Genomic DNA, 46,793 nt, shown 5'->3' with positions numbered 1-46,793 from the left:
GATATAATCGCTCCTTCTGGAAAATTCTGGATAGCAATTCCAAGTGATAAAGCAAGTGCACTTGTTGCTGTAATCTGTGCATTTTCAGCAAGAAATCCTGCATACATTACACCAACTGCCATACCTTCAGGGATATTATGTAATGTAACTGCCAACACCATCATCGTAGTACGGCCAAGTTTGCTTTTCGGTCCCTCTGCCTGATCACTTCCAATATGAAAATGTGGAATCAAATGATCAAGTGCGAGTAAAAACAATATACCAATCCAGAACCCAACAACTGCCGGAACAAACGATAAAGTTCCCATATTCTCAGATTGCTTAATGGCCGGAATCAGAAGACTCCAGATTGAAGCAGCAACCATTATACCTGCTGCAAACCCTGCAAGTGCTCGTTGCAGTAACTTGCTAAGTGTTTTTCTCATAAAAAACACGCATGCTGCACCTAGCGTTGTTCCAACAAATGGAATCAGTATACCTTCAAAAACATTTATTTGCATTATATTTTCCTTCCATATATGCTCGAAAAATAATCTTTCATGCTTTCATTGTGTTAGTATTAACTAACTGTCTAGTATAAAGAAAACTGTAATTTCACACGGTTTTCTTATGCTTAAGTATATTACTTACGCAATCATATAACAATATATTTCTTTCAACAATTTGCAAAGCTGGGTGGTGGAATTTACTCTATTACATTTAGGAATTTTGAGGTCCGTAAACTTCATAATGCGTTGGTTGATTCGGTGCAGGTATGTTATTCTTTCCGCACCCATTTAATCAGCTGGATAATCGGCAGGCTCGAAAACGCATACAAATATACTGTGCCCAGCTGCGCCGGGTTCAACATCTCCACCTTGAACACCGTTTCCGAACCCGGCACCGTAAGTACCGCTGTTATCAGAGCGGCCCCAAGAAGAAAGGCACCCAACAGCCACTTATTGTTGAAGAACCTTTTCGTAAAAATCACCGGCCGATCCGATTTGCAGTTGAAGCCGTGGAACAAGCGGGCCAGACAAAGGGTTCCGAACGCATAGGTACTTCCCAGCAGTGCGCCGTTCTGATGGTAACCGGTCAAGAACGCAATCATGGTCATGGTTCCGATGACCAATCCGTCCACCGCGATTTTACTCAGAAACTTCCCGGTCAGAATCGATTCCTTTGCCGCCCTTGGCTTGTCCTTCATCACTTCACTGTCGGAAGGCTCCACTCCCAGCGCGATGGCCGGAAGACTGTCGGTGAGAAGGTTGATGAACAGCAGATGTACCGGTACAAAGGGAACCGGCAGTCCGGTCACCGATGCGGAGAGAACCGCAAGAATTGCCCCGAAGTTTCCCGACAACAGGAACTGAATGGCATTTTTGATATTATTGTACAGATTCCGTCCATTTGCTACCGCTTTCACGATTGTTGCAAAGTTGTCGTCGGTGAGAACCATGGCAGCGGCATCTTTTGCCACCTCCGTTCCGGTCACGCCCATGGCAACCCCGATATCCGCCTGTTTCAGTGCGGGTGCATCGTTCACGCCATCTCCCGTCATCGCCACAATCATGCCTCGTTCCTGCCATGCCCGCACAATCCGAATTTTGTGCTCCGGAGATACTCTGGCATATACGGAAATTCCGGTAACAAAATCTCTCAGCTCTTCATCACTCATATCCTCGATGTCCGCGCCTTCACAGGCTTCGGAAAGATCCTGCAGAATGCCGATTCTCTTGGCGATGGCCGCGGCGGTAATCTTGTGATCTCCGGTAATCATCACCGGCCGAATTCCTGCTTTTATACATTCCGCCACGGCATCCTTGGACTCTTCCCTCGGCGGATCCATCATGGCAATCAGCCCCAGGAACACCAGATGATTTTCATCTTCCGGAGTCATCGTATGCCCCTCCGGGACCTGACGGTAAGTGAACGCCAGCACCCGCAATCCTTCCATGGAAAAAACTCGGTTCTGCTGCCGAATCATTCTTTTATCCTCATCGGTAATCTCCCGAAGTCCTTCGGTTGTCTGAATATGTTCCGACAACTCCAGCAGTCGGTCCACGGCGCCCTTTACGATCATGCGATTCTCACCATCGATGGAATGAAGGGTCGACATCATTTTGCGGTCGCTGTCAAAAGGAAGTTCATCCGTTCTCGGGTAATCCGACCGTACCGCCGCCGCTTCAATGCCGTATCGGCTGCCCAGATTGATCAGCGCCGTCTCCGTCGGGTCCCCGATTTCCACCCCATTCTCGTTGGTGGAATCATTACACAGAATGCTGTAATCCATCAGACATCGCTGTGCCGGATCGTCCACATCTATTTCGGCTGCCGGAATTCTCTTCCCCTCCACGTAGTAATCTTCCACTGTCATTTTGTTCTGCGTCAAGGTTCCGGTTTTGTCCGAACATATTACAGATACGCTGCCCAGTCCTTCCACCGCCTGGAGCTTGCGGATTATCGCATGCTCCTTCGCCATTTTCTGTGTCCCAAAAGAAAGTACGATTGTCACAATCGAGCTGAGGGCTTCCGGGATTGCCGCAACTGCAAGCGCCACGGCAAACATGAACGCGCTGCCGATGTTCTCTCCGCGAAAAACATTGATGGCGAACAGAATCCCGCAGAATACCAAAATCAGCACGGACAGTTTCTTGCCGAAGTCCTCCAGGTTTGCCTGAAGCGGGGTCTGTTTCTCCGAAGTCGACTTCAGAAGTCCGGCAATTCTACCCACCTCTGTTTCCATTCCAATATCCGTTACCACCGCTTTCCCGCGCCCATAGGTGACGAAGCTTCCGGAGAACAGCATGTTGGTTCGGTCGCCCAGAGGCACATCTTCTGAAATCGCCGAAATGCTTTTTTCCACCGCAAGGCTTTCTCCGGTAAGCGCACTCTCATTAATCTTGAGACTTGCATTTTCAATCAGCCTTCCGTCTGCCGGAACCATATCCCCCGCTTCCAGCAGGATGACATCTCCCACCACAAGCTCTCTCGCAGGGATTATAATAGCGGCACCATCCCGCAGCACCTTTGCTTCCGGTCCGGAAAGGTTTTTCAAGCTCTGCAGCGACTGTTCCGCCTTTACCGTCTGCACCGTTCCCAGAATGGCATTAATGGTAATGACAATGATGATGACCACCGCACTTTCCGCATCTCCCAGAATACCGGATATGATTGCCGATGCAATGAGAATCAGCACCAGAAAATCCTTATACTGTTCCAGAAAAATTTGCGGAATTCTCTTTTTCTTTCCTTCTACAAGTTCATTCCAACCACACCGTTCTCTGGATTTTTCCACTTCTTCTCCGGTGAGACCGGTTCCCCTGCTGTTTACGCGTTCAAGAACCGTCTTCGCCGTCTCCTGATAGTATTTTTTCATAATTTTGCCTCCTCTTTTCCAAGAATTCACGGACTGAATTTCCCGCGCAGCGGAGCGAATCTTCTGTAAAATGATATAAAAAAAGAAACCTCTACTGCACAACAAAGAATGCAATAAAAGTCTCACCAATTCCTTGAGGCACCGGATGCTTCCATCGTACTGACGACGCCACAAACGCAAACATATACGTAGGTTACTCCCCTTTATTATTAGCGCAATTATATATTCTCTTTACCGAATCTGTCAAGTACCCTTTGCAAAAAACGGATTGCAACGGCAACCCGGTCATAGGTTCAACATTCCACGGCGACTTTAATCACACCATCCCGTTTATTCTCGAACAACTCATAGGCCTCATCAATCCGGCGAAAAGGAAACGGGGACTCTGCCGAAGCAGAATCCCCATCTCAATTTAAGAACGCTTTCTTATATGAAGGTACTTATTTAAAATATCAGTCTTCGTTCCGACCGATTAGCCCAGCAGCAGCAAACTGAATACCAGTGTGAAGAGGGCTACGGTCTCGATAACACCGATAACGATGAAGTAGTTCGCAGTACCCTTTCCGGTTGCACCCAGTGCATCTGCAGCTGCAGCGGCGCATCTGCCCTGGAACAGAGCGGACATACCGATTGCCAGTCCACCAAATACGCCAACCCAGAGAGCCAGGGAAGGATCGCAGTTAGCACTCTTAATGAAGTTCATCAGAAGGAACCCGTAGATAGTCTGTGTCAGAGGCGCACCGGCGAATGCGATCATAATGAACGGAGCCTGCTTGCCACTTGCGTAGCACTTCTTCCATGCTCCTACGGAAGACATACCTGCAAAACCTGTACCGAATGCGGATCCAGCTGCGGAAAGACCAAGGGCTGCTGCCATACCAAGAAATGCGATGTTCATAATAATTCTCCTTTTCTAAATTACATCAGAATCATTTATAATTTACATTTAGAATCTTTATTTGATGACCTTTTTGTTTTTCTTAAAAGGTTCATATGGAATACCTGTCCACTCCAGGCCAACCTGGCCGGAGAACTCCAATACGTTCAGACGAACGCCGTGAACGACAACGGACAGGAAACACATTACGATGTTCAACGCGTGTCCGATAAAGAATACCAGCGCGCCGACAATCACCAGCGGTCCGCCGAAGCCGGCCGCAATACCGTCAAAGCTCTGAGAAATAGCCAGTCCGGCCATTCCTACTGCGAAGAGTCGGATATAACTCATGATGTTTCCGAAACAACTGATGGTGTCCAGGAATACGGTGAAGATGTCCGAAAGTCCGGACTTCAGTCCCTGTCCAAAGGTCTTGTCCGGGGACATTCCGCCGAACAGAACAACCATTGCAAAGGCCACGCCAACACCGACTGCTACCGGTGTCATGGTAATCTTCTCTCCGATAACCAGGTTCAGACAGAGCATGTACAGCGATACAATCGCAATCAGCCATCCAAGGTCTGCCAGCCAGCTCAGGTTCTTCTCAGAAATCTTCTTCTTCACGGAAATCAAGCTTCCCAGGCACATCTGAATCGCACCCACCGAGAACGAGAATTTCATTATCATGTTCTGCTGGGTGGAAGCGCTTACGTTGAAGTACTCCGGATAACTTGCCATGCTTGGAATTACCAAGGATTTCAAGAACGGAACCTTCATCGCACTTTCCAGACCGAACCAGGTGCCGGTGATTGCACCCCAGACGATAGTTGCAAAAGAAAGTACGAACAGCAGATAGGTTGTCGTATTCTTTTTCTTCGTCTTCGCAACGTATCCGATGGTACCAATGAGAATCAGCACACCGTACGCGCCGTCGCCCAGAATCATTGCAAAGAACAATGTGAAGAACAACAGGAACCACATCGAGATATCGCTTTCTCGGTATCCCGGCAGAATTCCCAGGATGTTGTACAGCGGTTCAATCAGACCGGAAACCTTGCCGAATTTCAGCTTGGTCGGAATCTTCTCATCATCGGCATCCACGCTCTCAATCGCATATGCCCAACCGTTCTCTGCAGCGGAAGCTTTGAACTCATCCACATCTGCTTCCGGCACATATCCGGACAGCCACACGAAACGATCGTCGCTTCCGGCTGTCTGGCTGGCAGAAGAGTAATTCGCCTCGTTCTGTGCTACCAGCATTGCGGCATTAAAGCTGTCCATGTGCAGCGCCGCTTCCTTCAGTGTCTCCACGCTCTTGTCAATGCCGGCCTGACAATCCGCTTCCGCAGCAGCGAGCTCTTTCGCTCCCTTTTCCGGAAGATTGAACTCACTTGCAGCGAACTCCGGTGGAAGCGTTCCGATGGAAGCAATCAGCACTTCCTTCTTGATGTCCTTCAGGTGAATCACCTGACGTTCTTCATCTGCCGCCAGGGCCGCATAGGTGCTCGCCGGTACGCGGTAAAAATAAAGATCGTATTTGCGGTCCTTCAGCAGTTCAAGATCTTCCGAGGTAATATCCCCCCAAGGAGAAACCCTCTCGATTTCTGCGTGCAGAACCGACAGTTCTTGCTCAAGAGCTGCCTTCCTTTCAACGGCTCCCTTTACCTCACCGTAGAACTTCTCGAACTCCTCACCCTGAAGCAGCGGCTTCGCCGGTCGGTTCTTCTGTTCTTTTTTGTCCGGGAGATATTCCGCAAGGGATGCGGTCAATCTGGACAGTTCGGTGAACTTCTCTGTCACGGCATGAACCGCGCCCTTCTTCTCAGCGATATGCAGAACGCCGAGCTTTTCAAGCCCATCGAGCATCTCTTTCTTCCGTGAAAGCGATGACACGACGTAGACCATTTTCATTTTCTCTATCATTGTGCCGCCTCCACCAATTTTTTCTTTGAAATCTTTCCGCGAACAACCGCCGCTGTCTGCTGGTCGCCCAGGTATACCCCGATTACTCGGATGTTTTCCTTGGCTTCCGGAATCTTAACCTTCTCGAACAGGTTTACTCTCTGTGATGTGGACCGAAGTTCTTTTTCCAGAAGTGCTTCCTGCTTTCGAAGGGTGGAAACCAGTGCATCCAATCGCGCGATTTCGCGTAGTTTTACCAGTGCAGTATCAACCCACAGAGGATAGTCATCTACATCGTACTCAACATCCTTGAATTTCAGCTCCTCGAATTTCGGAACCGTAACTCCGGCAATGTTTTCGTCTCTGCAGATCACCGTCTCTGGCTGAACAAGTGTGTCAATACTCTTGTCCTCGTCGAAGATCGCATTTTCTGCAAATACAGCTACCCAATCGTCGAGATTACCAATCATCTGAACACGTTCAGCTTCCTTCTGTGCCAATTCAGCTCTCGTTGTCATGATTACCTGCTGAAGCTGTTGTTTCTTAAGCTGCAGGGTTGGCAAATAGCGCTGATACTGTTTCAGAAGGTCCTTCTGCACTTTCTGTTCATTTTTAGTAAGTTTGATAGCCACTGTCTGCTCCTTTTAGTCCAGTGCTTCTTTCTTTGGCCATCTTTCCTTAACCAGACTTGTCTTGAGACCGGTTTCATTCGGCTCAAAGCATTCTGCAAGAATTTCCCAGCCAAGATCGAGCGCATCTTCAAGAGGAATATTTACACTAAGATCCATCAGCTTCTCTTCGAAAAGTTTTCCGAATTTCAGAAGCTTATCGTCCCATTCAGTCATAAGGAATCCCATGGATTTCTTTTCCAAGCTCTCCTTGTACTGTGCATACAGCTTAATCATTCCGTCCATTACAGCACGATGGTCATCTCTTGTCTTTCCGTTTACGTTCTGCTTCAGTCTTGAAAGCGAACCGAATGGCTCAATGTGTCCATTCTTCAGATAGTACTGACCCTCTGTAATATATCCGGTATTATCCGGAACCGGGTGAGTGACATCATCGCCCGGCATTGTGGTTACGCCGAGGATGGTAATGGATCCGGCACCTTCAATGTCCACAGCCTTTTCATAACGAGAAGCAAGACTGGAGTAAAGATCTCCCGGATATCCACGGTTGGATGGTACCTGCTCCATCGTAATCGCCATTTCCTTCTGGGCATCGGCGAAGTTGGTCATATCGGTAAGCAGTACCAGAACTCTCTTTCCTTCCAGCGCGAACTGCTCTGCAACCGCCAGAGCCAGGTCCGGTACCAGAGTACATTCTACGATTGGGTCGGATGCGGTGTGGATGAACATTACGGTATGTCCCATTACGCCGCCCTTCTCCAGGGTATCTCTGAAAGTCAGGTAGTCATCGTACTTCAGTCCCATTCCTCCCAGGATGATGACATCAACCTCTGCCTGAAGAGCGATTCTTGCCAGCAGCTGGTTGTATGGTTCACCGGAAATGGAGAAGATTGGGAGCTTCTGGCTCTCAACCAGAGTATTGAACAGGTCAATCATCGGAATACCGGTACGAATCATTTTGTTCGGGAGAATACGCTTCGACGGGTTAAAAGAAGGTCCGCCGATTGGAATCATGTTCTCCGTCAGAGCCGGGCCATTGTCTCTTGGCACGCCGGCACCGTCAAAGATTCTTCCCAGAAGATTATCCGAGAAGGATACCATCATTGGCTTTCCGAGGAAACGAACCTCATCGCTGGTTCCGACACCCTGAGCACCCGCAAATACCTGCAGGGACACCAAGTCCTTATCCAGCTTAATTACTGTCGCATAACTGTCACCAACAAGAGCCAGGTCTCCGTATTTAACACCTTCCGCTCTTACTGTAACTACGTTACCGACAATAGATTCAATTTTCGTATATACTTTCTGCATCTTATTGCCTCCTAGTTAACCGCTTTAGCGAGGTAGAAATCTGAAACCTTCTGCTTCTGTGCCTCGAATTCCGGTGTACCGAAGACGGTTCCATGCCAGTCAAGGAATTCCTGTCTAAGCTGATTGAAGAAAGATCTGATTTCCTTCTTATCCTGCAAATCATAGGTTTTATTAATTACGTCGTACATCATGTCGAACTCGATACGCTGTCTCTCCGGAGAGCATGCTGCGTCGATTTCATCGAAGGAGTTCTGCTGGAGGTATACTGCATCCAACAGCTCGCCTTTCTGATAGAATGTGTAATCCTCTGAGGATGTACCTTCTTCGCCGACAACCTTCATCATCTGGTTAACTTCTACGCTCTTTCTGAGAATGGAGCGTGCCTTCTCTACTCGATCCATATCGACAACACCGGTATACTTGGACCAAGAATCGATTGGGTGAATTGCCGGGTATTTACGTGCATCGGAACGCTCTCTTGTCAGACCGTGGAATGCACCGACTACCTTCAGCGTCGCCTGCGTTACCGGTTCTTCGAAGTTACCGCCGGCCGGGGATACCGAACCGCCGATTGTAACGGAAGCAATTCGTCCGTCGTTCAGTCTTACTTTTCCGGCTCTCTCATAGAATGCCGCAATGGTGGACTCCAGATATGCCGGGAATGCTTCTTCGCCCGGGATTTCTTCCAGACGTCCGGACATTTCTCTCATTGCCTGTGCCCAACGGCTGGTGGAGTCGGCCAGGAGCAGTACGTCCAGGCCCATCTGTCTGTAATACTCTGCGAGGGTTACTGCGGTATAGCAAGAAGCCTCTCTGGCTGCTACCGGCATGGAGGACGTGTTACAAATGATAATCGTTCTCTCCATCATGGAACGACCGGTCTTCGGGTCTTCCAGTTCCGGGAATTCCTTCAGAATTTCTACAACCTCGCCGGCACGCTCTCCGCAGGCTGCCACGATAACGATATCTGCTTCACCGTTCTTCGCCTCACTGTGCTGAAGTACGGTCTTTCCTGCACCGAACGGTCCCGGAATACAGAATGTTCCGCCCTTTGCAACCGGCAAGAATGTATCAATTGCACGGAGCTGAGTTACCAGTGGTTCATCCGGACGAAGTCTTTCCTTGTAGCACTTGTTTGCCTGCTTAATCGGCTGTGTAATAACCATGCTCAGGTTCATCTCTTCACCCTTGCTGTTTTCGATCACACAGATTGTTGAACGAACGTGGTGCATGCCCGGTTCAACGATGGATTTCACCTTCCAATCAGTTCCCTTCAGCGTGAACGGTACCATAATCTGGTTGGTGAACTGGAATTCCGGTACGCTGCCGATAATGCTTCCGGCTTCTACCGAATCACCTACCTTTACGCAAGGAGTAAAGTCCCATTCTCTGTCCGGAATCGGATCGAGGTACACCCCTCTTTCCAGGAAAAAGCCACACTTTTCCGCCAGTTCCGGAAGCGGATTCTGAAGACCATCGAATACCTGTGTCAAGAGTCCCGGTCCCAGCTCAACGCTCATCAGCTCCCCTGTAAACTCTACAGGATCGCCAACCTTGATACCATTGGACATCTCGTAAATCTGCATGCTGGCAATTCCGTTATTAACACGAATAACCTCACCCTTCAGACGCTTTCCGTCAACGAGGATGTACGCTACTTCGTTTTTACGTACGGCACTTTCAAACTTTACGTTTGCAAGGTTGCCGTTAATGCCAGTCACATAACCTGTTACTGTTTCCATTTGCATATCTCCTGTTATAAGTTATAAACGCTATGTTGTACATTATCGAAGAGACGTTTGAATTCCGCCTCTCCCTTTTCCTTAACAAAGCAACTCTGGCGTTCCAACAATTTTAATTTGATCGCATATCCGAACAAGCACACGTCATCAAAAAAGTGACCGCCGGTGTAGTAATCCAACGCTTCGAACTGGCGCACCAGAAGAAGCTTCTCTGCTTCCAGCGGATTTTTGGCGGTGATTGCAGCCTGTGCAATTTGTGTACTCTCCGGATTCTTCTCATATTCAGCCTGATAGGACTTTCCAAGAGCGGCACTTCGCTGCGCGTTCAGCTCCCTGAACAGACCCGTATAGAATCCGGACCATTTTTTAAGGAGCGGACCCTCTGTAGAATCGAGAGTCAGATTTTTCAAACGCTCCAAGGTCTTGTCACTTACGTTGTCCTCACACATTGCGATGAATTCATCGTAGGTGATTGGCATCTCTTCATTCGCAGAAAGTTCCGGCAGGCTTGAAATTAAGTAGTAATACGAAGCCATACTCTACCTCCCGGTTCTTAGAAATCCATCTCTCTGAAGTAAGGCATCAAAAGCTGCATAATCTCCTCATCGGTGCAATCGAAGTAACCGGAACCGTCCTTTGCGGCAAGCTTGAATCCGGAAGCAATTCCCTTTCCAACCTTGACCTCAAGGCCATTCTGGATTTCCTCCGCAAGCGCAGCCTTCAATTCATCGGTGACTTCTGCCACTTCTGCTGCATATTGAGACATATCCTCACCATTGACAACGGCCTTAATCAGCTTACCCAGAGCTTCTCCCTTCAGGTCCTCACGAACCTTTGCCTCCAGGATTCTGCCAACTTCACCCAATACTTCCTTCTTAAAGGAAATCAGGGCATCTCTCTTTGCCTGCTCGGCATTCTCGATGGCACCCTCTCTGAGTGTTTCAATTTCTCTTGTAGCAGCTTCCTTTGTTGTCTTGGCCTCTGCATTTGCATTGGAAATAATCTCCTCCGCCTTTTGCTTGGCTTCAGCGATAATCTTCTCTGCCTGCTCATTGGCTGCATCGACACCCTCTTTACGGATGGATGAAACCAAATCGTGAATCTGCAATTCCATAGACTGTTAACCTCCTATTCTATGCGCATTCCACGTTTTCCGATATCTGTAGAACCAAATGCCTGAAAACAATACTTATGCATAACATTTTTAATGATTATAGCACCAATTAATACCCTCGTCAAAAGGATGAACCCCTCGAAAAACAGATAGTTTGTTAAATAATTATTACACTTATATTAATTAAAATCCGCTTTATTATTAATAATTTTTATACCTGGTTTTATATTCGTTTAAAAATCGGTCGCCGTGCTTTTTTCATTTTTCATATTCTTCACACGTTGTTCACACCGGCAGAAATCTTTTTATACTTACACATATATAGTTAATTTATTATCCATTTTGCACCGAAAAATTACTACATGTTTAAAAAAGGATACAAAGAATTTAAAAACATGACACTTTTATAATTAACTTGACAAATACGAATAATAAAGTACTTTTACTTCACATTTTCAAATTTATAAAACCATAAAAAATCTCACCACCGGACGTTTCCGATGATGAGAATTTTTTTATTACGCCATGCAAAGATATGTGAAGTATCCCGCATAGCACAACATCATCGCAATGCCGCAGGGTCTTCTCAATTCTCTGTGCTTTACGGTGCCGGCCCACAGAACCACACCGGCCAGAATCGCAATCAAGGTATCGATTCCGAACTTGCTTTCAAACGGAACCGGACAGATCAGCGCGGTTGTGCCGATGACGAACAGAATGTTGAAGATATTGCTGCCCACGATATTTCCGATGGCAATTCCCGCATTTCCTCTTCTCGCTGCGGTCACGGAAGTAACCAGTTCCGGAAGGGACGTTCCCAGCGCTACGATGGTCAATCCAATGAAACGCTCACTCATTCCGAAATACCGGGCAATCTCGGACGCCCCGCTGACGGCAAAATCACTTCCTTTTACAACCAGAATTCCGCCGACTACCATCAGCAGAAGACATTTCCATACCGGGTGAATGGGAGTATCGCCATCCTCTTCATCGGTGCCTTTTTTTGCCATGACGAACAGGTACCCTAGATATGCGATAAACAGTGCCCACAGCACGACGCCCTCTGCGAAGGTGACGGTTCCGCCGGTCATTCCGCAGATTAGCATAACTACGGTGATGGCCATCATGAACGGCATCTCATATTTCAGGGTGGATTTCTGCACCGTCACATTGGTAATCAGCGCCGTAACTCCCAGAATAATAAATACGTTCATAATGTTGCTTCCTACCACGTTCCCGATGGTGATGCCGGCATTCTGCTTCAGTGCCGCAGTAATGCTCACCGCCGCTTCCGGCATGCTGGTGCCCATGGCCACAATGGTCAGACCGATGATCAGCTGAGGAATTCCCAGCCTCTTCGCAATGCTGGCCGATCCTTCCACGAACCAATCGGCGCCTTTTACCAGAAAAACAAATCCGACGATCAAAACACCCGCCTGTAATAACATTTTTTCTACCTCGCTTTCCTTATTCCCTTGCAGTAGGCAATAAGCATAAAAAAAAAGAGACTCCTACTGCATCTAACAGTAAAAGTCTCGCTATTTAATCACTTTCCGAGTTATTATCAAATAACTGTACTGACGAAAAAGTGAACACTTTCGGCTAGCTACTCCCTTTTAGCTTTGATATTCTACCAAATTTTCGTTTTGCTTTCAATATGCTTTACGAATTTTTTACAATCCGCTGGGGATGCGTTAGATTAAATTCTCCTGCTCCAGGAACGATCTGGCCACGTCCTTCGGCTCCTTTCCCTGCACATCTACCTGATAATTCAGCTTCATCATCACCTCGTCGGTGAGCTTCGGCGCCAGCTCGTCCACCACCCGCTGCAGTTCCGGATATTTTTTCAGGGTATCGGAATTGAAACACGGAACCGCATAGTACGGCGGGAACACGTGGTCTTCATCCTTCAGCACCTTCAGATGGTATTTCATCAGCATTCCATCCGTTGAAAAGGCGTCGATTACATCCACTTCCTTATTGTCCAGTGCCACAAAACGCGGCGAACCGTCCATCGCCGATATCTTCTTGAACTTCAGGCTCGGATACGCCTTTTTCAGTGCATCGATGCAGTCGTGACGGTTCTGGAATTCCAGGGTGCACCCCAGATGGAGCTGGGAGGATTTCCGCACCAAGTCTCGGATGGTCTCCAGATTGTACTTCTTGGCAATTTGTTTGCTCACCGCCAAGGTATATGTATTGTTGAACGCGCACTGCTGGGTCAGGGAGATATTCTTCTTTTTCATCTCCTTGACGCAGGTGTTGTACACGCCTTCCATATCATCGGTACCGTCATGCTTCAGCACGCTTCCGTACAGGGTGCCGGTATAATCCACGTACATATCGATATCGCCCTTCTTCAGCGCCTGGTAGCACACCTGGCTTCCTCCCAGGTTTTCCTTCCGCACGCAGTGGATATCGGTATGCGCCTCGATATAGTCGGAGTAGAGGTTTACCAGAATGAGCTGCTCGGTAAAATCCTTGCCGCCCACGGTAATTTCTTTTTCCCGTCCCGCGAGCCGGCTGTTCACCGCTCCGCCCACGATGATGGCACAGATGAGGACCACCGCGGTCCCCAGAGTCAGCTTTTCCCGTCTGCGCTTCCGCTTCATTTGCTTCCGAGAGAGACCGCCGCTCTTCTGCAGGCTGATCGGTGTCACCAGCTTCTCTACCAGGCCCATCAGGAAATCCACCAGCAACGCCAGAATGCACGCCGGAATCGCTCCCGCCAGAATCTGGTAGTTATTGGTGGTTCGGATTCCCGCAAAAACAAGATACCCCAAGCCGCCGGCTCCGATAAATGCCGCCATGGTCATGAGGCCCACTGCGGTCACCGCCGAAATCCGCACGCCGGCCATAATCACCGGCAGTGCCATCGGGATTTTCACTTTGGTAAGGACCTGCCTCGGCGTCAGCCCAATTCCGTTGGCCGCCTCCACCATCAGGGGATCGATTCCGGAAATTCCGGTATAGGTGTTCTTCACGATTGGCAACAGCGAGTAGATAATCACCATAACGATGGCCGGCAGCACGCCGATGCCCAGCAGTGGAATTGCCAGGCCCAACAGGGCCATGCTCGGAATCGCCTGCACTACGTTGGCCAGACCCAGCACCGGCTTGTCCAGCTTTCGAACATAGCTGATTAGGATTCCAAGCGGCACGCCAATCAGGACGGCGATGCATACCGCAATTGCAGTCATTTCAATGTGCTCTAACGTTAACTTCCAGATTTGAGACGAATGGGTCCCGAAGTATTCGAACATCTTAATCATTGCCACGCACCTCCTCCGTCATATCCTCCAGATACTGGCGGCTCAGCGTCGAAACCAGATTACTGTTGGTCAGGAGTCCCACAACCCTGCCCAGGGCGTCCACCACCGGCACGTTGCTGGCATCCGTCCGGTCGATCATCTTCAGTACATCCAGAATGCTGTCTTCCGGATGAGCTGTGCATTTCGGCGGCAGCATAATCTCCCCCGCCGGCTTGTCCGGCCGGTGGTTGGCGTACAGGGATTTCCGGTTCACGATGCCCAGCAGCTGTCCTTCTTTTCCGGTCACCAGCAGCGTATCCACGTGCCGCATCGTCAGCTTGGTGATACATCGCTCCGCGGAAAGGAAGGCATCGCAGGTCACCGGATGCCGAATCATAAAATCTTCCACCCGAATGAACTTCGGCGACCCCCAGATTCGGTTCGCGCCCACGAAGTTCGCCACAAAATCATTCGCCGGACGTCGCAGAATTTCTTCCGGCGTATCGTACTGCAGAATGCGGCCGTCCTTCATGATGCAGATTCGATCTGCAATCTTTATCGCCTCGTCCATATCGTGGGTGACGAAAATCATGGTCTTTCCCATCTTTCGATGGAGGTCGGACAGCTCATCTTGCAAAGAGCTTCTTGTAAGCGGATCCAGAGCGGAAAAAGGCTCATCCAGAAGCACGTAATCCGGGTCGTTGGCCAGGGCACGGATTACGCCGATTCGCTGCTGCTGCCCGCCGGACAGCTCGCTGGGATATCGGTCCAGGAATTTTCCCGCATCCATATCCACCATCTCCATCAGCCGCTCCGTGTTCTTCAGAATCTGATACTCATCCTTCCCTTCCAGCTTCTCGATGATTTCGATATTCTGCCGTATGGTCATATGGGGAAACAGTCCGCCCTGCTGGATTACGTATCCCATATTTCGGCGCAGCTTCACCTTGTCGATGGATTCGATATCCTCTCCATCGATGAGAATCCGGCCGCCGGTGGCGGGAATCAGCCGGTTAATCATTTTCAGCGTGGTCGTCTTTCCGCATCCGCTGGGACCGATCAGCACCGTCAGCTCCCCGTCCCGAAAATCCATGGAAATTCCGTCCAGAACCACGTTGTTCTTAAACGCTTTCGTTACATCTATCAGTTGAATCATAATCTCATCTCCTTGTCGGGTGCATCGCACCGGCAAAAGTAATGACGTAATTGGATCCCCAAACTTATATAGCAATGCAACTATATACATTTATTTGTAAATTATATCATTCCCTTTTGTGCGTTGAGTGAACGTATGTCGGTTCTCTGTGTATGGTTATGCAAAGAATCCATCACGTAAACGGCACGTAATAAGAAAAAAGGCACCTCCGAAGAGATGCCTTTCCTGCTCCATGAATCTCAGAACTTACACTTATTCCAGTTTGATAAGCGCGTCAACAATGCGATTCTCCAGTTTTTTCTGATCCGAAGCCGAAAGCGCATCGGATGTTCTAATCACAAGTGTTCCTACCACTCTGTGGGAACCCGGCGAAAGCATGCCCGCTCCATCAAATCCGGAAAGATACGCATCCCTTGCTTCTGCATCCTTAACAGTATGGAAGGCCTCGATTACCGCGCCGCCTTCCGTGCCGGCTTCTACCGGAGACTCTCCCTCATCATAGCTGTCGTCAATCAGGGATGATTTCATCGCCACATATGCGTAATAGCCGCCTTTCTTATTCATGATTGTATTCGCATCTGTTTTTTCCGTGGCCGCTTCCACCGCTGTAATACTTTTGACGGTCTTCGCTCTCTCAACCAGGAATTTTTCTTTCGGCTCGGTTACCTGCTTTTGCTGCTTCACGCTGTCTTGATAGGCTTTGATTGCGTTATCGATATCCTTCTTTACTTTCTTATACGCATCGTCATCCTCTGCCTCTTCGCTGGTTTTCACCGCCTTTTCAAGCGCTGTTTCCGTTTCCGCATCAAATGGTTCTGCATCTTTCTCCAGCAATTCGTTTGCCGTATCCACACTCTCATCCATCGCCTTTTTGGCCTCAGAGGCGCATCCCGTAAAGGATATCACCACCATCAAACACAGCAGTAAAACCAAGTTTCTCAATGCAAACTTTTTCATCTTCTATCACCCCTTCGTTCATCAAATCGATCCAGAATCCCGAGCATATCTTTCGGCAACCGTTTCCGGCACTCACCTCTCATATTATCCGGGAGGCCGTAGAATGCTTCCGCAATGCTCGCGGCAATACAGGTTAAGGTATCGCAGTCACCACCCAGAGACACCGCCGTCCGGACTACATCCTCGAAATCCGTCCCTTCCATGAAAGCCGTCAATGCTTCCGGCACCGTTTCCTGACATGATTCGATGTGATGATATCCCGGTCTGATTTCGTCGCAGGTTCTGGAAAGATCATAATCAAATTCCTGAATGATATATTTCTTTATCTCCTCCTTGGAAGCTCCGTTTCGCGCCATAAAAATAGCCGACGCCACCGCTTCCGCACCCTTTATGCCTTCCGGATGATTATGAGTAACTTCTGCGGTCAGCCTTGCATATCTTCGGGTCTCTTCCAGACTGTTATACAACCAGCCCACCGATGAGACCCGCATTGCCGATCCATTCCCCCAACTGCCGTATGGCTGTGGGTTTTTCTTGCCCAGCCAAAAGAAAAATCTCTGTCCGTAACCGGCCCGAGGATACTTCTTTCCCCATTTCTGCATAGACTGAATGACTGCCGTTTTCACATCATCATCGTCGGCATCATTTGAAATATGCATCAGCGCATCTGCCACCGCAATCGTCATTACGGAATCATCCGTGAAACACACCCGGTCATTGAACATCTCGAAATCTTTTGTTTTATTTCCCCGGTCAAACTCGTAGGGTGCGCCAATCATGTCCCCTAAAATTGCTCCATACATATATTGAATCCTCCTTCGAACTCTTGATGCTGCAAGTATATCAGAATACGAAAAAGGAGTGGTCGTTTGTCATGCGACAAATTCCACTCCCCGGAATCACGCCCCCAGAATCGGCTGCCCATATTTGAATAGTGCAGCGTTTATCTCATAGATATCGTACACCTTGTTCGTGACGAAATAGGTGATGATCAAGTCAAACTTGCTGCTGGGAGAGAATGCAATCTCTGCCCTGGACAGCAGATCCAGCATCGCCGGCATATCCAGCTGAAGCGCGATTGCAAAAGCCACCGCGGTTTTTTTCGTCGGCTTATAATCTTTCTTACATCGGATTCTCGAAAACACCTTCCGATCGATGTTCGCTTTCTTATAAACGGTAACATCGTCCATACCGCTCTCTTCAATCAGCTTGAACAGTTTTTGCTGAAATGTGTCCTCAGAACGCTCCAGAATTTCGTCCAGGCTCATTCCGGAAACGTCCGGAAATAACGGTGCACCCAGCATCGCGGAGGTTTTGTTTTGCTCCGGCCGCTCCCACCGTTCGCTTCCGTACCAAATTCCGTACTCCGCTTCATGAAGCTCGGCTATGCCGTGCTCATCGATGTATTCTTCAATATCCCCCACCAGCTTCTCGGACAGCTCGAACGCCTTCCGGCCCAGCACGACCAGAATAACCTCCATCTCATGGGACAGAAGGAATCTATCGATCTCCGCCAAAGCAATCTGCAGCGCCTCATCTTTCGGGAATCCGTAGCTTCCTGTGGCAATCAGAGGAAATGCGATGCTCCTGCAGGAAAGCTCTGCCGCCAGGTTCAACGATTTCTCATAACACGAATGAAGAATCTCCCGCTCATCGTGATTGCCATCAATCCAAGCCGGTCCGACAGTGTGGATTATATATTTTGCGTCCAGGTTAAAAGCAGGTGTATGGGCTGCCTGACCCGGATGCATAATACCGATTTTCTTACGCGCCGCCAGCAACCGATCTCTGCCGGCGGCATGATAAATTGCACAATCCGTGCCTCTGTCAACGGCAACATCCGGATTCGCCGTGTTCACGATGGCATCTGCTTTTACTTTTGTAATATCGTTCCGGATAATCTGAAACGGCATCCGAAGTCACCTCCATCAGTTAAAAATCATTTCTTCACATTCTCTTCCAGTTCCAGCATGTACCGGTCAAAGTCGGACATGAACAGTCTGTCCTGAATCACACGGTATTTTTCAAATTCGGTTTCGGCATGGAGCTTTGCAATTTCAGCCGTTACTTTCCCTGCATCCTGTAATATGCCGTAATCAAACATTTCAATGAAGCTGTTAAGTCTTTTTTCCCAATCCTGCATCGTAAGAGGGATGTGTCGCAATGTCATGCTTTCAGCGAAATCCAAATATGCCGTTACGTGATCCGCTCTTTCTACAATCAGCTCTGCTGCCGTATGTCCATGAACTGCATAGTGCATTTTATTCTGAACGGTTGCGTAGAATCTTCTAGTGGTTGCAGAATTCTTATCGTAATCGATGGCGGTAGCATAGAGGTCGGTTATCTTCTGATAGAACTTTCTTTCGCTGGCACGAATCTCGCGGATGCGTTCTAACTGTTCATCGAAGTACTTTTCGGTCAGATACGTCCCTCGTTTCAGTCGTTCATCGTCCATAACCCAGCCTTTGATGGTGTAATCCTTAGCAATCTGATTTACCCATTTACGAAACTGCACCGCACGCTCAGAATTGACCTTAAAACCAACTGCAATGATCATCTCTAAGGAATAGTGATTTGTGCTGTAGCTTTTTCCGTCAGTGGCAGTTATCCGAAATTTTCGGATAACTGAATCCTCTTGTAATTCGCTATCACTAAAGATTTTTTTTACATGATAATTTATGGTGCGAACATCCACATCGTACAACGTGGCCATCATCTTCTGCGTCAGCCATATATTCTCATCCTCATAGCGCATTTCAATGCTGTCCTGTTGGTCGCCCACAGAGGCAACATAGGTCAAATATTCCGCCGCGCTGGAACGGATGGTGATCTCTTCTTTTTTCTTTTTCACTGGAATCCCCCCTGAACGCTTGTCACCGTCCCGAAACCGGCCGCTGTCTATGAATTACCCATTTTTGCTTTTGTATTTTGGAATTTGTCCAAAAGCCTTTTAACGATAGATCGGAGCTATCGTTAAAAAGTGTACTATCTTACAAACTGGAAGTTGTAATCCGCTTTACAGGTGATCATTTGGATCATTCTTTCTATATACTAACCAACTTATCAGCCAGCTATCTGTCAGCAGATATGCGATAAAACTCTTCTTTATTGCACTCTTTTCTCTTTCTGTTTTGTATCTCATTGTGTATCTCATTGCTTTTGAAACAAAATACACTGTTGCAGCCAAAATGATTATCAAAATGGCAATTGATATAAAAGATTGTTTCACTTGGTGTTCACCTCCATCCCAGATAACTTCCGATTTTTCATAACACGTATCACTTCGCCAAGTTGCACAATACGATTATCATTTACAGCATACCCCTGCAATATGTATTTTTTTAGAACTGAATTTGCCCATCTTCTGAATTCAACACCTCGTTTAGATTTAACGCGATATCCGACGGAAATGATAACATCTAAATTATAGTATTCAGTCATATGTGTCTGTGTTTTTCCTTCTATTGCACCATGCTCGCTATCTTGTTCCTCCGATATGCAACTCCATATCCGTACAATTCCAAGTGCCTATCGGCATTTTGTACTCGCTCTTGGCATACGCCGTAAAGCCTGCCGCTTCATAGCAGCGTATGATGAGATGTCCTATGACATCGCCATTCGCATCTATTACTGTTAACGGATAAAAACGCCCATTTTCAATCCGCGGCATATAGTTTTCGATTATGTCATCCCCCATAAGTGGATACTTACTAAAAGTGTTTGCAAGAGTTGTTTGCCTCTTTTATTTTATCCGATCACACAGGTTAAGGCCAGATTCATCACCAGATCTGCATCATTGTACTCGTCTTTGGTTAGCCAAGCTGCAGCTAACGAGGTGATCTTTGATTGATAATTCTTCTTCTCGTCAAATTGATTTGGATCAGAAACTATACAATATCCGAAGCCTTTCAAAGTGCGTTCTTTAAGTTGGAAGCAGCAATTATCCAGATCCCACTCATAGGGGTCATACGCACAGAGTCCCATAATCTGTTTCTCATTTTCACAAGAATACAATAATGAACGCTCATCGCCGTCATTGTATTCAAGAAGATCTTTATCAAATCCACAGAATATCTCATCCCCGACCTTCAACTGCGAAAGGTCAATATCAATGATATGCATCGTTACCGTAGGAGCTAAAGCTTCCTCCGGATCGTCATATGTTTTTATGCAGTACCTAAAAGGAACATTCTTTCCATTTATCCTAACTTTTATACTGCCAAACGGTGTCTCCAACTCATCAATTACCTTGTGCGGCCTATTGAAAAAAATATCCGATCTAATTATCTCCGGGTCAAAAATCTCACCGCAATTATCGCAATACACATCAAACTTCCATGATTGGATCTTTCCATTCGCAATATCATGCGTGCATCGGCATATAACCGATCCTATATGACATTTCGGACATTTACAAATAAGAGCGGTCTCTCCGTCCCCCCTATTTGTATGGAACCTTTCCAAGATTGACAGCAGGAATTCTTTTTCTTTTTCTACAGAATTTGTATACATAGTTTCTCGCCTTTCGAATTATGACGGCATATAGCCGATTTTATCGACTCCAATCACGCCTCTGCGCAGCACCGTAATATCAATCTTTCATATTCTGATGTTTCAACGCCTATCCAACCTATCCGTGTCCGAGGAATACGGTTTGGACTATAAAAAGACTTGCGTTTTGTCGGATGTTTCCGGTTCTGCCTTGGCAATCTCAGCAGTGATTTTGCCTGCATTCTGAAGAATCTCTATCGTCAGCCATCAAAAATAGATCTAACCGCTTTGACCAATCCTCCATCGTCATTGGAATATGACGTTCTGCACGATCCTCTGCCAAGTCCAGATAAGCAGATACAGTTAATCCCATATGTGGCTTGTCTGCATCGGCTCGCTCGTAAATCAACTCCGCTGCTGTATGTCCATGAACCGCATAATGCATCTTGTTTTGTCCATGGCCCAGCCTTTGATGGTGTAGTCCTTGACAATACCATTGGCCCACTTACGAAATTGTACAGCTCGCTCATTATTCACCTCGAATCCATCCGCAATAATCATTTGAAGATTATAATGCTTCGTATCACGAGTCACCTGACGGGAACCTTCGGTTTGAACTATCCGGAAATTCCGGATAGTTGCATCTTCCTCAAGCTCTGAGTCGGAATAAATTTTCTTAATATGCTCATTGATTGTACGAACATCCACACCATACAATGTGGCCATCATCTTCTGGGTCAGCCATATATTCTCAATCCTCCAATTCCTCAAAGCGGTAGCGCGGTTTCCCGACACTCCTCTTCCCGTACTCAATCGCTTTCGCCGGGCAATAGCTGATGCACGCCATGCAATGCGTACACTGCTTCCCCCACACCGGCTTCCCACTCCGAAGCTCAATATTGTTCAGGGGACATTTTGACGCGCATTGCCCGCAGCCGACACACGCATCGCTCACACGAAACGGGTCCGCTTTGACAATCAGCCGGTAAAAAAACGGATTGATGATGCCGCTCATGATGCGGTACCCCATGTTATTGCGGGGTGCCGGAAATTTCCGTCCCGCCTGAACGCTTGCAATCGCCGCTTCCACATCCGGCTGCGCCTTCTGGACGATTTTCCCGGCTTCCTCTGCCTCCGGTGTGGCGAACAGGGCGATGTAATTCTCCGGCATAACAATTTGTACGGTTCCCATGTACTGCAGATTTTTTTGCTCCGCAAGGCGCCGGTTGTATTTTGCGGCGTTGCCAATCTCGCTTCCACAATCCATGACAAACCAGATGCGTTCGGCGGACGCGAATTCTGTTTTTATGAGCCAATCGGATACCACCCGGGGAATGCGCCACGCATAGGTGGGAACAATGAGGATTACGTCACGGCCCGTTTGGATGGGCGAAGTGTCGCGGGTTCGGATTTTTGCGTTCAGGTCTGTGAGGGGCTCCTGAAGCGCTTCCGCAAAGCGCCTTGCAATATATCGGCTGTTGCCGGTTCCAGAAAAACAAAAAATCATATACAATGCAACTCCATTTCCGTACAATTCCAAGTGCCTATCGGCATTTTGTACTCGCTCTCGGCATACGCCGTAAATCCTGCCGCTTCATAGCAGCGTCTTGCGCTCTCGTTATTTTCAAACACAGCCAGCTCAATTAACGGAACTTTCATCCTTTTCTCGCGGATAGCGTATGATGAGATGCCCTATGACATTGCCATTCACAGCTATTGCTGTTAGCGGATACAAACGCCCATTTTCAATCCGAGGCATATAGTTTTCGATTATGTCATCCCCCGTAAGTGGATACTTACCAAAACTGTCGGCAGACCATTTGTATAATTCTTCCTCCGATCGAATCCAGCCGGCTATAATCGGAGCATCTTCCTTTTTGAAATTTCTTAGTTTCATTTGTTTTAAGTCCTCACGATTCTGCTTTTTTTCATAAAAATAAAATCATATGCATACACTTCCGATGGGGTTATTCCGCCCTCACCCGCAAATACTTTTCCGCTATATCGTCCAGTTGGCTTTTTATGGATTGGAAATCGCCACTCAAATCAAGCGTTCTTACACATACGCGATTTCCCATGATCTGATATTCGTTATTAAATGCCCCCTCTTCATCTGTTTGCGCGTAGAGAAGCATTCCGGATACCTTTTCATGGGGAACACCGACAAGCTCATTTTCCTTTGTCTTTACATAGGTGAATATCTGGTACAGGTTATCTGTCGGGATGGACACCTTTCCATATTGCTCCCGCAGATTGCGTTCGTAGTATTTTGCATCGATAATCAGCGTCCGTTCTCCGCGCGTCAGAGTAATATCCGTCTTCATCTTCGGAAGTAAATCTCGGAAGCCATCATCCACCTGCCAATCCATCATGGAAGCAGAAGCCTTTACTTTCAAATCCTTGTACTCGGTGTTGTAATATTCCAAAATGAACTTCTCATACAGGTGATGCATCTTTTGATCGTCCAGAAAATCCATCATCTTTGTCGAACCGTCCGATTGCGTCTGAAGCAAGCCTTTAATCACCAGCTCACAGACCGCCACCAGCATCCGATAGCTCTGATTATTTCGGTTGAATCGGATGGACCAATTGATGGTGCGTATATCAAGTGTTTCTACTTCTCCGAAGAATACCAGCAGCTTCTTGATTTCCTTCTTTCTGCTTGACGATATCTTTGCTTTCAGCAAAAGCAATAGAGTGCTCTTGATAATCCGATTCATATAGGAGTTGACGGAGAACTCGTCATAGGTACAAACCAGCTCCCCGCGGATCATACTGAGATTCTTTATGGATGCAGTCACATCGATTTTCCCGCGTGGAGACGACAATGCTTCCGTCTCCGAAATATATTCCTGTCCCAGGCCGCGTTTCAGCTGCTGCTTCACGCCCTTTGTCAGAATGGATGCGCACAGCTCCGCTACATTATGAAATTCTTCCGTTTCGATGCTCTTATATCCTTGCTCGTTTAACACTCTGAAGGCGTAGGAAAGCATATAATATACGTTCTGTACCGGAATCACTTAATCGCACTCCTTAAATCCTCAATCCAATCCTTTGCTTTGGAAGGTTCATCAAACCAGTATTCTTTTAGCAATGGCGCCAGCTCGAATTCAATGATGCCGGAAAGAGTCCGATCAGATGTTTCCTTCAGTTCACAGAAGAAACTGTGTCCGATACAGAATCCTTCTCCCAGAGATTCATCCTCCGCAATGGCCCCATTCAGCGCTTCTACCCTATCAATCAATCTATTAAACTTCTCGCTCTGCAGGCTGTCCCGGTATGCACGGAATCCTTTGGTATTAAACCCGGGTTCCAGATCAAAGAAGGCAAATCTTCTGCGGAGCGCATAATCCATCATTGCCAGACTTCTGTCTGCGGTATTCATCATTCCGATGATATAGACATTTTTCGGGACAGAAAATTTTTCATCCGCATACAAGAGCTTCAGTTCGATGCCGCGCTTGTCCGATTCGATCAGCATGAACAATTCGCCGAATATCTTGCTGAGGTTTCCTCGATTGATTTCATCGATGATAAAGAAATACGGCGTGTCTTCATCATCCTCTTCAGCGGATTTGCAGAAGTCATAGAAGGCACCGCGTTTCAATTCAAAGCCGCCTTCTTGTGTCGGACGGAATCCCATGATGAAATCCTCGTAGGAATAGCTCTGGTGGAATTGAACCATCATTACACGGGACGGATCTTTCACACCCATGATGGAATATGCCAGTCGCTTTGCCGCAAAGGTCTTGCCAACACCCGGAGCTCCCTGAAGAATGACATTCTTTTTCTTCGCCACCAAAGCAACCAGCGTGTCGTATTTTGGTTTTTCCATGTAGACTTCTTCCAGAAACATATCCTCATCATACGGCTTAAGATCAATCTCCACCGGTTCTACAGGATCATCGTGGAACAGTGCATTCAGCTTCGTCACGTAGTCTGTGTACGCTGTAATATCCGTCAGGGTCTTCATCACAGCCTGTCCGGGGTGCTGCCACTCGCCCTTATCGGTCCAGTTAACATTCCGGATGTTCCTATACTGGGAGCGGGAAGAATCGAATTCATAATCGGACTCCACGACACCGCGACCGATAATTTGATGCATCCCTTTCCTGGCAAATACGATGTCGCCCGGCTTCATTTCGTTGACAAACTGCCAGGTGGCGTGCGCATCGTTCTTGTAGGATTTCGCCGGATTGATTTTATCTTTCATCGCCTGCTTCATCTTGCTTTTGCTGTTAAATGCAGACAAATCACCGATTTCATCCCAGCCGATGCCCATTATCCCGGCATCATAGAACTCATCCCAGCAGGATGCCCCATCTCCCGGCGAGTACAGCCAGTAGTGGGTGGTATCAACGTCATCATCGTTCGAGCACTTCCACGCTTCGAAGCTCAACTCCTTGAAGTCTTTTAATTTGGTCTCACCACTTTGAAGGTACGCACGAAGCTTTTCCACTATGTCGAAGTATTTGGCGGATGGAATCTTCGTTTCATTCTTCGGAAGGGACTGTACGAGTTCTTTCGGAAGCTTTCCGGATTTATAGATGTACCAGGTATTGCACTTATCCAGATTCAGAAAAGAATTCGGTGCAATCCAGTACAGACCCATTGTAATCTTACCGTTTCCGTTTCCCTTCTTTTTGATACATAAGTCGAAATATTTGGACACCTGAGCAATTGTCTCCGGTGTCGGGTTCTTTGCGTATGAAAGGGCAGTATCAAACAGCTCCCAAAGATCCGGAATGTCGTCGTCTTCGCGATCCGGGAGGAAACCATAGAAGGTTGCATTCAGAAGATTCAGCACCGGAATACTGTCGAACGAGGTGGGAAGCGGAGTCTTCACATCGAACAACTCCGCCACTGCTTTCAGGATAGCCAGACGGTTCGCATCCGTGAGATTCTTGTTAAAGAGCCCGTAGAATGTGAATGGATCGATATCTACAATCTGGTTGTCCTTTTCCAGTTTAGGAAGGTTGATGCCGGTAATCTCGTAAATCTTTTTAACCTTCTCTATCAGTTCCCGGCGGTTGCTCTTGTACCGGAGCAATATGCCAGATAGTTCTTTGTAAAAGTCTACCCAGTCAAATTGGTTTGATTCGCTCATGTAAACCTCCTTGTTTTTTGGTATTAGATGCTTACGGTAAAACCTTAAAACTGTCTCCATCATACGTCGGTAGCATCAATTATCACCGGTGGTTCATCGTTTTCATCCATCAACAGCATATTGATTCGAACTTCCTTTTCAAGCAGAAATCTCTTGTTATAAAACACATCCGCATATTCCAAGACTCTGTTCATCTGAGCAACATCGAAGAAAGCACCGACAAAAGCTCCCACAAAATATACTGATTTTCCAACCGCTTGCTTTGTCAGCTTTTTTCCAATCTGCTCAAAAACTCCTTTGAATAGGTTTTCTTCCAGCCCTTTCTTTCCGGCTTTTTCAAGAGCGTTTTTTGCAGCTTTGTTTGCCAATACCCGCATCTGACAAAGAAGCAGGGTTACACCCCCACGACTGGCCATCTCTCCCCATGTCTTTTTGCTCATGTGCTTAACGGCTGTGATTTCCGTCATAACCATTATTTACCGCAAATTGCAATAACAAATTTAACGCTACCTAACATAACGAATCTTACAACTGAATATACTTGATTGAGGACGGCATTGAAGAGTTCAACCGGTGTTAGATAGTCAAGAATCTTTCTTTTGTCAGATATTGCTAGGATAATTAACGAAATTATGCAGGGTCAAACTCGGAAAATGCTTCCTGTGCTCGTTCCATACTTTTTTCCATCATCATTATCGCAGCACGGATATATCCGCCGGTTGCACAATAACTCTTCATACATGCCAGATTACCATTGAGAAAAAAAGATGCCCCTCTAAATTGAGAGTTACGATCATTTAGTCTTTCAAGGATATACACTCTGTTCTTTACTTTCACGCTCTTTATTATATAGAAATCAACGAGATTATCGTTATCATAGAAAATAAAAACGATCTTATAAATTAACCCGTTATCCTTGTTTGCTGTTTTGCCGAATACAACTAAATCATATCCATCCTCTCGCTGATGTCCTAGGTCTCTCGTTTCTATTTCATTTTCTTTTGTAAAATCAATAAATCGTTCGTATAAGTTCATTTATCTCACCAGCAGGAATTTGTCTGTTTACATCGGTGTTCCAACTTCAATTAAGTTGCCGTCTAAATCGTAGAATCGGATTATTCGCTGTCCCCAACTATGTGTCATAAGATGATTTGCATATTCAATAGATGGATACAGTCTTTCCAATTTTTCAACAAATGCCTCAATATCCTGTTCTTCAAAATACAGTTCGCAAGCGTTATTTTGGGGAAGAATATCCCTACCTAAAAATGATTTCCATATTTTCTCGTCTTGAAGGACAAGACCTTCTGTTAAAATCATATTGCCCCCGTTGTCAAGCACCAAATCTATGCCAAACAAGTCATGATAGAATTTTTTCGATTTTTCTATGTCTTTTACCACAATCAGAACATTCTTCAATCGCATAACACTTCTCCTTCAACTTCCGACTTATATGTACAATTTGTTTTCCTTTCTACCGGAACAGACCTTCTTCATTTTTCGTCCGGCGATAAAGCTGACCAACTTGCTACACTTTCTTGCATTCTTCGGACAGATTGCAACGCAGTGCATACAAGAAATGCATTTAGCCTTATCGGTCATTTTCGGATTGTCCAAAGAAATGGCCCCCGTCGGGCATTCTTTTACGCACAGACCGCAGGAAGTGCATTTTCCGTTAGCAACAGGCTTGAACGGAACACCACCGTATTCTCGGTATGGTTTTTTTCCGGGGAATTGCGGTGTCATTTGTGTTTCGCTGTTTTGCATGATTTTAGCGGCAAATTCCAACAATTCCTTTTCGTCCTGCCGATCCGGGCGCCCGGTTCCGAATTGGTGCATCAAGGAATGCTCTGCAACAGCCTCCATTCCGGCGATACATACAAAGCCCGATGCTTCCAGAACATCCTGCAGTTCTAACAAGGTGTCGTCAATCGCACGGTTTCCAAACACCGCCGCAAGAATTGCCTTCGTACCGTCTGCTTTTACATTTCGGAACATATCCACTACGACCGACGGAACGCGTCCGCCGTAAGACGGTACAGAAACCAAACACAGATCCTCTTTTTCAAATTTCACCTTCATCAGTTTATCCGGTTCTTTGATTAGGTCGATTTCTTCAAATTCCGGATTTGTCCCTTTTGCAACAATATCTGCTACTTTCTTTGTACCCCCGGTTGGGCTGAAAAATATGTTATAGAATTTCATAATGATCCTCTATTTTCTTTTGCTAGCTGTATTATTCTATCTGCAACATTCATCCAAATCACCGTCTTTAAACAGTAGTTTGACTTTTATGCCCTTAATTGCAGTGCTTTAGGGCGTAAAAGTCAATTCAACCCATCTAAACATAGTGTTTTTCCCATCATCCGCAGTGTAGGCAAATTTTGCCCAAACTGAGTCCCGCTGTAATTCACCTTCAGACATATTATTCCGCTGTAACCGATTTATAGTAATTTCCAAAGTCCGCCAGTGCATCAATAATCGGCAGCAGTTTTTTTCCTAATTCCGTCAGGCTGTAATCAACTCTTGGCGGCATTTCCTGATAATCATGCCGATGTACAAGACCGTCATCCATCATCTGTCTTAGACCGTCAGTCAATACCTTCTGTGAAATTCCTTCCAGATCTCGCTGCAATTCATGAATCTCCACGGGCGCACTCTCAAGTTTCGTATAATCAAAAGTTTCCATTTGCCACCTACAAGTGCCACTGCTGTTGCCACCGGGCAAGCCGGAAGTTCGTCTTTTGTTTTCATGCAATTGTGCCTCCCCAAAACTGTGATTGCTCGAAAAAATTATAGCACATTCATTTTTGAATGTGTAGTTACAAAAAGGTGCGTACTTACCTTTGAATGCACAGCAAGTTATTATATAACTGCAAGAACAAATACACAGTAAAAACGGAGGTATACACCATGGCAAATTACGCAAAAACAAACATTGGAAATGAAGGCAGAGTTGAACTTCATGATACACTTTCTCTCACCGGAGCAGAAATCAGTATCAACGATCTTCCGGCAGGAGCTAACATTCCTTTCGTACACTCTCATAAGAACAATGAAGAAGTTTATGGCATCCTTTCCGGTAAAGGAAAAGTTATTATTGACGGAGAAGAAATTGCTCTCGCGGCAGGTGATTGGGTAAGAATCGCACCTGCTGCAAAACGTCAGTTCTTCGCGGCAGAAGATGAAGGAATTTCTTTTGTCTGTATTCAGACCAAAGAGAATTCTCTGGAAGGCTTTACAGCTGATGACGCTGTAGTATATTAATATTCCATCAAAACACAACAAGCTTCTCACCACAGGGTATTTACCCAATGGTGGGAAGCTTGGTTTTTAAATCCAAAGACGAATTGGCAGTATGACAAAGCACCGATCAACTTTTGACCGATGCTTACGTAATTAAACATCCAGTTTTTTAAGAATTTCATCCACATTTCGTTTACTATATACAATACGTAGAATGTAAATCATTTTTTCTCCCGTATCCGGAAGATAGTACATTATATAATTTCCAACCAATTTTTTCCGCACGTTTTCTGCTTGTAAAAAATCATTATATATAAGAGAGCCGCTTTCAGGAAAGTTTCTTGCTTCTTCAATATTTTCCTGCAGTTTATTTACAAAATCAGACGCAGCCGGTGGATTTGAAAGTTCGACTGCAATATATGAGACAATTCCATCTAAATCAGATTCTGCTTTTTGAGTCAGTCTATATCCAAATTCAGATGCCATATTTGCTCCTTATATTAGAAACTGCGCTTTTTCCATCTACCGTATTGCCAGCTTTTACATCTTCCAAACCGTCCAGGATTATTTTTGCTTCATACACCTTTCTCATAGTTTTTTCATAATAATCGATGTCCATAACAACCAATCTTCCGTATCCATTCTTGGTTACGAATACAGGGCCGTTTTCTTCTGCACAACGACGTTCTACTTCAACCGTATTCTTTAAATCACGCATTGGAATAATCTGCATAGAATCAACTCCTTTCTTGTGGCTATATTATAACCTATATTTAGCCACAGTACAAATGAGTCTTCACATTTCCCTCGGGGATTGCCTTTTGTATAAGGCAAATATTCTCTTCTTGATGATGGACATAAGCGTGTTGACGTCAACCTCCCCGCAAAGCCTTTGTCTTCCGTCGAGGCACGTCAACATGATTCGGATTTATCCGTTCTGCCGGCGCCCATGAATGAAAAAAATGAAGCCCCCCATATATTGATATGTACCCTCTTTACTGGACACATTGATTTATGAACTCGACTCAACACATGGATGCTTCCCTGTACTTTACAGGAGGCATCCATTTTGTTTTTGATTGAATCCGGTCCAGGAGTTTCGGTCCCGCCGCTCTGTGGATCGCTCCGTCTACACCGCCACCTCCGAGAAGGCTCGTATTGCCTGCACGCCATGGTTCTTTGTAATATCTCCGCGTACTGCTTCAAACTTTGTCTGTCTTTTCAGGATCAAGTCTTTCATCCTTCCACTGCATACAGATGTATTTTCTTATCCAGTCCGGGTCCTCATAATGACCGAATTCACTCATCTGACATCCATGGCAAAGATCGTCTGCCATCTCAATAATGACATCTATCAGTTCCAGGTTCGTCTTCCACTTTTCCTCTATGGCATCATATCCCAAAAGCGCACCGAGAATATTACCGGTAACCGCTCCAGTGGAATCACTGTCGCCCTTATGATTAACCGCCGAAATCACACCTGCCGAGAAGTCATCCTGATGACGAAGCGCACAGTAGAGAGCAATGCCGAGAGTTTCTTCTGCAACCCAGCCCTCGCCTAACCTGTGGATATTATCAAGATCATCCGCCTCGTTTCCGGACAATTCGATTGCCAGATCAATAATATCGGTAAGCTCCTTCAGATGCCTGTCTTCCCGGAATATCTCTGCCACCTTGTCTCTGGCTTCAATTACGATATTCTTAAGAGTTTTCTTTTCTTCGCCGAAAACGATACAGTTGATAATGTGCGTCACAATAGCCGCTGGCATATAACCAAGGGAATGCCCATGGGTGATAGCTGCGATCTGGGCGCCTTCCATGTCCAGTGTGCCCATCTCCATATGCTTATAATTCAGCGCGACCGGAGCCACTCTCATGATACCGCCGCAGCCCTTGCTTTGATTCTGTGGCTCTTTCACATAATCGTTCACAAAGTCTTTACCGTTCTTCTGAGCGGAAAGTGCAGACAGACAGGTATTTCCCGGTGCTCTGCTGCTATAAAGCTCCGGCACATCCGCAAGCCATGACCTGCAGGAATAATTCCCTCTGCGATCCTGTATTTTCTGCTTATCGAAGGGACACTCCTGCGTATAAAGCCAGTCCTGATATGCCTGTGCAACATAGTGTCTTGGCCAGCCCTGGATCCCTCTCATTGCTCCTCGTGTATCTCCCACAAGGAGCCCATTCGCCGTAAACAGAGTCATCTGAGTATCATCGGAAATCAGAGCCTTCCCAGTGAAACTGTCCAGCTCATACTCTGTGATTCCTCTCTCACCGTATTTACCGAAGATCTGCTCTTCTCCCCAGAACTCGACCGCATAGCCAAGAGCATCCCCTACAGCGCCGCCTGCTAATGAGCCACGGATTTTGTTCAGATTGATCTCCTTCTCCCTGATCCTCTTCATGGCTTCATCCATTTCCTGCTGATCCTCATCCCGGTAAAAATTATCGAAGGCAAAATTTCTATTAAACTCTTTAAAATTATACTGATCCTGCGTCCGGTCAAGCACCGCAAAATCAATCCTGCGGAACAGGTCCTTCTCTCTTAATTTATTGTAATTCATTTCCTTCAGTGCTTTATAGAAAAGATCTGAGATTACATGCGCATCATTACCGAAAGCACCACAGCCCCAGGCTCCAAGAACAAGATGCCTGTACCCGAGATATGCGACGCATTTCAGCATTCCCATGATACGGTTATATACCATATCCTCATACTCAGACTCGCTCATTCCCTCCTTGCCATGTGATATCATCGGTGCGGCGCAGGTAAGGACAGAAACGACTACTGTATCGTCCAGCAGGTCACCATTCGCATCTTTTATAATTTCTACATAAGGCGCGATCATCCCTGGTAAAAAGATACGTATCGCCAAGGCGTTTTCTGGCAAGTGCTAAAGAATCTATATTTTCACAGCCATGTCCGCAACGTCCAATCACAAACGGCCTGCTGAACTCAGGATCAGTACAATTTTTCTTCACCGCTTCCGGAAGGTACACCTGTATCTCCTGCATTTCTTTTGCGGAAAGTTTCAGCTGTATCCTTTTGCCATTTTTTTCATACCAGCCCTGTTTTAAGATCTTAAGCGTATCCTCCAGCATAGCGATTTCTTTTGATCTGTCTCTCATGAGTCCTCTCCTTCCCCAGATTTATCACAAGTCGCTGAAAAAGTCTTATATTTCAAGCCCTTTTCACACTGTCAATTATGTACTTTAGTCAGCAGAACAACCGTCTCCACGTGGCAAGAGTTGACATCGTGAATGTCAAAATTGCCCTATCCGCGTTTGCCCGAACTTATCGCACCTTTTCCTCGTTTGCCCAAACATGTCTACAAACTGGAATTTGTTGAGTATTTCGTTCCTCTGCCGTTACCTGTCTTTATCACATATCCTTTTTTCTCAAGTATCCCCAATAGCTTTAACGTCTTATTTTTGCCAAATCCTGCTGCCTTAGCGATTTGAGAACTTGTTTTTCCAAGCCTGCCCATGCTGTCGTAAATGATTTTCTCATCGCCAGTAAGATCGCCACCGGATGTGATCACAGGCAAAGTTACTTTGATCATATTCTCGGAAAACTCATGTATCGGTTTTGCCTTACTGCCTGCATATGCTGCATTTATCCTCTGAACGCCCGTTCCAAAACTTTCTATAATATTCAACCGGAAGAAAACACCACCGATAATCGGATTACGCAGCACTGATATCTGTCCATTGAGATATTCCTCCTTTGTGATGCCTTTTGGCAGTCCTCCCGGCGAAAAGACCTCAATGCGATCTTCATACATTGCTACTCTGATATGAGATCTCACATCCCAGGCTCTGTGCACCAGTGCATTTGCAATGGTTTCTCTGAACGCCTTTTCCGGAATGATCTCAACCTTCTCTCTGATCGCACCTTTGATTTCATCATACTGATAATATTTTCGATAGAGATCGATCACCTCATCATATTGTTCCAGTATCGATCTGTGTTCGAAAATCTCACGATCCAATATTATATCTATCGTTTCCCCAAAACGTGCACAGTCGATACCATATGCTCCATTTTTATCAGCAAGTAAAACCCCTGCGTTATTGTATTTCCCGTCTGCACCAAGTACTCCGATAGTCCTGAGTATATCTGTACTGATAGCACTGATACCGAGCTGCTCTTTCATCTTGCCCTCAAGGATCGTAAACTCGAGATCTTTCACATCGGATACTAATTCATCGTACGAACGATCTTCACCTTCCAGAATAAGACGATTCAACTCCAGACGATCCACTTCGATCGTTGCCGTATCATTTCTTTTGTAAGCTTTTGATTTATAATAATACGGTTTATAGATTCCTTCTTTTACTTCCAATGTAATGACATTTGTATCATCATCCACAGATATCCGATAATCGGGCACCGGAGAAATACTATCGTTTATTCTGTTTTCTATATCCAGACATGCATTACCAGCATCTTCTATCCCAACAAACTTGCCATCATCAGTAATGCCAAACCGGATGATCCCGTCACCAAAATTGGCATATGCACTGACTGTCTTTAAAAATGTATTTGTTACTCGCTCTTTCACTTCAAACGAACGGTTCTCTTTCATCTGCCAAACCTCCATTACTGTTTTCGTACCTTTATTATATCAAAACAAACGAAAAAATAAACGTATTTATTTGCGTTTGATTTTTCGTTTGCTTTATAAGCTGGAAATTGTGATGCAGAAAGTCTTTAACAAGCCTGTTGAGCTGCTGTTCTATCAATCGAAAGTGAAATGCTATTTGTTGGCATACAAATGGCAACCTTTTACATGGTCATTGACAATCCCTATTGCCTGCATATAGGCATATATAATTGTACTACCAACAAACTTAAAGCCAAGCTCTTTTAAGTCTTTACTAATTTGATCTGAGAGTTCAGTCCTTGCGGGTATATCAGTTTCAGTTTGGAACTGATTGAGAATTGGCTTACCACCAACATAAGACCATATAAACGAATCAAAACTGCCATACGATTCTTGGATTTTTATAAACTGTTGAGCATTTGTTATTGCTGATTTGATTTTTAACCGATTGCGAACAATGCTGCTATTTTGCATTAGCTCTTCTATTTTTGCATCATCATACAGCGCTACTTTTTTGCAGTCAAAGTTATCAAAAGCAATTCTAAATGCCTCTCTTTTGTTTAGTATTGTCAGCCACGATAGTCCTGCCTGCATACCTTCAAGTATTAACATCTCAAATAGTTTATTCTCATCATGAACGGGCTTCCCCCATTCATTATCATGATACTCTTTATATAAGTCGGTAGTTGCCCATGAACATCTTTGTATCAATTCTTCCATAAGTTTCTCCGTCCTGCAAATCCCGATTTAATTCTGTACTTTAGACAGCATGTCGCAGTAGGCCGCGGCCAATCACCCTTCGCCTCCGGCTCGGGTTCTTGGGCGTCCCTTGCGGACTGCGTCTCATCTACTCAAGCTTCGACTGCGTCTCGCTTTCGTAGGAGACAGCATGTCTCCACATGCATCGTCCAGGCGAACATCTCTACCGGGGTGGCTTCTTCAAATACATAGCCGTTTTGCTGCAGGATTTTGATGTCTCGGGCCAGGGTGCCGGCGTCGCAGGAGATGTACACGATGCGGTCGGGCTGAATGGCGGAGACGGTTTCCAGAAGACTCGGGGCGCAGCCGCCGCGAGGGGGATCCAGAATGACGACTTTACTGCGCTCCCGAAGGTTGTCTTTGTAGAGGTAATCGGCATAGAGCTTGTCCTCGGAGTCCAGGAGTTTCGGGAGGATTTCTTCGGCCCGGCCGGTATAGTAACGGGCGTTCACGATTCTGTTGATAACGGCGTTCCGGTTGGCATCCAGAACGGCGCCGGGCACTTCTTCGATGCCCACAATCATGGCCGCTTGGTCTGCCATAGACAGGCCGATGGTGCCGATGCCGCAGTACAGGTCGAAGACCACTTCTTCGCCGGAGAGGCCGGCGTATTCCCGCGCTTTTTCGTAAAGGCGGGTCATCTGGTTGGTGTTCACCTGATAGAATGCGGACCCGGAGATCTCGAACTCCAGATCCCGGCCGGCCACCTGAATGCGGTCGTTAATGGTTCTTTTACCCGCAAGAGGGATGTAATCCTTGGCGAAGTCGTGAATGTCACCTTTTTTCACTTCCAAAATCACGCTTTCCAGTGCGTACTCTTCCGACACTTCGTCGATGGCGTCGTCCATGGCGTAGACGATGTCCTCGGCGTTGGGAAGCTGCTTTCCGGTGACGGTGAGCACCACCATGATTTCACCGGTGCCCTCGCAGGCTTTCACCGTAACCTCCCGGAGTTTTGCGGTGTTGCTCTGCTTCGGAGGCTTCTGGTTCCGGCCCCGGCCGTAGCGCTTCGGCTCCTTGTAGACGGTGATTTTGTGCTGTTCAATGAGGCGGCGGATGGCATCGGCTACCGCCATCACCGGTTCTTTCTGAAGCATGCAGTCGTCGATGTCCACTACCCGGCTGCTGCCTCTTTCCCGGAAGCCTACCGCCGGACCGGCCGGGCCGTCGTATACGGCAAAAGTGGCTTTGTTCCGGTAATGCAGGTCCGGTTCTTCTCCGGCAACCACAACATCCCGAACCAACGGATGTTCCAGTCCGCCGATTCGGGTGAGTTTATTTTCTACGTGTTCTTTTTTCATGGCGAGCTGCGCTTCGTACTTCATGCTCTGGAGGGAGCAGCCGCCGCAGCGGCCGAAGTACGGACATACCGCTTCTTCCCGGTTCGGCGACGGGGTGAGGATTTCCTCCAATTCCGCTACCGCATACCGCTTCTTGTCCTGTACGATTTTGCCCCGAACGGTGTCTCCCGGAATACTTCCGTCCACGAACACCGTCAATCCGTCGATATGGCCGATGCCCTTTCCGTCATCCGTCATATCCGTAATGGTGAGTTCCACCACTGTACCCTTATCCATTGTTTCTCTCCACTGTATATTAATCTCGTTATTCGCTCTTCTGTTCCAGCGAATCCGCCAGAGCTTTGATTTTAGCGAACCGCTTGCTGACCGCCGGTTTTTTCACCGGTGGGGAAAGCATTTCCCCGATTTCACCCAGATTGGCATCCGGACGTTCCAGGCGAATTCTCGCCACGTCCCGAAGTCCCGGGGACAAGGAGTCCAGTCCCACCAGCTCTTCGATGCGCTGAATATTCCGAATCTGTTCCTCCGAGGCGCTCAGGCTTCGGTCCACGTTGGCATTGTCGCAGTTGGAAATCCGCTGAGCTTCGCCCCGGGTGCTTCGGTTCACCTTGATTCCTTCGAAATCCAAGAGTGCCTGGCTGGCGCCGATGATGCCCAGTATATCGCTGATGTAATCCGCCTTCTTGATATAGACGATGTAATCCTCCTTCCGGCGGGTCACATTGGCGGAAAGGTCCACAAAGGAACCGATGAGTTTCTTCAGGTCGTTCGCCACCTGCTCGCTGGTGAGCACGAATTCCAGGTGATAGCTCCGGTTAGGATTGGAAATGGTTCCGCATCCCAGGAACAGCCCCCGCAGATAGGCTTTCTTGCAGCATTTCTTGCTGACGATGGGCTGGTAGATTCCGTCGCTCAGATAGTCGTTTCCCTCTCGAATCAGCATCATGCCCGTTTCCCTCAGAATCTGAGAGCTCTTCTCATCCGGACTGATGGTGAGGGAATACCGATATCCGTTGCGCCCCGGCATCTGGGATTCTTCCATCTCCAGCCGGGCGTTGCTGCCGAAATACTCCTTAATCAGGGTTTTGTAATGCCGCGCAATGGCCGGGTTTTCCGTGGAGGCCACGATGATGAACCGGCCGCCCCCCGCCAGACGCAGGCTTCCCGATACCCGGAAAAAACCGGAAATCTCCGCCAGCATGTCGCATTTTTTTTCCACCTTAATTCGGGCGAGCTCCGCCTTCACATCTGCAGAAAATGACATTTATTTCTTATCTCCTTTTGCAATAAAATCAAGATCGCGATGGGTCACTGTCGTCCGGTATCCCTTCTCGCTGAAAATTCGGCCCAATTCGTTGGCCACCGCCACGGACCGATGGTGTCCGCCGGTGCAGCCCACGGCCACGTTCAGATGATACTTTCCTTCCTTAATGTAGCCCGGCACCAGATCCTCCACCAGGCCCACGAAATCCTTCAGGAATTTCTTCGTGATGTCAAACTTCAGGACGTAGGAAGAGACCTTCTTGTTGTTTCCGGTGAGCTTCCGAAGGCTCTTTACGTAATACGGGTTCGGGATGAACCGCATGTCGATCTGAATATCCGATTCGTTTGGAATTCCGTATTTGTAGCCGAAGGACGTGAGGTTGATGTTGAACACCGATCCGCTCTCTTCTCCCAGAATAATCCGGGAAAGCTGCAGGTTGAAATCCGACACCTTCATGTGGGTGGTGTCCAGGATGAAGTCCGCTTTATCCCGAACCTTCTGCAACATATTCTTCTCGTCCTCGATGACCTTTACCGTCGCTCTGCCGCCGGTCAGAGGGTGATTGCGCCGGGTTTCATTGTAGCGTTTCACAATGGTGTTGTCCGATGCTTCCACGTAGAGCAGGGTGCTGTCCACCCCTTCCATCTGGCGCAGGGTATCCACGCAGGTTTCCAGCTCATCGAAAAACTCGCCGCCCCGAATGTCCGCCACGAAGACCGCTTTCTCGATGGAATTGCTGCTCTGGAGGGACAGCTCCAGGAAATTCCGAATCAGCTGCGGCGGCATGTTGTCGATGCAATAATATCCCTGATCTTCAAACCAGTCTGCTGCACGGGTTTTTCCCGCACCGGACAGTCCCGAAATGATTACCACTTTCATTTTTAGCGCTCCTTAATATTTATAATTCTTCCAAAATCCAGTCCTGCTTCTTCCGCCCGTTCCAGCGCCGCTTCCACGCCGCCCACCTGGGAAGGTTTGTGGGCATCGCTGCTCACCACATAGGTGACATCGAAATTCATGGTCTGCCGAATTTCCTCTGCGGTCAGATGAGAATGGCGGCTGTTGATTTCCAGCCGGGTGCCCCGCGCTTCACAGGCTCTTCCAATTTCCTTCATATTAAAAGGTCCCTTATCTCCGGGATGGGTCAGAATCCGAATGGGATTCTCGTAGATGGCCCGAAGCGCCATTTCCGTGTTTCGATTCTCCAGCTGCTGCCGGCTTCCCGACGGATAAATTCCGGCGGAACAGATGGGGTTCCGAATCATATCCCCTTTGGGCACGCCGTGGTGATATCCGGCATTGATAAAATCAAATTTCTCAATGTCTTCCGGTGCGACATCCAGACCGTTTCCGGAATGAATAATGTTCGCTTCCACGCCCAATTGAATCTTCACTTCCGGATATTTTCTCGCCGCTTCCGCCACATCCCGGCGCATGTCCGGGAGGAGGGAAAGGTTCAGCCCGTAGAAAATATGTCCCGGTCCGTGATCCGTAATGCCGATTTCCTGAAGGCCCTTCGCTGCGGCTGCGGCCACGTTCTCCTCAATGGTTCCCTTGCCGTGGTAGTACACCAGCAGCCCTTTGGAATATCGGGTGTGGGTGTGATAATCCGCAATCAGCCGGTACCTTTCGGAAATCTCTCGGTTATTCATCTTCTTCACCGATAATCCGAACTTCCGGCTCCAGATGAATTCCGGAATCTTCATATACCTTCTTCTCTACCAGCTCCATCAGCTGCAGCACATCCGTCGCCGTGGCGCCGCCCTTGTTGATGATGAAACCGGAATGCTTCTCCGATACCTCTGCACCGCCGACGGAAACGCCCTTCAATCCGGATTCCTGAATCAGCGCTGCCGCGTATCCTTCCGCCGGACGCTTGAAGGTGCTTCCCGCACTCGGAAAATTCACCGGCTGCTTCTGCACCCGCTTTTCCGCCAGCTCTGCAATCCGTGCCTGAATGGTCTCGGCATCCTCCGGCTGCAGTTTCAATTCTACTTTTGTGACAATCTCACCGGTGCGCTGGAGACAGCTGTTCCGGTAGGCGAATTCCATCTCCGCCCCGGTGCGAACCGTTTCTTCCTTGCCGTCCGGCGACATCAGCCACACCCGGGTTACGATGTCCTTCATCTCGCCGCCGTAAGCGCCGGCATTCATGTAGATGGCACCGCCGATGCTGCCCGGAATTCCGCTGGCGAATTCCATTCCCGCCAGTCCGCTCTTCGCCGCCAGGGAGCTCACCGAGGAAAGCAGCTTTCCGCTTCCCGCAATCACCGTATCCCCCTGCACTTCGCAATCCTGAAATTCTCCTTCCAGATGAATGATCACCCCGCGATAACCGGAATCGCGGAACAACAGGTTGGAGCCGTTTCCGATCAGCATGTGGGGAACGCCCTCTTCCGTAAGAAACGAGAGCAGGCCGCTCAGCTCTTTCCGGTCGATGCAGTTCACATAATAATCCGCGCAGCCACCCACGCGGAAAGAAATGTGCTTCGCCATGGATTCGTTCTCCAGAATCCGGCTTTCCGGAATTCCCAGTTCCATAAAACTATTTCTGAGGTTTTTCATGATTCTTCAGTTCTTCCCTTTCTATGTCATATTTGCTGTAATCTTCGTATTTTCTCGTAGACTGCTCCTGGTTCTTCCGGCGAAGCCGATCGTTGGTATTCACGCTGATGTAGCGATATATCACCGCAAAAATCGGCACGCCCAAAGCCATTCCGAAGAATCCGAACAGGCCGCCGCCCACCAGCACCGCAATCAGCACCCAGAAGCTGTTCAGCCCGATGGCGGAGCCCACCACCTTCGGTCCGATGACGTTTCCGTCCAGCTGCTGAATGATCAGAATCATGATGACGAAATACAAACATTTCATCGGATCGTCCAGCAGAATGAGAATCGCCGACGGGATGGCGCCCAGGAACGGTCCGAAGAACGGAATCACATTGGTTACGCCCACAATCACGCTGATCAGCACCGGCATCGGCAGGTCGAACAGCAGCATGCACACGTAGGTCAAACATCCGATGATGCAGGCGTCGATAATTCTTCCCACGATGTATCCGATAAAAGTATCATTGATGATTTCGAAAAATTCATAGATTTTCTTCGAGGTGTACCGGCTGAATAGGGAGGTGGTCATCTTTCGACCGATGGCGAACAATTTCTCCTTATAGTTCAGAAGGTATACCGAAATCAGCAGTCCCACAATCACGTTGATGAAGGCATTAATCATGGCAATCAAGCTGTTGGAAACGGTTTCCGCCAGACCCTTGAAGTCGTTTTCCAAAAGATGGGTCTGAATCCACGCGATGATTTCACCCGTATCGGCTTTCGTGAAATTATCGATGCCCTTCACCAGAATCTGGTACCTGGCCAAATGAGTTCCGGCCCACTGATTCAAGTTGTTCATTTTCTCCGGCAGTGTGTTCACCAGGTCTACGATGCTGTTTACGATAGCCGGAAGAATAAAGGTGGAAATCAATACCACGATACCCGCCACAACGGCCATACAGATGACGGATGCCAGCACCCGGGCTTCCGTGAGCGCCCGCTGTGCCGCTGTTCTTTTGTGGCGCTTCGGTACTTTTGTATTGAAATACATCGAACCGAAGCTGTCCGTCAACAGTTTCCCGTCCTTGTACAGGAAATGGTAAAAACAGCGCACCAGTTTGTTATAGATTGGGCACATCAGAAAGGCCAATACGATGCCGATGTACACCGGGGAAAGGGTCTGATTGATGGTGGCGAACACCGCGTCGAAATGGGTACTTCGAATCAGGCGGTTCACCATCAACAGAACGCTCCCGGTAAAAATAATGGATATTGTTGTTTTCGAATATGGGTTATTCCATAGTTTTCGTAACATGTTTTTCCCCTTCGTTAATCGCTATTTGGACGATGTGCTGTTCTGGCTGGACAGGGTCATGATTCCACCCAGCATGGCATCCTTCAGATCGGAATTGGTGTCCACGTCGGTCTCCCAATCCCCGTCTTCGTTCTTCGTGCACTGGATGGAAACGGTTTTCTTGTAATCCTTCTTGGTCAGCGCATTCATCTTATTGAACATCATCTTGTAGATGTATTCGTTCAGGTCCGTTTTCGATGTGAGTTTGCCGGAATTGGCGTCCTTCACCACCTGCTGATACATCTCCTTGTAGGCAGTTCCGAAATTGTAGGTGGTAATCTGCACCTTTACCGTTGCGGCATCGCCATCCACCTTTTCATCCTTCACCTCGTAATCGAAGTCCTGAATCTTCTCCACCAGTTCCTTGTATTCCTTCTGATATTTCTTTGCCACATTCTTATCGCTGACCAGAGAGGAAAGCTCGGTCTTCATCTGCTCCTCTTTCACCTGCTGCATCTGTTTTTCCACCACCGCGGTCGGAGTGTTGGACCTTCCGCATGCACCCAAAGCCAGCACCATGGAGGCCATCAGCACGGCGATTGTAATTTTTCTAAATTTCTTCATTCTTATTTTCCCTCCGGGAGGCGTCTCCGCTCTCCGTCAAACACAGTGATGCCGGCACGATCCAGTGCAGCCAAATATACCGATGCGTATTTCCGAGACGTGTTCAGTGTATCTCGGAAGTCCGCCAGCACGAAAGAGCCCTCGGCTCCCGCCGTACGCGCAGCGGCCGCCACGCGGTTCCACCCCTCCTGCGAAATATTGTAGGACGGATCTACCTTCACCAGAACGCCCTCTTTATAAAGGCGGTCGAAAATGGCGTTGATGACTCTCTTGTCGGAATCCAGCGCGTAGATTTCATCGTTCTTCGGAATTTCAATTCCCGCATCTTTGTAGATTCCGGCAATGCGTTCCTTCAGCTTCTCCTGCTCCGGCGTCAACACCGCCTCGAAGCCCTGCATGGATACGGTTTTCCCGCAGTCTGTCAGCATGCCCAGATTCATCAGCCGGTGAACCGCACCCAGAATAATCTTGTCTTCCTGAATATGCCAGGTATCCCGAAGCCGGCTCTGCAGCTCCTGCTTCGGCATTCCCTCTGCCAGCGGATTGCTTTCGTGGTATTCCTGAAGCAGCTGAATCAGGCGATCCGTCATCATTTGGAATTTGGATGCCGCCAGAATCGTGCCATCCTCCAGCTCTACCAGTTTACCCTCTTCGATGCATCCTTCGATTTCCCGATCTCCGATTTCCGGAAGCATGCCCAGCTCCTGCAGCAGCAATTCTTTGGAATAGAACTTGTGTCCGCCGGTCTTCAGCACAAAAATATCCGAGATATTTCCGCTCTCCAGCATCTGGAATCCTTCCAGCACGTTCTCCCGGTTCCGCTTGTGCTTTTCCGGCACCGCGTCCAGAATCTGTCCGCCGCCGATGGTGATGATCGGCGAATAGAAGCGGATGATGAACCGGTCTCCCCGTCTCACCGCAATCGGTTCTTCCAGACGGAACTGCACGTATGCCTCTTCCCCGGCGGACAGCGCATCTCGGTCCATCAGGATGACCTTGGTCAGCACCTCTTTGCTTCCGCAATACAGGTGCACTCGGCTGTTGTTCAGCACCATGCGCTCGCTGCTGTCAAAAATCTTCAGCTTCACGTCCAGCATCCCGGTAACGGACACTGCGCCCTTCGCCGCGATGACGTCGCCCCGGCGGATGTCCTCTTTCCGCACCCCGCTCAGGTTGATTGCGGTCCGTTGTCCGGCTACCGCCTGCTCTACGTCGTTTCCATAGGTCTGAATTCCGCGAATCTTGGCCGGCGTCTCTTCCGGAAAAACATGAACCTCATCGTTCAGGGAACAGGTTCCGTCCATTAACGTTCCGGTTACCACCGTACCGAATCCGGATTTTGTAAAAACACGATCCACCGGAAGTCGAAACATTTCCGGCGCTTCGATCCGCTTGGATTCCCGGTCGCACTTGCGGATGATTTCTTCTTTTAGGAGATCGATATTCTCTCCGGACTTGGCGGAAACGGGAATCATCGGCTTTCCTTCTAAGAAGGAACCTTCCACGTAATCCCGGATGTCCTCCTGAACCAGTTCCAGCCATTCCTCGTCCACCATGTCCGTCTTCGTGATGGCGATGATTCCATCATCGATGCCCAGCGCCTGCAGTATTTCAAAGTGTTCCCGTGTCTGGGGCATAATGCCCTCGTCAGCCGCTACGACGAACAGGACGAAATCGATGCCGCCGATACCGGCCAGCATGTTCTTGATGAACTTCTCGTGGCCCGGAACGTCGATGACGCCGATATTGTATCCCGCATCGTTGGGAATGTGGGCAAACCCCAGTTCAATGGTAATGCCCCGCTTCTTCTCTTCCTCCAGCCGGTCGGTGTCGATGCCGGAAAGTGCCTTAATCAGGCGGGTTTTTCCGTGATCCACGTGGCCGGCGGTTCCGATAATTATGTTTTTCATCTATTACTCCATTCCTTCAAAGGCATCTGCAACGGTTTGAACTTCCTCTTCTCCGATGGTGCGGACGCAGAGGAGCAGCCGGTCGTCATGAATTCTTGCTACGATCGGCATGTCGTTCTCCCGAAGCTGTTTCTCCATGCTCGGCGTGGAGATGTCATCCGAAGAAACGGCCACGCCGAATCCCGGCAGGTACACCATCGGTGCGGAGCCGCCGCCGATCTGATCCTGTACCGGAATCACTTCCGCATGCACCCGATTGTTCTTTGCTGCAATTGCCTCGGCCAACTTGTTCGCTCTTCGCTCCATGGAATCTGCCGGTTCCGTAATCATGTGGAGAATCGGAATATCTCTCATGGCCTTTTCCGTGTCTCTGTATTTCTTCAAGGTTTCTTCCATTGCGGCGAAAGTCATCTTGTCCACCCGAAGCGCCCGGGCCAGCGGATGTTTCTTCATCTTCTCGATATATTTCTTTTTGCCCACGATGATGCCCCCCTGAGGACCGCCCAGCAGCTTATCGCCGCTGAACAGCATCACGTCGATGCCGGTGTTCAGGGATGCGGGAACATTCGGCTCGTCCAGGCCGTATTTCTGAAGGTCTACCATCAGTCCGTTGCCCATGTCAAAGATGACCGGCAAGTCGTGTTCCTTTCCGATTGCCACCAGATCCTCCAGGGATGCTTCTTCCGTAAAACCCATAATCCGGTAGTTGCTGGTGTGAACCTTCATCAACGCGCCGGTCTTCTCCGGATTGATGGCATTGACATAATCCGAAGGTTTTGTCTTGTTGGTGGTACCGATATCCCGCAAAGTAGCCCCGCTCTGTTCCATAATATCCGGAATTCGGAAGGCGCCGCCGATTTCCACCAGCTCCCCTCGGGACACGATTACTTCCTTGCCCTCTGCCATTGCCGACAAAACAATCATGGTGGCAGAGGCGTTGTTGTTCACCAGCATGGCATCCTCTGCTCCGGTAAGTTCGCAGATCAGCTTGGACACAATATTGTGACGAGAGCCACGTTTGCCGGCTTCCACGTCGTATTCCAGATTAGAGTATCCTTTGGATACCGCCGCCACGTTTTCCACCGCTTCCTTGCAAAGAGGCGCTCTGCCCAGATTGGTGTGAAGAATCGTTCCCGTAGCGTTGATTACCGGATACAGATTGTTGCAGTCCTCCTGCTCCATGTATGCGATTACCCGGTTGGCCACTGCCTCGATATCCATCCGTTGGATATCGAATTCTTCCAGCTCTTCCGGGGTCATTTTCAGAATTTCGTTTCTCAAATCCTGAATGACGCTGCGCGCCGCTTCCGTAACGACGGTGCGGCCGGCGCCGGCGAAAAGAAGTTCCAGCCCACCGGCCTTCAGCACTTCATCTATCTTCGGAATTCGTCTGAGAATTTCATTTTTTTTCATAAAGGTCTCCTCGTTTTTTACACACAATTTCAACCTATATAATACCACAAAGAAGGGGGCATTGCCACAGGGAAGCGCGGGCCGGGATTGTTCCTGCCTTCGCCTTTCTCGAGGGTTTTCTGCGGTTCTTTTCAGGGATGGGGAAAAGCGGACGGAACGCTAGTTGAAGTGATTGAGTTCTAATTGTATTGTGCGTTATTTGTGCACGCAGTCTCATGTGCCTAGAATTTCAAAGACGATTCACGTTTTTTGACCGGAAACCAGAAATAAGCGTGAACTCATTTTAGCGATTTTGCAGAATTCTAATTTTGAAGCAGCGGATTACGACCTTGCGTTCACGCTGAATTGGTAATTCCACCCATAAAAGCGTGAACTGTTCTCCAGAAGATGGTTTGCTTCCACGACATCCCCTGACGAAATTTGATGTGGCCGGAAAATCGTTCACGCTAATCGGCCCTAATTTCAAAATTAGCGTGAACTCGATCCGAAATTCTAGGCATATTAAATTATCATCATCAGCAAAGCTCTAATTCCCTGATGTTCCTTGCCGGGGCGGCTCCCGCTCTTTCATTCGCAGATGAAACGAGAGAAAGCGGTAGTCAAATCCTCCGGAAGAACCGACAGCCCAGTGTTCGCAGTTGGCTACGGATTGCTCGGAAAACCTGTTCTTTTGTCAAAAAATGCGCATTAGAAAACCGCCCGTAGGCGGCTTGTTGTAATTAATGACTATCCAGGTACTCTCTGACCTTTAGCATGTACCGGTTATCATTCAGATATTCAATTTCTTTCGGAGTAATGTAATCCGCATAGCTTTCCGGCAAATCCCCGATGATATCCATCAGCTTGTCACTGTCCACATCTTCGCCGTTTTTCAGGCATGCGTACAAGTACTTTAAAATTTTGCATACGATTACATGATAATCGTTCTTTACCATTTTAGTTTTCTCTTTACTATGTAAATGTGAAACTCACTTCGTCATTATTTTAAATACTCTTTTTCAATATCAAACCCCAATCCCAACGCTTCGACATCATATCCCGCGCATGCACCTTTTATAATGGTTAATGCTTCCATATACCCTAACAATTCTCCAAATTCCACTTCATTTAAAACTTCTTTACTCTTCAGCTCATCCGCATTTTCCTTGATGTTTTCAATTATCTCTTTCATTATGTCTTTATTCATTTCATTTAAACCTTTCTACATACACAACAGATTCAATCTAGGCTTGTTCAGCATTTCGCTTCATATCCTTTTTCCATTTCTTAATATAATAAGACCATTTTTTCTTTCCCGTTTTCTTGCTATATCTACAACTTCTTCTATGGTCACATAAATTTATAACATTCTAGTATTTTACCAACGCTATGTCCACCAGTATTTACTCTGCTGATTTTATCAACAATATTTTTCCCTATCGCTATTATCTCCATTTTTTTACGTTGTTGGATTTCACTTTTTGATGAAATCATCATATGCTCCAAACAGTTCATCCAGTAAGCTGTCACAATCATGTGTGATGTGATACTTTCCCATGTCTTCCCCTCTGCATTTCGCTGATTCTTGAATGAAAGATACAAGCTATAGCTTGACAGAATTAAAGATACAATACCCAGTGCAATCGCTAATGTTCTCATGTTCCCGTTTGAGTGATGAGATTTTGCAGTAGTGAGCCTTGAGGCTCACTTGCATTATCCGTTCTTCAGTGCACAATTAAGTTAATCAGGGAAGTGATTAAACTTATTAGAACAGTGATTCGGTCTAGTCGAGGAGCCGGATTGCTGTTCTCTCCTGAATTGAAAAAGTAAGTTCTGCTTTTGTTATGGCAGCACTGGATTTTAAATTTGCAAATCCAGACAAGAAGTTACTTTTGCAAAACAGTTGCGCTGTCTTTTTCATTTGATGGAAGTGGATAGTAGTCGTAGCAGC

47 protein-coding genes and 1 pseudogene are annotated in these 46,793 nt (G+C 47.5%); 1 reads left to right on the top strand and 47 read right to left on the bottom strand.

Features of this window, described 5'->3' with window-relative positions:
* The 28 genes from PUE40_RS06970 to PUE40_RS06840 all read right to left on the bottom strand — a co-directional run.
* Positions 1–500, bottom strand: a 500-nt coding sequence (locus PUE40_RS06970; RefSeq protein ID WP_277672325.1) for a ZIP family metal transporter, incomplete at its 3' end; no start/stop codon positions are given.
* 257 nt (positions 501–757) lie between these two features.
* Positions 758–3,358, bottom strand: coding sequence for a cation-translocating P-type ATPase (locus PUE40_RS06965; RefSeq protein ID WP_277672324.1), 2,601 nt, complete (start codon positions 3,356–3,358; stop codon positions 758–760).
* 472 nt (positions 3,359–3,830) lie between these two features.
* Positions 3,831–4,256: a V-type ATP synthase subunit K gene (locus PUE40_RS06960; RefSeq protein ID WP_154554995.1), complete on the bottom strand. Its 426-nt coding sequence runs from the start codon at positions 4,254–4,256 to the stop codon at positions 3,831–3,833.
* A gap of 57 nt (positions 4,257–4,313) precedes the next feature.
* A complete protein-coding gene (locus tag PUE40_RS06955; RefSeq protein WP_154554994.1) occupies positions 4,314–6,158 on the bottom strand; it encodes a V-type ATP synthase subunit I in 1,845 nt (614 codons plus the stop codon).
* Positions 6,155–6,769 carry a V-type ATP synthase subunit D gene (locus PUE40_RS06950; protein WP_277672323.1) on the bottom strand — a complete coding sequence of 205 codons (615 nt, stop codon included), beginning with the start codon at positions 6,767–6,769 and terminating at the stop codon, positions 6,155–6,157. Before PUE40_RS06950 ends, PUE40_RS06955 begins: the two co-directional genes overlap by 4 nt.
* 12 nt (positions 6,770–6,781) lie before the next feature.
* Positions 6,782–8,077 carry a V-type ATP synthase subunit B gene (locus tag PUE40_RS06945; RefSeq protein ID WP_154554993.1) on the bottom strand — a complete coding sequence of 432 codons (1,296 nt, stop codon included), beginning with the start codon at positions 8,075–8,077 and terminating at the stop codon, positions 6,782–6,784.
* An 11-nt stretch (positions 8,078–8,088) separates the two neighbouring features.
* Complete coding sequence (locus PUE40_RS06940; RefSeq protein WP_277672322.1) at positions 8,089–9,819, bottom strand: V-type ATP synthase subunit A; 1,731 nt, start codon at positions 9,817–9,819, stop codon at positions 8,089–8,091.
* A 14-nt stretch (positions 9,820–9,833) separates the two neighbouring features.
* Positions 9,834–10,355, bottom strand: coding sequence for a DUF2764 family protein (locus PUE40_RS06935; protein ID WP_154554991.1), 522 nt, complete (start codon positions 10,353–10,355; stop codon positions 9,834–9,836).
* Positions 10,356–10,372: 17 nt separating this feature from the next.
* Positions 10,373–10,933 (bottom strand): hypothetical protein, encoded by a 561-nt coding sequence (locus PUE40_RS06930; protein WP_277672321.1) that lies wholly within the window; start codon positions 10,931–10,933, stop codon positions 10,373–10,375.
* A gap of 518 nt (positions 10,934–11,451) precedes the next feature.
* Positions 11,452–12,381 (bottom strand): calcium/sodium antiporter, encoded by a 930-nt coding sequence (locus tag PUE40_RS06925; RefSeq protein WP_277672320.1) that lies wholly within the window; start codon positions 12,379–12,381, stop codon positions 11,452–11,454.
* Between the two features lie 246 nt (positions 12,382–12,627).
* On the bottom strand, positions 12,628–14,205 hold the full coding sequence (locus PUE40_RS06920) for an ABC transporter permease/substrate-binding protein (protein ID WP_277672319.1): 1,578 nt from the start codon (positions 14,203–14,205) through the stop codon (positions 12,628–12,630).
* Positions 14,198–15,340 carry a betaine/proline/choline family ABC transporter ATP-binding protein gene (locus tag PUE40_RS06915; RefSeq protein WP_277672318.1) on the bottom strand — a complete coding sequence of 381 codons (1,143 nt, stop codon included), beginning with the start codon at positions 15,338–15,340 and terminating at the stop codon, positions 14,198–14,200. Before PUE40_RS06915 ends, PUE40_RS06920 begins: the two co-directional genes overlap by 8 nt.
* 252 nt (positions 15,341–15,592) lie before the next feature.
* A complete protein-coding gene (locus tag PUE40_RS06910; protein WP_277672317.1) occupies positions 15,593–16,297 on the bottom strand; it encodes a hypothetical protein in 705 nt (234 codons plus the stop codon).
* On the bottom strand, positions 16,294–17,100 hold the full coding sequence (locus PUE40_RS06905) for an ADP-ribosylglycohydrolase family protein (protein ID WP_277672316.1): 807 nt from the start codon (positions 17,098–17,100) through the stop codon (positions 16,294–16,296). Before PUE40_RS06905 ends, PUE40_RS06910 begins: the two co-directional genes overlap by 4 nt.
* Positions 17,101–17,196: 96 nt before the next feature.
* Complete coding sequence (locus tag PUE40_RS06900; RefSeq protein WP_277672315.1) at positions 17,197–18,210, bottom strand: macro domain-containing protein; 1,014 nt, start codon at positions 18,208–18,210, stop codon at positions 17,197–17,199.
* 26 nt (positions 18,211–18,236) lie between these two features.
* Entirely contained in the window at positions 18,237–19,148 is a 912-nt protein-coding gene (gene rhuM, locus PUE40_RS06895; protein ID WP_277672314.1) for a RhuM family protein, read from the bottom strand.
* A 374-nt stretch (positions 19,149–19,522) separates the two neighbouring features.
* Positions 19,523–19,738, bottom strand: coding sequence for a RhuM family protein (gene rhuM, locus PUE40_RS06890; RefSeq protein ID WP_416388864.1), 216 nt, complete (start codon positions 19,736–19,738; stop codon positions 19,523–19,525).
* A gap of 306 nt (positions 19,739–20,044) precedes the next feature.
* Positions 20,045–20,809, bottom strand: a complete 765-nt coding sequence (locus PUE40_RS06885; protein ID WP_277672313.1) for a hypothetical protein — start codon at positions 20,807–20,809, stop codon at positions 20,045–20,047.
* Positions 20,810–21,008: 199 nt separating this feature from the next.
* Positions 21,009–21,233: a RhuM family protein gene (gene rhuM / locus PUE40_RS08240; protein WP_330681552.1), complete on the bottom strand. Its 225-nt coding sequence runs from the start codon at positions 21,231–21,233 to the stop codon at positions 21,009–21,011.
* Complete coding sequence (locus PUE40_RS08235) at positions 21,194–21,559, bottom strand: virulence RhuM family protein (RefSeq protein ID WP_330681551.1); 366 nt, start codon at positions 21,557–21,559, stop codon at positions 21,194–21,196. Before PUE40_RS08235 ends, rhuM (PUE40_RS08240) begins: the two co-directional genes overlap by 40 nt.
* Positions 21,540–22,295, bottom strand: a complete 756-nt coding sequence (locus PUE40_RS06875; protein ID WP_277672312.1) for an EFR1 family ferrodoxin — start codon at positions 22,293–22,295, stop codon at positions 21,540–21,542. The genes PUE40_RS08235 and PUE40_RS06875 overlap by 20 nt, the downstream gene beginning before the upstream one ends.
* Positions 22,296–22,755: 460 nt before the next feature.
* The gene (mcrC, locus tag PUE40_RS06870; RefSeq protein ID WP_277672311.1) at positions 22,756–23,808 is read right to left on the bottom strand and encodes a 5-methylcytosine-specific restriction endonuclease system specificity protein McrC; all 1,053 of its coding nucleotides are present in this window, start codon (positions 23,806–23,808) and stop codon (positions 22,756–22,758) included.
* Complete coding sequence (locus PUE40_RS06865; RefSeq protein ID WP_277672310.1) at positions 23,805–25,895, bottom strand: AAA family ATPase; 2,091 nt, start codon at positions 25,893–25,895, stop codon at positions 23,805–23,807. The genes mcrC and PUE40_RS06865 overlap by 4 nt, the downstream gene beginning before the upstream one ends.
* Positions 25,896–25,954: 59 nt before the next feature.
* A complete protein-coding gene (locus tag PUE40_RS06860) occupies positions 25,955–26,362 on the bottom strand; it encodes a hypothetical protein (RefSeq protein ID WP_277672309.1) in 408 nt (135 codons plus the stop codon).
* A 163-nt stretch (positions 26,363–26,525) separates the two neighbouring features.
* Positions 26,526–26,930 carry a hypothetical protein gene (locus PUE40_RS06855; RefSeq protein ID WP_277672308.1) on the bottom strand — a complete coding sequence of 135 codons (405 nt, stop codon included), beginning with the start codon at positions 26,928–26,930 and terminating at the stop codon, positions 26,526–26,528.
* Positions 26,931–26,957: 27 nt separating this feature from the next.
* Positions 26,958–27,320, bottom strand: a complete 363-nt coding sequence (locus tag PUE40_RS06850; RefSeq protein WP_277672307.1) for a VOC family protein — start codon at positions 27,318–27,320, stop codon at positions 26,958–26,960.
* 24 nt (positions 27,321–27,344) lie between these two features.
* Complete coding sequence (locus PUE40_RS06845) at positions 27,345–28,100, bottom strand: EFR1 family ferrodoxin (RefSeq protein ID WP_277672306.1); 756 nt, start codon at positions 28,098–28,100, stop codon at positions 27,345–27,347.
* 220 nt (positions 28,101–28,320) lie between these two features.
* Entirely contained in the window at positions 28,321–28,653 is a 333-nt protein-coding gene (locus PUE40_RS06840) for a winged helix-turn-helix transcriptional regulator (protein WP_330681550.1), read from the bottom strand.
* A 155-nt stretch (positions 28,654–28,808) separates the two neighbouring features.
* On the opposite strand from PUE40_RS06840, the gene PUE40_RS06835 reads away from it, so the two are divergent.
* On the top strand, positions 28,809–29,162 hold the full coding sequence (locus tag PUE40_RS06835) for a cupin domain-containing protein (protein WP_277672305.1): 354 nt from the start codon (positions 28,809–28,811) through the stop codon (positions 29,160–29,162).
* Between the two features lie 132 nt (positions 29,163–29,294).
* Here PUE40_RS06835 and PUE40_RS06830 read toward each other — a convergent pair whose 3' ends face one another.
* The 19 genes and pseudogenes from PUE40_RS06830 to PUE40_RS06740 form a co-directional block, all read right to left on the bottom strand.
* Complete coding sequence (locus tag PUE40_RS06830) at positions 29,295–29,627, bottom strand: type II toxin-antitoxin system RelE/ParE family toxin (RefSeq protein ID WP_277672304.1); 333 nt, start codon at positions 29,625–29,627, stop codon at positions 29,295–29,297.
* Positions 29,617–29,874: a type II toxin-antitoxin system Phd/YefM family antitoxin gene (locus tag PUE40_RS06825; protein WP_277672303.1), complete on the bottom strand. Its 258-nt coding sequence runs from the start codon at positions 29,872–29,874 to the stop codon at positions 29,617–29,619. The genes PUE40_RS06830 and PUE40_RS06825 overlap by 11 nt, the downstream gene beginning before the upstream one ends.
* 292 nt (positions 29,875–30,166) lie before the next feature.
* A pseudogene (locus PUE40_RS08270) lies at positions 30,167–30,295 on the bottom strand (macro domain-containing protein); the annotation flags it as partial.
* Positions 30,296–30,343: 48 nt separating this feature from the next.
* Positions 30,344–31,990 carry a TIGR02452 family protein gene (locus tag PUE40_RS06815; protein ID WP_277672326.1) on the bottom strand — a complete coding sequence of 549 codons (1,647 nt, stop codon included), beginning with the start codon at positions 31,988–31,990 and terminating at the stop codon, positions 30,344–30,346.
* Positions 31,947–32,270 carry a hypothetical protein gene (locus PUE40_RS06810; protein WP_277672302.1) on the bottom strand — a complete coding sequence of 108 codons (324 nt, stop codon included), beginning with the start codon at positions 32,268–32,270 and terminating at the stop codon, positions 31,947–31,949. Before PUE40_RS06810 ends, PUE40_RS06815 begins: the two co-directional genes overlap by 44 nt.
* Before the next feature lie 200 nt (positions 32,271–32,470).
* Positions 32,471–33,730: an ATP-binding protein gene (locus tag PUE40_RS06805; RefSeq protein WP_277672301.1), complete on the bottom strand. Its 1,260-nt coding sequence runs from the start codon at positions 33,728–33,730 to the stop codon at positions 32,471–32,473.
* Between the two features lie 171 nt (positions 33,731–33,901).
* Positions 33,902–34,468 (bottom strand): DNA-3-methyladenine glycosylase I, encoded by a 567-nt coding sequence (locus PUE40_RS06800; protein ID WP_277672300.1) that lies wholly within the window; start codon positions 34,466–34,468, stop codon positions 33,902–33,904.
* 131 nt (positions 34,469–34,599) lie between these two features.
* On the bottom strand, positions 34,600–36,084 hold the full coding sequence (gene rlmD, locus PUE40_RS06795; protein WP_277672299.1) for a 23S rRNA (uracil(1939)-C(5))-methyltransferase RlmD: 1,485 nt from the start codon (positions 36,082–36,084) through the stop codon (positions 34,600–34,602).
* Between the two features lie 28 nt (positions 36,085–36,112).
* Positions 36,113–37,072: a DNA-binding protein WhiA gene (gene whiA / locus PUE40_RS06790; RefSeq protein WP_277672298.1), complete on the bottom strand. Its 960-nt coding sequence runs from the start codon at positions 37,070–37,072 to the stop codon at positions 36,113–36,115.
* Positions 37,073–37,951, bottom strand: a complete 879-nt coding sequence (rapZ, locus tag PUE40_RS06785) for an RNase adapter RapZ (protein WP_154554482.1) — start codon at positions 37,949–37,951, stop codon at positions 37,073–37,075. It lies immediately after the preceding gene.
* A 2-nt stretch (positions 37,952–37,953) separates the two neighbouring features.
* Positions 37,954–38,778, bottom strand: coding sequence for a PHP domain-containing protein (locus PUE40_RS06780; RefSeq protein WP_277672297.1), 825 nt, complete (start codon positions 38,776–38,778; stop codon positions 37,954–37,956).
* On the bottom strand, positions 38,717–39,637 hold the full coding sequence (murB, locus tag PUE40_RS06775; RefSeq protein WP_277672296.1) for a UDP-N-acetylmuramate dehydrogenase: 921 nt from the start codon (positions 39,635–39,637) through the stop codon (positions 38,717–38,719). Before murB ends, PUE40_RS06780 begins: the two co-directional genes overlap by 62 nt.
* Complete coding sequence (locus PUE40_RS06770; protein WP_277672295.1) at positions 39,618–40,937, bottom strand: AI-2E family transporter; 1,320 nt, start codon at positions 40,935–40,937, stop codon at positions 39,618–39,620. The genes murB and PUE40_RS06770 overlap by 20 nt, the downstream gene beginning before the upstream one ends.
* Positions 40,938–40,958: 21 nt before the next feature.
* Positions 40,959–41,540, bottom strand: coding sequence for a DUF5105 domain-containing protein (locus PUE40_RS06765; RefSeq protein WP_154554478.1), 582 nt, complete (start codon positions 41,538–41,540; stop codon positions 40,959–40,961).
* A gap of 2 nt (positions 41,541–41,542) precedes the next feature.
* Positions 41,543–43,450 (bottom strand): selenocysteine-specific translation elongation factor, encoded by a 1,908-nt coding sequence (gene selB / locus PUE40_RS06760; protein ID WP_277672294.1) that lies wholly within the window; start codon positions 43,448–43,450, stop codon positions 41,543–41,545.
* A 3-nt stretch (positions 43,451–43,453) separates the two neighbouring features.
* Positions 43,454–44,863, bottom strand: a complete 1,410-nt coding sequence (selA, locus tag PUE40_RS06755; RefSeq protein ID WP_277672293.1) for an L-seryl-tRNA(Sec) selenium transferase — start codon at positions 44,861–44,863, stop codon at positions 43,454–43,456.
* Positions 44,864–45,582: 719 nt separating this feature from the next.
* Positions 45,583–45,798: a hypothetical protein gene (locus PUE40_RS06750; protein WP_154554475.1), complete on the bottom strand. Its 216-nt coding sequence runs from the start codon at positions 45,796–45,798 to the stop codon at positions 45,583–45,585.
* A gap of 44 nt (positions 45,799–45,842) precedes the next feature.
* On the bottom strand, positions 45,843–46,049 hold the full coding sequence (locus tag PUE40_RS06745; RefSeq protein ID WP_277672292.1) for a hypothetical protein: 207 nt from the start codon (positions 46,047–46,049) through the stop codon (positions 45,843–45,845).
* Between the two features lie 143 nt (positions 46,050–46,192).
* Complete coding sequence (locus tag PUE40_RS06740; protein WP_277672291.1) at positions 46,193–46,501, bottom strand: hypothetical protein; 309 nt, start codon at positions 46,499–46,501, stop codon at positions 46,193–46,195.
* Positions 46,502–46,793 lie beyond the last annotated feature (292 nt).

It is taken from the genome of Mogibacterium kristiansenii (assembly GCF_029224645.1).
In the GTDB taxonomy this organism is placed as follows: domain Bacteria; phylum Bacillota; class Clostridia; order Peptostreptococcales; family Anaerovoracaceae; genus Mogibacterium_A; species Mogibacterium_A kristiansenii.
Note: the sequence above shows the minus strand (reverse complement) of the source record. Positions and strands in the feature narration are given on the sequence as shown.

What these genes read in the sequence shown, in the direction of transcription:
- PUE40_RS06965 (WP_277672324.1), bottom strand. Translation starts at nt 3,358, where the DNA reads ATGAAAAAATACTATCAGGAGACGGCGAAGACGGTTCTTGAACGCGTA.
- PUE40_RS06960 (WP_154554995.1), bottom strand. Translation starts at nt 4,256, where the DNA reads ATGAACATCGCATTTCTTGGTATGGCAGCAGCCCTTGGTCTTTCCGCA.
- PUE40_RS06955 (WP_154554994.1), bottom strand. Translation starts at nt 6,158, where the DNA reads ATGATAGAGAAAATGAAAATGGTCTACGTCGTGTCATCGCTTTCACGG.
- PUE40_RS06945 (WP_154554993.1), bottom strand. Translation starts at nt 8,077, where the DNA reads ATGCAGAAAGTATATACGAAAATTGAATCTATTGTCGGTAACGTAGTT.
- PUE40_RS06940 (WP_277672322.1), bottom strand. Translation starts at nt 9,819, where the DNA reads ATGGAAACAGTAACAGGTTATGTGACTGGCATTAACGGCAACCTTGCA.
- PUE40_RS06935 (WP_154554991.1), bottom strand. Translation starts at nt 10,355, where the DNA reads ATGGCTTCGTATTACTACTTAATTTCAAGCCTGCCGGAACTTTCTGCG.
- PUE40_RS06930 (WP_277672321.1), bottom strand. Translation starts at nt 10,933, where the DNA reads ATGGAATTGCAGATTCACGATTTGGTTTCATCCATCCGTAAAGAGGGT.
- PUE40_RS06925 (WP_277672320.1), bottom strand. Translation starts at nt 12,381, where the DNA reads ATGTTATTACAGGCGGGTGTTTTGATCGTCGGATTTGTTTTTCTGGTA.
- PUE40_RS06920 (WP_277672319.1), bottom strand. Translation starts at nt 14,205, where the DNA reads ATGATTAAGATGTTCGAATACTTCGGGACCCATTCGTCTCAAATCTGG.
- PUE40_RS06915 (WP_277672318.1), bottom strand. Translation starts at nt 15,340, where the DNA reads ATGATTCAACTGATAGATGTAACGAAAGCGTTTAAGAACAACGTGGTT.
- PUE40_RS06910 (WP_277672317.1), bottom strand. Translation starts at nt 16,297, where the DNA reads ATGAAAAAGTTTGCATTGAGAAACTTGGTTTTACTGCTGTGTTTGATG.
- PUE40_RS06905 (WP_277672316.1), bottom strand. Translation starts at nt 17,100, where the DNA reads ATGTATGGAGCAATTTTAGGGGACATGATTGGCGCACCCTACGAGTTT.
- PUE40_RS06900 (WP_277672315.1), bottom strand. Translation starts at nt 18,210, where the DNA reads ATGCCGTTTCAGATTATCCGGAACGATATTACAAAAGTAAAAGCAGAT.
- rhuM (WP_416388864.1), bottom strand. Translation starts at nt 19,738, where the DNA reads ATGACTGAATACTATAATTTAGATGTTATCATTTCCGTCGGATATCGC.
- PUE40_RS06885 (WP_277672313.1), bottom strand. Translation starts at nt 20,809, where the DNA reads ATGTATACAAATTCTGTAGAAAAAGAAAAAGAATTCCTGCTGTCAATC.
- rhuM (WP_330681552.1), bottom strand. Translation starts at nt 21,233, where the DNA reads ATGCATTATGCGGTTCATGGACATACAGCAGCGGAGTTGATTTACGAG.
- PUE40_RS06875 (WP_277672312.1), bottom strand. Translation starts at nt 22,295, where the DNA reads ATGATTTTTTGTTTTTCTGGAACCGGCAACAGCCGATATATTGCAAGG.
- PUE40_RS06865 (WP_277672310.1), bottom strand. Translation starts at nt 25,895, where the DNA reads ATGAGCGAATCAAACCAATTTGACTGGGTAGACTTTTACAAAGAACTA.
- PUE40_RS06860 (WP_277672309.1), bottom strand. Translation starts at nt 26,362, where the DNA reads ATGACGGAAATCACAGCCGTTAAGCACATGAGCAAAAAGACATGGGGA.
- PUE40_RS06855 (WP_277672308.1), bottom strand. Translation starts at nt 26,930, where the DNA reads ATGAACTTATACGAACGATTTATTGATTTTACAAAAGAAAATGAAATA.
- PUE40_RS06850 (WP_277672307.1), bottom strand. Translation starts at nt 27,320, where the DNA reads ATGCGATTGAAGAATGTTCTGATTGTGGTAAAAGACATAGAAAAATCG.
- PUE40_RS06845 (WP_277672306.1), bottom strand. Translation starts at nt 28,100, where the DNA reads ATGAAATTCTATAACATATTTTTCAGCCCAACCGGGGGTACAAAGAAA.
- PUE40_RS06835 (WP_277672305.1), top strand. Translation starts at nt 28,809, where the DNA reads ATGGCAAATTACGCAAAAACAAACATTGGAAATGAAGGCAGAGTTGAA.
- PUE40_RS06830 (WP_277672304.1), bottom strand. Translation starts at nt 29,627, where the DNA reads ATGGCATCTGAATTTGGATATAGACTGACTCAAAAAGCAGAATCTGAT.
- PUE40_RS06825 (WP_277672303.1), bottom strand. Translation starts at nt 29,874, where the DNA reads ATGCAGATTATTCCAATGCGTGATTTAAAGAATACGGTTGAAGTAGAA.
- PUE40_RS06815 (WP_277672326.1), bottom strand. Translation starts at nt 31,990, where the DNA reads ATGATCGCGCCTTATGTAGAAATTATAAAAGATGCGAATGGTGACCTG.
- PUE40_RS06810 (WP_277672302.1), bottom strand. Translation starts at nt 32,270, where the DNA reads ATGAGAGACAGATCAAAAGAAATCGCTATGCTGGAGGATACGCTTAAG.
- PUE40_RS06805 (WP_277672301.1), bottom strand. Translation starts at nt 33,730, where the DNA reads ATGAAAGAGAACCGTTCGTTTGAAGTGAAAGAGCGAGTAACAAATACA.
- PUE40_RS06800 (WP_277672300.1), bottom strand. Translation starts at nt 34,468, where the DNA reads ATGGAAGAATTGATACAAAGATGTTCATGGGCAACTACCGACTTATAT.
- rlmD (WP_277672299.1), bottom strand. Translation starts at nt 36,084, where the DNA reads ATGGATAAGGGTACAGTGGTGGAACTCACCATTACGGATATGACGGAT.
- whiA (WP_277672298.1), bottom strand. Translation starts at nt 37,072, where the DNA reads ATGTCATTTTCTGCAGATGTGAAGGCGGAGCTCGCCCGAATTAAGGTG.
- rapZ (WP_154554482.1), bottom strand. Translation starts at nt 37,951, where the DNA reads ATGAAAGTGGTAATCATTTCGGGACTGTCCGGTGCGGGAAAAACCCGT.
- PUE40_RS06780 (WP_277672297.1), bottom strand. Translation starts at nt 38,778, where the DNA reads ATGAAGATTCCGGAATTCATCTGGAGCCGGAAGTTCGGATTATCGGTG.
- murB (WP_277672296.1), bottom strand. Translation starts at nt 39,637, where the DNA reads ATGAAAAACCTCAGAAATAGTTTTATGGAACTGGGAATTCCGGAAAGC.
- PUE40_RS06770 (WP_277672295.1), bottom strand. Translation starts at nt 40,937, where the DNA reads ATGTTACGAAAACTATGGAATAACCCATATTCGAAAACAACAATATCC.
- PUE40_RS06765 (WP_154554478.1), bottom strand. Translation starts at nt 41,540, where the DNA reads ATGAAGAAATTTAGAAAAATTACAATCGCCGTGCTGATGGCCTCCATG.
- selB (WP_277672294.1), bottom strand. Translation starts at nt 43,450, where the DNA reads ATGAAAAACATAATTATCGGAACCGCCGGCCACGTGGATCACGGAAAA.
- selA (WP_277672293.1), bottom strand. Translation starts at nt 44,863, where the DNA reads ATGAAAAAAAATGAAATTCTCAGACGAATTCCGAAGATAGATGAAGTG.
- PUE40_RS06750 (WP_154554475.1), bottom strand. Translation starts at nt 45,798, where the DNA reads ATGGTAAAGAACGATTATCATGTAATCGTATGCAAAATTTTAAAGTAC.
- PUE40_RS06745 (WP_277672292.1), bottom strand. Translation starts at nt 46,049, where the DNA reads ATGAATAAAGACATAATGAAAGAGATAATTGAAAACATCAAGGAAAAT.
- PUE40_RS06740 (WP_277672291.1), bottom strand. Translation starts at nt 46,501, where the DNA reads ATGAGAACATTAGCGATTGCACTGGGTATTGTATCTTTAATTCTGTCA.